Origin of the sequence: Tsukamurella sp. PLM1 (genome assembly GCF_023168325.1) — a bacterium.
Classification (GTDB): domain Bacteria; phylum Actinomycetota; class Actinomycetes; order Mycobacteriales; family Mycobacteriaceae; genus Tsukamurella.
In genome coordinates this window covers 1,761,909-1,818,177 of sequence record NZ_AP025688.1, presented here as the reverse complement: position 1 = coordinate 1,818,177, position 56,269 = coordinate 1,761,909, and the positions used below count along the sequence as shown (strand labels likewise).

Genomic DNA, 56,269 nt, shown 5'->3' with positions numbered 1-56,269 from the left:
CGCATCCATCGCGCCGGGCAGGGCCATCGCGGGGTTCGTCATCCGTGCGGTCATGGTCTACTCCTAAAGTTCCGTCACATCCGGGGCGCTCGCCCCGTCATCCTTCTGACGGATCGACGACGGAGGATGTGACACATGGATATCGAGGACTTCGAAGAGGCCCGGCCGCGGCTGCTCGCGGTGGCCACCCGGATGCTCGGGTCGGCCGCCGACGCCGAGGACGCCGTGCAGGAGGCGTGGCTGCGCGCCGACCGGTCCGGCGGCACCGTCGACACCCCGGCCGCATGGCTGACCACGGTGGTCTCGCGGATCTGTCTGGATCGCCTGCGCGCGCGGCACGAAACGGCTCCGCTGGACGACGTGGACCCCGCGGATCCCGCGCCGGCCCCGGACGACGAGGTACAGCTTGCGGAGTCCGTGGGCGCCGCGATGGGCGCGGTGCTCGATGACCTCGCACCCGCCGAGCGAGTGGCCTTCGTGCTCCACGACGTGTTCGCGGTGCCGTTCGACGATGTCGCGACGATCCTGGGCAAGACCCCCGCCGCGACCCGCCAGCTCGCGAGCCGTGCCCGTCGCCGCGTGGCCGGGGCCCCACGACCGGACGCCGCGCGCACCGACGCCGTGCGCGCGTTCCTCGCCGCGTCGCGCGACGGGGACTTCACCGCGCTGGTCGACCTGCTCGACCCCGACGCCGTGTTCCGCACGCACACCGACGGTGCGCCGTCGACCGTTCTGGCGGGCGCTCCCGCGATCGCGGAGGCGTTCCTGTTCAAGGCCAAGACGGCGCTGGTGGCGGTGGTGGACGGCCTGCTCGGCTACACCGTGCGGCTACCCGGCGCCGACGACTACCTCCTGATCGGCGACGTGACGTTCGCCGCGGACGGCCGGATCGCCGCGCTCGACGTGACGCTCCGGGCCGACGAAGTGGCCGGCAGCGAGATCGTGCCCCTCTGACCGGGAGACGACGGTGCCCGCCCCTTCAGGTCGGGGACGGGCACCGTCGTCGCTGCAGGACCGGCTAGTGGTCGATGGCCTTCTCGACCCCGACTCCCGTGAGGGAGCGCACTTCCATCTCGACCGCCTTGTCGGTGAGTTCGGTGTCCGGCTTGCCGATCAGGGTGCCGAGGATGGCCAGGCCGAAGCCGACGGGGATCGACACCAGGCCCGGGTTCTGGAGCGGGAACCAGTGGAAGTCGACCGACGTGAACATCGACGTCGGCGTTCCCGACACCGCCGGGGAGAAGATGATCAGCACGATCGCCGAGATCAGACCGCCGTACATCGACAGTACCGCGCCGGTGGTGTTGAACTTCCGCCAGAACAGCGAGAACAGGATGGTCGGCAGGTTCGCCGACGCCGCGACCGCGAAGGCGAGCGCCACGAGGAACGCGATGTTCTGCCCCATCGCCCCGATGCCCAGGATGATCGACGCGACACCGATGACGACCACCGTGATCCGCGAGACCCGCACCTGCGATTCCTCGGACGCCTTCCCGCGTTTGATCACACCGTTGTAGATGTCGTGGGCCAGGCTCGCCGAGGCCGTGATGGCGAGGCCCGCCACCACCGCCAGGATGGTCGCGAACGCGACGGCCGAGATCACGGCCATCAACACCGTGCCGCCGAGCGAGAACGCCAGCAGCGGGGCCGCCGAGTTCACCCCGCCGGGCGCCTTCGTGATCACGTCGGCGCCCACGTACGCCGCGGCCCCGAATCCCAGCACCAGGGTGAAGATGTAGAACGCGCCGATCAGGCCGATGGCCCAGGTGACCGAGCGCCGGGCCTCCTTGGCGGTGGGCACCGTGTAGAAGCGCATCAGCACGTGCGGCAGGCCGGCGGTACCGAGCACCAGGGCCAGGGCGAGCGAGATGAAGTCAAGCTTCGTGGTCTCGGTCTTGCCGTACTTGAGGCCGGGCTCGATGATCTTCTCCCCCGACTTACTGCCGTCCATGGCCTTCTGCAGCAGGTCGGAGAAGTTGCCCTTGACGGCGGCCAGCACCATCAGCGTCATCACCAGGGCGCCGCCCACGAGCAGCACGGCCTTGACCATCTGCACGTACGTGGTGCCCTTCATGCCGCCGACGAGCACGTAGACGATCATCAGCACACCGACCACGGCGACGACGATCGCCTGCCCCGTCTCGCCCTTGATGTTCAGGAGCAGGGCGACCAGGCCGCCGGCGCCCGCCATCTGCGCGATCAGGTAGAACAGCGAGACGGTGAGCGTCGCCAGCGCGGCCGCCATCCGGACGGGGCGCTGCTTGAGCCGGAAGCTCAGCACGTCGGCCATCGTGAACTTGCCCACGTTGCGGAGGCGCTCGGCCACCAGTAGCAGCGCGACGAGCCACGCCACGAGGAAGCCGATCGAGTACAGGAAGCCGTCGTAGCCCTGCACGGCGATCGCACCGCAGATGCCGAGGAAGCTTGCGGCGGAGAGGTAGTCACCGGCGATGGCGAAGCCGTTCTGCGGGCCCGTGAACGTGGCGCCGCCGGTGTAGAAGTCGGTGGCCTTCTTCGTGGTACGGCTGGCCTTGATCACCAGGCCCATCGTGAGGCCGATGAACAGCAGGAAGATGATGATGTTCAGCGTGGTGGAACCCACCTGCTGGCCGATCTCGATCGAGCCGGGCTCCCATGCGAGGACGTCGGTCACTTGCCCGCCTCCCCCGCCTTGAGCTCGCCCTCGATGCGCTCACGCAGGTCAGTGGCCATCGGGTCGATCGTGTTGTTCGCGAACCGCACGTACGCCCAGGTGATCACGAACGTGGTCACGAATTGCCCGAGCCCGAGCACCAGGGCGACGTTGATGTTGCCCCACAGCCTCTGGCTCATGAAGTCGTGCGCGTACGTCGCGAGCAGGACGTAGAGCAGGTACCAGGTCAGGAAGGCCACCGAGATGGGGATCACGAACCGCGCCAGTCGCTGTCGCAGGTCGTGGAATTCCTTGCTGTCGTAGGCGCGCTGATAGACCGCAGCCGTATCCTCTTCGTTCACACGCGAAGTGTGTCACGCCTCACAATGCACGGGGTTTAATTCGTCGACAATCTGCGATGCAACGGTGTGCAACCCCCGATCCGGGGGTGTCAGGCGTCGAGCGCCCGTGCGGTCGCGGCGGCGATCTCGGCCACCTGCTCGTCGGTCGTGACGAAAGGCGGAGAGAACTGCAGCGTACCCAGCCCGGCCGCACGACCCGAAACCCCTGCGCGCGAAGCTTCTTCGCCATCGTCATCGCCTCCGCCGGCTCGTGCAGCTGGACGCCGGCCACGGCGCCCGTACCGCCGCGGACCTCCTTCACCTTCGGGTGGTCCGCCAGTGGCGACAGTTCCCGCATCAGCGTGTCCTGCAGCCGCAGCGCCTCGGCGACGAGGTTCTCGCGCTCCATGATGTCGAGCACCGCCATCGCGGCGGCCGCGCCCGCGGCGTGACCGCCGTACGTGTAGCCGTGCCGCCACCACACCCCGCCCGCGAAGAACGGCTCCGCGACGTCCGGCGCCACGAACAGCGCACCCATCGGGATGTAGCCGCTGGTGAGGCCCTTCGCGGTGGTCATCAGGTCCGGCTGCAGGTCGAACCGGCTCGAGGCGAACCACGCCCCGCCGATCCGGCCGAATCCGGTGATCACCTCATCGGCGATGAACAGCACGTCGTGCTCGCGGCAGATGTCCCGGACCTCGCGCAGGTAGCCCTCGGGCGGCGGAAGCAGGCCGCCCGCGCCGATCACCGGCTCGGCGACGAACGCGGCGATCGCATCGGCCCCGACGCGCTCGATCAGCCCGAGCAGTTCCTTCGCATCGTCCCAGGCGATCGTGGCGGTGCCGTCGAACAGTACGCCGCCGTAGCCCTCCGCGTTCGCCGGGATGCCGCCGAGGCTCGTACCGCCCACGTGCATGCCGTGGTACGCGTTGGACCGGCCGACGATGAGCTTCTTCCCGGGCCGGCCCTTCTCCTGCCAGTAGCGGCGGGCCAGCTTAATCGCCGAGTCCACGGAATCGGAGCCGCCCGAGGTGAAGAAGATCTTGCTGTCCGGCACCGGTGCGATGCCCTGCAGCCGCTCCGCGAGGGCCACGGTCGTGTCGGTCGCGGCGTCGCCGAAGCCCGTCACGTGCGCGACCTTGAGCAGCTGGTCGCGCACGGCGTCGGCGACCTCCGCGCGCCCGTGGCCCACGTTCGCGAACCACAGTCCCGCCGTCGCGTCCAGGTACCTGGTGCCGTCGGTGTCGAAGACGTACGCGCCCTCGCCGCGGGCGAACACGAACGCGCCGTCGCGCTCCACGGCGCCCATGTCCGCGAATCCGTGCCAGAGTGCCGATGAGGTCTTCGGTGCCTGTCCGCTCATGGTGGATAAACTAGTCGCAAATGACGAAGCAGGACACGCGCACCGCACGAGACTCCGGCGACGGCGGACCGTCGAAGCGCGACCTGTACGCCGCGCTCGGGACGGACGCCGCACCCGCGGTCACCCTGCGTGACGAGACACGGCTGCGCGGCAAGCTCAAGCGGGCCAAGGTTTCCGACCTCCCCCGCCTCGCCCGCGATGTGACGGCGGCCCGCGAGCGGTACGCCGAACGAGCGGCGGCGGTCCCGGCCATCGTCTACCCCGAGAACCTGCCCGTCAGCGCCCGGCGCGACGAGATCGCGAAGGCCATCGCCGAGAACCAGGTGATAATCCTGGCGGGCGAGACGGGATCCGGCAAGACCACGCAGTTGCCGAAGATCTGCCTCGAACTCGGTCGCGGGGTGCGCGGCATGATCGGGCACACCCAGCCGCGCCGGCTCGCCGCGCGCAGCGTGGCCGACCGGATCGCCGAGGAGACGAGGACCGAGCTCGGCGACGCCGTGGGGTACGCCGTGCGGTTCACCGACAAGATCTCGCCGAGAACGTCGGTCAAGCTGATGACCGACGGCATCCTGTTGCGCGAACTCACCCGCGATCGCCTTCTGCGCGACTACGACACGATCATCATCGACGAGGCGCACGAGCGCAGCCTCAACATCGACTTCCTGCTCGGCTACCTCCGGCAGATCCTGCCCCGCAGGCCGACCTCAAGGTCATCGTCACGTCCGCCACCATCGAGCCGGAACGGTTCGCGGCGCACTTCGCGAAGCCCGACGGTACGCCCGCCCCGTCATCGAGGTCTCGGGCCGCACCTACCCGGTCGAGGTCCGGTACCGCCCACTCGATGAGGACGACGAGCCGATCGACCAGGTGGAGGGGATCTGCCGTGCGGTCGACGAGCTGGCGCGCGAGGCGCCGGGCGACGTGCTGGTGTTCCTCTCCGGCGAACGCGAGATCCGCGACGCCGCCGAGGCACTCGCGGCGCGGGTGAAGCCGGGGACGGAGATCCTGCCGCTCTACGCGCGGCTGTCGGCGGCCGAGCAGCACCGAGTGTTCGCGCCCCATGCCGGTCGCCGGATCGTGTTGTCCACCAACGTCGCCGAGACCTCGCTGACGGTGCCCGGCATCAAGTACGTGGTCGACACCGGGACGGCCCGCATCTCCCGGTACTCGCTGCGCACCAAGGTGCAGCGGCTGCCGATCGAGCCGGTCTCCCAGGCCTCGGCGCAGCAGCGGTCCGGCCGCTGTGGCCGCACCTCCGACGGCATCGCGATCCGGCTGTACTCCGAGGAGGATTTCGACGCGCGTCCGGTGTACACCGATCCCGAGATCCTGCGCACCAACCTGGCCTCGGTGGTGCTGTCGATGACCGCACTGGAACTCGGCGACGTCGCGGCGTTCCCGTTCGTGCAGCCGCCCGACGAGCGGGCCGTCCGCGACGGTGTGGCCCTGCTCGAGGAACTCGGTGCACTCGAGCCGGATTCCCAGCCCGGGCATCGCCGCCTGACCCCGGTCGGCCGGCAGCTCGCCGATCTGCCCGTGGACCCGCGCATGGCCCGCATGCTGGTCGCGGCGCGCGAGCACGGAGTGCTGCCCGAGGTGCTCGTGATCGTCGCCGGCCTGTCGATCCAGGACGTGCGGGAACGGCCCGCCGAGCACCGTCAGGCCGCGGACGCGCAACACGCCCGCTTCACCGACCCGACGTCCGACTTCCTCTCCTACCTCAACCTGTGGCGGCACCTCGGCGAGCGCCGGGAGGAGCTGTCGTCCAGCGCGTTCCGGCGCGAGTGTCAGCGCGAGTTCCTGCACTACGTGCGCATCCGCGAATGGCAGGACCTGCAGGGGCAATTGCGGCAGATCTGTCGCGACCTGGGCTGGAAACTGGACTCACTGGGCCGGGAACCGGCCCTCGCCCGACCTCATCCATCGGGCGATGTTGGCCGGACTGCTGTCGCAGATCGGGCTGCGCGAGCCCGACGGGCGCGAGTTCCTGGGCGCCCGGGGCGCCAGGTTCCTCGTGTTTCCGGGGTCGTCGCTGGCGAAGAAGCCGCCGCGGTTCGTCATGGCGGGCGAGCTGGTGGAGACCTCGAGGCTGTTCGCGCGGACCGTCGCGAGGATCGAGCCGGAGTGGGCCGAGGAACTCGCGGGGCCGCTCGCGAAGCGCCACTACTCGGAACCGCACTGGTCCACGAAGCGGGAGGCCGTCCTGGCCAAGGAGCGCGTCACGCTGTTCGGCGTGCCGCTCGTCGCGGACCGCACGGTGAACTACGGGCGGATCGATCCCGACGTATCCCGGGAGATCTTCCTGCGGCACGCGCTCGTGCAGGGCGAATGGCGTACGCGGCACGGCTTCTTCGCGCGCAATCGCGCACTCCTCGACGACGTGGAGTACCTGGAGGACAAGGCCCGGCGCCGCGACATCGTGGTCGACGAGGACACCCTGTTCGACTTCTACGACCGTCGTGTCCCCGAGGGGATCGTCTCGTCCCGCCACTTCGACTCGTGGTGGAAGAAGACGTCGCGGACGCAGCCCGAGCTGCTCGACTTCACCACCGAGGACGTGCTCGCCGACGGTGCCGCCGACGTCACCGCCGACGCGTACCCCACGTCCTGGCTGCAGGGCCGCATCGAGGTGCCGCTGAAGTACCGGTTCGAGCCGGGTGCGGCCGACGACGGCGTCACGGCCCGGATCCCGGTCAAGGACCTGGCGACGGTGCGCGCGGACGGCTTCGAGTGGCTCGTCCCGGCGATGCGGGACGAGCTGGCGGCGGGCCTGATCAAGTCGCTGCCCAAGCAGCTGCGCCGCGAGGTGGTGCCCGCGCCGGACTTCGCCGCCGCGGCACTGGCGCGCCTGACTCCCCGGTCGGAGCCGCTGACCGAGGGTCTCGCGCGCGAGCTCACGCAACTGTCGGGCACCGTCATCCGGCCGGGCGACTTCTCCCCCGCGTCGCTCCCCGATCACCTCCGGGTGACGTTCGTCGTGATCGGCGACGACGGCCGCGAGCTCGCATCCGGCAAGGACCTGGACGCGCTCAAGCGCCGCCTGGGCGCGGCGGTACAGGCGGACCTGTCGAACCGGGCCGGGGCCTACGAGCGCGCGCCCGCGGCAGAGTGGACTGCGCAGACCCTCGGGGACGTACCCCGCCGCGTCGACACAGAAGTGCGGGGCAGCCGAGTGACCGGGTTCGGGACCCTCCATCCCGACCCCGACGGTGTGCGGGCCGGCGTGCGGGTGGTGGCCGACGAGGCGGAGCAGGCCCGGCTCATGGCTGCCGGACTGGACGTCCTGCTGTCGAACGCGCTTCCGGCTGTGCACAAGTCGCTGCTGCAGTCGCTCGGGCAGCGCGAGCGGCTGGCGCTGTCGCAGAGTCCCTACCCGACACCGATGGACCTGCTCGCAGACTGCCGGCGACGCGCCATCGCCGATCAGCGGGCCCGGGCTGCGCTCGCGTGGACCCCGGACGAGTTCGCCGCACTCACCGCGACGGTGCGCACGGAACTCGGCGAGACCCAGCAGCAGTACTTGGCGTGGGCCGCCTCCGCCATCGCGACGGCGACGGACCTGCGGGGCGCACTCGTGTCCGCCCCGCCGGCGTTGCGCGACGCGGCGGAGGACATCGCCGAGCAACTCGACGCGCTGCTGTTGCCCGGCTTCGTGGGCGCGACGCCGGGCACCCACCTGCAGCACCTGCCGAGGTACGTCGCGGCGGCCGCGGCGCGCTGGGCGGCGCTGCCCGCAGCCACCGATCGGGACGATCGCGGCATGGCGGTCCTCGACCGGGTCTACGCCGCGCTCACCGCGCGGCTCGACGCGCTGCCCGAGCACCGCCGGGACGCTGCGCTCGAAAGGATCAATTGGCAGATCGAGGAGCTCCGCGTGAGCCTGTTCGCGCAGTCCCTCGGTACCGCGGGATCGATCTCCGAGAAGAAAGTACTGGCCGCGATCGCGGCGCTGAGCTGAGCTGAAGTGAGCCGCGGACCGGCCGGGCCGGACCCTCCGGACCCGCCGGGCCGCCGGGTGACGCGCGTCAGGCCGCGTCGGTCGGCGTGCCCGACGCCGCGGCGCGGGCCCGCAGCTCCCGGATGGCCGCCTCGAAGTCCTCGATGGAGCTGAACCCCTGGTAGACGGAGGCGAACCGCAGGTACGCGACCTGGTCCAGGTCACGCAGCGGGCCGAGGATGGCGAGGCCGACCTCGTTCGCGGGCACCTCGGAGACACCCGAGGCGCGGACCGCGTCCTCCACCTGCTGCGCCAGCTTCTGCAGGTCGTCCTCCGCCACATCGCGCCCCTGGCACGCGCGGCGGACGCCCTTCATGACCTTCTCGCGGCTGAACGGCTCCGTGACCCCGTTGCGCTTGAGGACGGCGAGGACGGTGCTCTCGACGGTGGTGAAGCGGCGTCCGCACTCGTTGCACGACCGGCGTCGGCGGATCCCCTGCCCATCGTCGAACACACGCGAATCGACCACTCGGGTGTCCTCGTTCTTGCAGAACGGGCAATGCATCGGTTCACCTCCCGCGCGGGTGCGCTCGGCCGTACGGCGGGGCAGCTGCAACACCGTGGCCCCTGCCACGGTCGCGCTCCGCGATCTCGTTCCCGAGGATACTCGGCGGGGGAACCGCACCACGTTATCGAGGTGCGTCACGCGCCCGCCCTGCCGGGAATCCGCGATCACCATTCGCATCGTCATGGTCTGCGTCCTTCGTCCTCGTGCGCGCCGTCAGTACCGCGGCGTGATCAGCGTCTGTCCGGCGCGGACGCGGCCGTCCCGCAGGCCGTTGATCTCCGAGATCGCCGCGACCACGGACGCGGCCTCGCGCCCGGGCGCGATCTCCGCGGCGATCTGCTCGAGGTCCTGCCCGCGCGGACCGTCACGATCGACGTGAGCGCCGGACGGGCGGACACCGACGGCGCCGGCTCGGACCGCGCGCCGCCGAACAGCAGGACGACGCCCAGGAACGCACCCACTGCGAGCGCGAGGCACAGTAGCGCCGACGGCCCCGGCGTGCGGCGCGCGCACCCGCCCTGCCTGGAGATCCCCCGGGCCGCGGGGCGGGTAGCCGGACGCACGCGCGGACGTTCGACGGTGCGCCGCGCCGCCCCGCGGGCGCCGGTGACTCGGACCGCTCCACCCTCTGTTCGAACAACACCCTCCCAGGAGGTGTTCGACGGGGTGATCGAACCCTCGGCCTCCGCCGCGGCGCGCGCCCCCGCGAGCCGCGGCGACAGCCCGCGCGCCCGCGTCGCCACTCTCCGATCCTGCCCTGCGGCGGTGCGGCGGCGGCCGGCAGCAGCGCCTGCTTCAGCGCGCTGTCCTGCGGCGATGACTTCCCGATCCATGATCGCGGTCATGATCTCTCCTAGCGTCGGTAGCGGTTCGTTCTCGCTCACTCACAGGTCTATCGGAGTGGACTGACAAGTTTTCAATCCTGCCCCACCAGTCACACATGAATGCGTGCAAGCGTTCGAGAGAACTTCTGTTCGATTTCTACCACACCCCGGCGACGCGCGGAAGACACGCGGGCGAAATTCTCGAACAGATGTTTGTCACGGTGTGCGAACTGGACTACAGTGGGCGTAGAACCAGACGGGCGTGAGGAGCGACACATGGCAGAAGAACGACAGGTCCAGCACCGGGACAAGCGCTTCCGCGACGCACAGGGCAACGTCTCCGAAGATCACCTCACGCGTCGCCAGAAGCAGGTCCTCGAGGTCATCCGCCGGTCCGTGCGCGACCGCGGTTATCCGCCCAGCATCCGCGAGATCGGCGACGAGGTGGGGCTCACGTCCACGTCGTCGGTGGCGCACCAGCTGCGCACGCTCGAGCGTCTCGGGTTCCTGCATCGCGACCCGAACCGTCCGCGCGCGGTCAACGTCGAGGGCGCCGAGGAGCGCACCGCACAGGTCATCCAGAAGGTGATGGAGGACGAGGACCGGATGCCCGAGCCGGCGTTCGTCCCGGTTCTCGGCCGGATCGCCGCGGGTGGCCCCATCCTCGCGGAGGAAGCGGTCGAGGAGATCTTCCCGCTCCCCCGCGAACTCGTGGGCGAGGGCTCACTGTTCCTGCTCAAGGTGATCGGCGAGTCGATGACCGACGCCGCCATCTGCGACGGGGACTGGGTGGTGGTCCGTCAGCAGTCGGTCGCCGAGAACGGCGACATCGTGGCGGCCATGCTGGACGGCGAGGCCACCGTGAAGACCTTCCGCCGCACCGGCAAGGACGTCTGGCTCATGCCGCACAACCCCGCGTTCGATCCCATCCACGGCAACGACGCGGTGATCCTCGGCAAGGTGGTCACCGTGATGCGACGGATCTGACCTCCCCGGCACAACGATTCCGACGCAGCGCGCCCGGATCGGCTTAGCATGGTGTGGTGCCAATCGAGTCGAACGGATGGGCCGACGACCGATGGGAGATCGCGCAACCGTCGCGCATGCGGATGCCCACCGGCGTGAGCATCGCCGGGTTTCGCGACCGGCGGGTAGTCGGTCACACCGACATCCCCGTACTTCCCCGCCCCGCGGTCACGATCGTCCTGGGCTTCGGTGAGCGAGACGTCGCCGTACACGACACCGACGGGCGCGAGCACCGGGGCGGCGTCGTCGGTGGCCTTGCGCCGAGCGGTGCGCGAATCCGCGGCGCCGGCATCGGCTGTGTGGAACTCCGCCTGTCCCCGGCGGTCGCACGCGCGGCACTCGGCGTCCCCGTGCGCGAGCTGGCCGGGGTGTCCTCAGCCGGGGATGTGCTCGGCCCGCGCACCGTCGACGACGTCCGAGAGCGGATGTCGGATGCCCGCTCATGGGACGAGCGTTTCAGAATGGCCCTGCACCTGGTCGCGCGGCGGATCGACCAGGACCACCACCGGACTGACGACGAAGTGACATGGGTGTGGAACCGGATCTCGGCGCACCGGGGAAGGGTGCGGATCGAATCGTTGGCGGACGAGATCGGGTGGAGCCGGAAGCGCTTGTGGTCCCGCTTCCACGATCAGATCGGTCTCTCGCCCAAGTACGCCGCGCGCTTGATCCGATTCGATCACGCTGCGGCGCAGCTGATCACGGGCCAGGCCCCGGCGCTGGTCGCAGCCGCATGCGGGTACTCCGACCAGTCGCACCTGCACCGCGACGTGCGGTGGTTCGCCGGAACCACGCCGACCACCCTGGCCACTCGGTCCGACTGGGCCGTCGACCTGCTCGCGCACCCGTAGCCGAGGCGGAACATTCGTCCAAGATCGTGCACGCTCCACTGCTCAGAATCATCGTATGCACGCACACGATCCGACAGCACTCGCACGCCCCCCCCCTTCGACTTCCGCGTCCTCACCTCGTTCAACGACGGTGAGTTCTGCGTGTATCGGGGCGACCGGCTCGACACGTCCGACTGGGAACTCCACCCCGACACCGACGAGCTCCTGATGGTGCTCGCCGGCAGCGTCACCGTCGAGATCCTCACCGCGCACGACAGCACCCTGGTGCCGCTCACCGCGGGCCAGTTCGCCGTGGTTCCGAAGGGCCACTGGCACCGTCATACCCTGGTGCACGATGTGATCGAAATGTTCTACACGCCGGGGAGGACGATCGAATCGGTCGCGGAGGATCCCCGGCTGACGGACGACACCGCCCGGACCGACGCCGAACCCGGCCGGTAGCGCTATGGCACTGTGGAGCGGCGAGCCGATCGAACGGCGCATCCGCGACGCCGAACGCCGGGTGTTCGAGAACCTCGACCTTCCGATGACAGAGCGAGCGATCGCACTGGCCGAGCCGTCGACGGTCGTTCGGGTGCTCGAGACGGGCACCGGCCCGCCGCTGCTCCACCTGAACGGGATCTCGGCCCCGGCGCCGGGTTCGCACCGCTCGTCGCGCGGCTTCCCGGGTATCGGCACATCCTCGTCGACCTGCCGGGCCACGGCCTGTCGCGGCCCTACTCGTGGCGGGGACGCCCCGTCCGAACGCAGGCCGGCGACGTCGTCACGAGCCTCCTGGATGCGTTGTACCTGGATCGCGCGGCGTTCGTGGGAAACTCCCTCGGCGGACTGTTCACCCTCTGGGCCGCGATCGACCGGCCTGAGCGCGTGTCGGCGGCGACGATCGTCGGCGCGCCCGCCACGGCGATCGCGGGCCTGCGTGGCACCGCTGCGATGGCGACGATGACGGCCCCGATCCGCGGGCGCGCCGTGCAGTGCGCCATGCGGTTGCCGTCACCCGCGTCGCTCGCACGCGACGCACTCACCGAAGCGCTCGGCCGTCGAGCGGTCGACGCGATGACCGACGACATGATCGACCTCCACCGGCTTCCGCTGCGCCTGCCCGGACAGGCGCGGTCGTATCGCGCTCTGCTGCGGCGCCTGCTGCGCGGGCGCGTCCCTCGCTCCGAGAACGTCCTGACCGGCGCCGAGCTCGCCCGGATCGCGTGTCCGGTTCTCTTCCTCTGGGGAGAGCAGGACGTGTTCCTCCGTGCGGAGGACGCCCGGCCGAGTGTCGCGGCGATTCCGCGTGCCCGGTTCGAGTCGGTCCGCGGCGGCCACGCCCCGTGGTTCGACGATGCCGCCGGGTGCGCTGCACTGATCGACGACTTCCTCCGCGCGCCGGATATCACCGCTCGCCCCTGAAACGAGCAACCCCCGCTGCGGCACCCTGCGTCAGGTCGCGGTCGCCTCCGCGTACCGGTGCAGGTGATCGGTGGCGGACCCGAACTCGGTCTCGATCGCGGTGAGTCGCTTGAAGCAGTGCCCGATCGCGAGCTCCTCGGTGAGCCCCATCCCGCCGTGCAGCTGCACCGCGTTCTGGCCGATGAATCGGGCCGCGCGGGCGATGGTGATCTTCGCCGCCGAGACGGCCCGGCGCCGCGCGGCGGGCTCGGCGTCCAGGTTCAGCGCCGCCAGGTGCGCGGCCGCGACGGCCTGTTCCAGCTCCAGCGCCATGTCCACCATGCGGTGCTGCAGCACCTGGAACGAGCCGATGGGCACGCCGAACTGCTTGCGCTGCTTCGCGTATTCGACGGTGTCGGTGACGACCCGCCGCATGATGCCGACGGCCTCGCTGCAGACGGCGGCGGCACCGTCGTCGAGGGAACGTTCGAGGAGCTCCCAGGCCCCGCCCTCGGGCCCGACGAGCGCGGCGGCGGGCACCCGCACGCCGACGAGGTCGAGGTCGCCGGCGTGATGGTCGTCGATCGTGCGGAAGTAGCGGGCGGTCGCTCCCGGCGGCGGCACCTGCGGATCGAATTCGAGGAGGAACAGCGACAACCCGTCCCGGTTGAGCCGCTCGCCGGACGTGCGCGCCACGACGATCAGATGGGTCGCGAGCGGCAGGTCGGCGACGACCGTCTTCGCCCCGGACAGCACGTAGTCGGCGCCGTCGCGCACCGCCCGCGCCTGCACGTCCCACGGCTCCCGCCCGGAATCGGGCTCGATGTGCGCCAGCGCGATCCGCGCGCCGCCCTCCGTGACCGCAGCGCACACCGCTTCCGCCGCAGCGCCGCCGGCCCGGGCGAGCAACCCGCCGCCGACCACGGTGGTGCCGATGAACGGCTCCACCACGAGCGCGCCGCCGAGTTCCTCGGCGATCACCATCGTCTCCTCGGCGCCGCCGCCGAGCCCGCCCACGGACTCGGGCAGGACCGCGGCGAGGATCCCCAGTTCGACCGCGAACGCCTCCCAGACGGCGGGCTGCCAGCGCTCCGCCGAGCGTGCTGCAGAACGGGATTCGGTCAGCGGGTACCGCCCGGCGAGGTAGGCGCGAACGGAGTCGCGCAGCATCGTCTGTTCGTCGGTGAGTGAGAAGTCCATTTACAGCCCCAATGCCGCTTTCGCCAGGATGTTCCGTTGAATCTCGTTGGAGCCCGCGTAGATCGATCCCGCGCGGTCGTTGAAGTAGCGCAGCGGTGCCACCGCCTGCCACAACTCGCCGCTGTGTGCGCCGCCGGGCGGCGGCAGGTACTCGACCACCGGGCCTCCGGGCCGGGTCACGTGCGGCTGATACACCCGGCCCCGCGGGCCCGCGGACTTGTGAATGAACTCCGTGATCGCCTGGCTCAGCTCGGTTCCCAGGATCTTGAGCATCGATGCCGCAGGCCCCGGATTGCCGCCCGCCGCCAGCACGGCGAGGGAGCGGTGTTCGAGTACCTCCAGCACGTCCACGCGGGCGCGCAGCTCGGCGAGTCCCCTTCGGAAGTCGTCGTCCTCGGCAAGGGCCCGCCGCCACGGCCGGGGACACCCCGGCCTGCGCCGCGAGCCGGTCGAGCGAGACCTGCAGCCAGGAGCCGCGGCGCCGCCGCCGCGCTCGAACTCGAGCAGGTACTTCGCGACGGTCCAGCCCTCGTCGATCTTCCCGAGCACGTTCGCCTTCGGCACCCGCACCCGGTCGAAGAAGACCACGTTCTGCACCTCCTCCCCGGAGGCCATGACGAGCGGCTGGATCTCGATGCCCGGCACCGTCATATCGAGGAGCAGGAACGTGATGCCCTGCTGCTTGCGCTCCCCTTTCGACGTGCGGACCAGAGCAAACATCCAGTTCGCCTCGCGCGCGTGCGTGGTCCAGATCTTGGATCCGGTGAGGACCAGATCGTGGCCGTCGGACTCGGCGCGCATCGACAGCGAGGCGAGGTCCGATCCCGATTCCGGTTCGGAGTACCCCTGGCAGAAGAACACCGACGCGTCGAGGATCCGCGGCAGGAAGAACGTCTTCTGGTCGTCCGTGCCGAACCTGATGATCGCGTGCGCCACCATCCGAATCCCCATGGGCGAGAGGAACGGTGCCCCGGCGAGCACGGACTCCCGCGCGAAGATGTAGTGCTGCGCCACCGTCCAGTCGCAGCCGCCGTGCTCGACCGGCCAGGCGGGTGCCGCCCAGCCGCGCTCGTGCAGGATCGCCTGCCACTGAAGGCTCGCCTCGTGGTCCGAGTACACGCTGGTCGCGAGGTCGCCTGCGGCCCGCAGGTCGTCGGTCAGGTGCTCGTCCAAGAACGCCCGCACCTCGTCGCGGAAGGCCTCTTCCTCCGCTGTGAACGCCAGATCCATCCGGATCTCCCCTCGTTGACACCCTCGCCCTAGCGAGACACAATAGAAGTATGTCTCAACCGGAGCGATCTGCCAACCCTTCCGCGGTGATCGCCCAGGCGGCGGAATGGTTCCGGGTGGGTCGGCGGGTCGACCTGGGCCGCCTCGCGAACGCCTGCGGGGTCGGCCGCGCGACGCTCTACCGCTGGTTCGACGGCCGCGAGCAGGTGGTCGGCGAGGCGATCTGGCTGGGTATCGCCCAGGCGATCGAGCGCGTCGAGTCGGCCGAGCCCGACATCGACCGCGCCGCGTTCCTCCGCTCGTTCTCGCGCCTCGCGCACGAGGTCCGCGAGTACCCGCCGCTCGCCCGATTCGCCTCCGACGAGCCGGAATTCGCGATGCGCGTACTCCAATCCAGCGGCAGCGTGGTGCAGTCCCGGCTGATCGACTGGGTGCGAGCCCGGCTCACGGACCTCTCGATCCCCGGTCCCGACGGGGCCCGCGGCGTCTCCCGCGAGGATCTCGCCTACGCGATCGTCCGGCTCGCCGAGTCGTTCCTGTGGTCGGACATGATCATCGGCACACCGCCCCGGCCCGACAAGGCGACCGCGCTCGTGGAGTTGTTGCTGGACTCCGCGTCCCGGTGAGCGGCGTTAGTCCGCGACGATGCCGACGACCAGGTTGATGGCGGTCGCGAGGATGACGGTGCCGAACGCGTACGACAGCAGGCAATGCCGCAGCACCACGGCCCGGATCTCCGAGGTGGAGACCGAGTTGTCGGACACCTGATACGTCATGCCCAGGTTGTAACTGAAGTAGAAGAAGTCCCGGTACGCGGGCGGTTCGTCACTCCCCCAGTCGATACCACCGGGCTCGTCACCCTCGTCGCCGTAGTACAGCGCGGCGTACTGGGTGGCGTACGTTAGGTGCAGCGAAGCCCATACCGCGAACGCCGCGAGCAGTGCCCCGCCCGCCGCGACGTTCTTCGCGTCCGTGTGGCCGGCCAGCAGCAGGATGAGGATCGCGACCAGCCCGCTCACCGCGATGACGCCCACCACGAGTTCCGTACCCCGGGGACGGAAGTTCTCCCGGCGCACCGTCGCTCTGGTGGACGCGGCGTCGAGCGGCCACAGGAACAGCCACCCGACCACCACGAAGACCAGTGCCGCGACACCGATCCCCAGAAGTGCGCCGAGGCCGAAGCCGGCGAAGGCGCCCACCGCGAAGGCCGTCACGACACCGACGGCGAGCGCACCCGCGGCGCGCGCGGTGGCGGACGGCGGTGTGCGGGTCATCGCGCCGAGAACGGAGCGAGCGCCCCCGCCAGCGCGCCGGGGACCCGGGCGACGATCCGCGTACCGTCGGCCTCGTGCTCGGCCGTGACGACCGTACCCTCGGCGTGGATCCGGGCGAGCAGGTCGCCCCGCTCGTAGGGCAGCAGCGCCGCGACCTCGACGTCGCCCGCGGTGATCAGCTCGGTCATGCGTCCCAGCAGCTCGCCGACGCCCTCGCCGGTGTGCGCCGACACGAACACCGCGTCGGGAAGCGCGACCCGCAACTGGGCCAGCACGAGCGGATCCGCGGCGTCGGTCTTGTTGACCACCAGCAACTCGCGGGGCAGCGCGGCCTCGCGCTCACCGGCGACGTCGCGCAGCACCTGGCGCACCGCGTCGATCTGGCGCTGCGGCATCGGATCGCTGCCGTCCACGACGTGCACCAGCAGGTCGGCGTCCACGACCTCCTCCAACGTGGAACGGAACGCCTCGACGAGCTGCGTCGGCAGGTGACGCACGAAGCCGACGGTATCGGTGAGGACCACGTCGCGGCCGTCGGTGAGGGTGCCGTGGCGGGTGGTCGGGTCGAGGGTCGCGAAGAGCGCGTTCTGTACCAGCACACCCGCGCCGGTGATCGCGTTGAGCAGGCTCGATTTGCCCGCGTTGGTGTATCCGGCGATCGCCACGGCGGGCACGCCCGAGCGGCGGCGCGCGCCGCGCTTGGTGTCGCGCGCCTGCTTCATCCCCTTGATCTCACGCCGCAGCTTCGCCATCCGCTCGCGGATGCGGCGCCGGTCGGTCTCGATCTTCGTCTCACCGGGACCGCGCAGGCCCACCCCGCCGTTGCTGCCGGCGCGACCGCCCGCCTGTCGGGACAGCGCCTCGCCCCAGCCGCGCAGCCGCGGCAGCATGTACTCCATCTGCGCGAGGCTGACCTGCGCCTTGCCCTCGCGCGAGCTGGCGTGCTGGGCGAAGATGTCGAGGATCAGGGCGGTCCGGTCGATGACCTTCACCTTCACCACCTTCTCCAGGGCGTTCAACTGCGCGGGCGTGAGCTCGCCGTCGCAGATCACCGTGTCGGCGCCGGTGGCGAGCACGACCTCGCGCAGCTCGTGCGCCTTGCCGGAGCCGATGTACGTGGCCGGGTCGGGCCGGTCGCGGCGCTGGATCACGCCCTCGAGGACCACGGAGCCCGCGGTCTCGGCCAGGGCCTTGAGCTCGGCGAGCGAGGAGTCGGCCTCCGCGGCGGACCCACTGGTCCAGACGCCCACGAGCACGACCTGCTCGAGGCGCAGTTGGCGGTACTCGACCTCGGTGACGTCGTCGAGCTCGGTCGAGAGGCCGACGACGCGACGGAGCGACGAACGCTCCTGCAGCTGGAGTTCGCCGACGGTCGGGGCCGGCGCCCAGGTTTCCATGTCTGTCATATGCCTCCAGTGTGTCACGATCCGACACGGGAGGTCACGCGGGTTTTCTCGCGCCGCGGATCAGTCGTGCAGCGCGCTCGGGCGCACCGTGCCCGAGGCGACGATCCGGCTCGGACCGCGGAGCACGGCACCGTCGGGCGAGACCGTGACGGTGACCGACCCGCCCGGGACGTGAACGACCACCTCGCCGGTCTCACTACCGGCTGCGCGCAGGGCCGCGACCGCGGCGGCGACGGTGCCCGTCCCGCACGACCGCGTCTCCCCCGATCCGCGCTCGTGCACGCGCATGTGGACCGCGCCGTCGGCGAGCGGCGTGAGCACCTCGACGTTCGTGCCGTGCGGGAACAGGCCGTGGTCGAAGGTGGGAGCGCTCGCCACGTCCAGGGCGTTGAGATCCGCGGCGGTGAGGCCGGGCACGACGCAGGCGATGTGCGGGTTGCCCACGTCGACGGCGATCCCCGCCAGGTCCCGGCCGCCGACTCCGGCGGACGACTCCCCGAAGACGCGCGCCACCCCCATCGATACCGACACCTCGGCCGACTCGGGATCGGCGCGGTGCACGCGCACGGGCTTGGCGCCGGCGCGCGAGCCGACGGTGAACTCGTCGCCCGCGACCAGCGCGTTCGCCGCGAGGAAATGCGCGAACACGCGCACACCGTTGCCGCACATCTCGGCGATCGAGCCGTCGGAGTTGCGGTAGTCCATGAACCAGTCGTCGCGCCCCACACCCGCAGGCACGGCGCCGAGCACCCCCGCGTCCAGCAGGTCGCCCGCGCGGGCGACGCGGAGCACCCCGTCGGCCCCGATGCCGGCGCGGCGGTCGCAGAGCGCGGCCACGAGGCCCTCGGTGAGGTCGATGTCGACCCCGGGGTCCGGCAGGATCACGAAGTCGTTCTCCGTGCCGTGGCCCTTGAGGAAGTCGATCGCGGGGACTGGGACGGTCATGCCGGTCAGTCTACGGTCCGCGGCGGCCGCCACGCCGGGGCGGCGTGCGCGGCGAGGGCGGCGTCCAGGAGGCCCGGGGCGGCACCGTCGAGCCAGACGACGCGCGGGTCGCGCCGGAACCAGGACCGCTGGCGCCGCACGTACCGGCGCGTGCCGACGAAGGTGAGCTCGCGGGCGTGATCGAGGTCGTACTCGCCGTCGAACGCGGCCAGGACCTGCGCGTACCCGATCGCGCGGGAGGCGGTGACGCCGTCGCGCAGGCCGCCTTCCTCGAGTGCGCGCACCTCGTCGACGAGGCCCTCCTCGAACATCCGCCGGGTGCGCTGCGCGATCCGGGCGTCCAGCGCCTCGGTGTCGCGGTCCACGGCGACGATCGCGGCGTCCCAGCGGGCGGGCCCGATCTCCGGGGCCGACGCCGCGAAGGGCTCGCCCGTGAGCGTCACCACCTCGAGCGCGCGGACGATCCGCCGGCCGTCGGTGGGGAGGATCTTCGCCCCGGCGGCGGGGTCGAGTGCGGCGAGCTCGCCGTGCAGGGCCAGTGGTCCGACCTCGGCGAGCCGGTCCTCGAAACGTCGCCGCACGCCGGGATCGGTCGCCGGGAAGCTCCACTCGTCGAGCAGGGCCTGGTAGTACATCATCGAGCCGCCCACGATCACGGGCGTGCGGCCCGCGGCGAGTAGAGCGTCGACGTCGGCGCGGGCGCGCTCCTGATAGGCGGCGACGGTCGCGGTCTCGGTCACGTCGAGCACGTCCAGCTGATGGTGCGCGATCCCGCGGCGCTCGGCCACGGGCAGCTTCGCCGTGCCGATGTCCATGCCGCGGTACATCTGCATCGCGTCGATGTTGACGACCTCACCGCCGAGGCGCTCCGCGAGGTCCAGGGCCAGATCGGACTTACCGGTCGCGGTCGGCCCGACGACGGCGATCGGGCGAACGGTGCCGGAGGCGCCCGACGTGCTCGTCACGCCGATCCCCCGACGGCCACCAGGTAGCCCACGCCGAACGGCGCGCCCCGGTAGAGGATCTCCGCCGTGCCGCCGGCGAAGGCCGCGGCCGCCGCGCGCCAGGCGTCGTCGAGTCCGTCGGCGGGACCGCCGTCGCACACCGCCGCGACCTGCGCCGCGAAGACGGCCTCGTCCTCGGGACGGTGGCCGCCCGGGGCGCGCGCGGTCAGCGTGGCCGGGCCGTCGAGGACGAACACGAGGCCGTCGGCGTCGTCGTCCTCGGTCAGCAAGGCGGACGGTGCGCTGCTGCCCCGCAGCCAGGACGCGACGAGCAGCGGGAGCGGCCAGTGCGGGTCCGGGCCCTTGTCGCCCGACGGTCCGCCGGGCGCCGCGGTCACGAGCACGTCGGCGCCGAATCCCACGAAGGTCCCGGCCCGGCCGGACGCGAGCGGCGGCGCACCGTCGGAACCGGTCAGCGGGCCGGCGGCGACGACGCGCCACGTGTGCGCCCGCGCGCCGAGCCACCGTCCGGCCTGCAGAACCGCGGCGCGCACCCGGTCCGCGTCGGGGTCGCCGGGGCTGCCCACCAGCTCCGGAACGAGCAGGGGGGCGCCGGGGATCACGACGGCGGGACGTGGTCTGTGCACACGAAGAACGCTAATCGATCGCGCCGAGGCGCCCGCAGAGTGCTTCAATGGTGGTTCAGGGCCCGGACGGACACGGGCCCATGACGAACGGCAGCCGTGACGCGCGGCGCAGACGAAGGGGAACCCCGTGGCCGAGAACGACCCGATCGCCGACAACGCTCCGATCGAGCCCGCCGCTCCGAAGCCCACGCCGGGCGCGCGCCCCGGCCCCAAGCCGCACCCGGGCCCCCGCCCGGGCGGGCCGCGGCCCCACGCTCCCGCCGCGGCCGCGCCGCGCACCCGCCCGGCGTCGGACCCCGCCAAGCACGGCCGGGTCGACGAGGACGGCACCGTCTATGTGATCACCTCCGCGGGAGAGCGGGCGGTCGGATCGTGGCAGGCCGGCGCATCCGCGGAGGGCCTCGCTCACTACGGCCGCAAGTACGACGAGCTCTCGACCGAGGTGGAGGTGCTCGAGGAACGCCTCGCCAGTGGCACCGGCGACCCCAAGAAGGTCCGCGCCGCGGCGCAGCAGGTGGCCGATTCGCTGCCCACCGCCGCCGTCGTGGGCGATCTGGACGCGCTGGCGTCCCGCGTGGGCGCGCTGCTCACGGGCGCCGACACCGCGATCGTCACGTCGCAGGCGGACCGGGAACGCCATCGCGCGGAGGGCATCGCGCGCAAGGAGGCGCTCGCCGCCGAGGCCGAGCAGATCGCTGCCGAGGCCACCCAGTGGAAGACGGCGGGCGACCGCATGCGGGCCCTGCTGGACGAGTGGAAGACCATCAAGGGCGTCGACCGCAAGACCGACGACGCGCTGTGGAAGCGCTACTCCAAGGCGCGCGACGCGTTCAACAAGCGGCGCGGCGCGCACTTCGCCGAGCTCGACCGCGAGCGCGCGGGCGCGAAGGCCCGCAAGGAGGAGCTGATCGCCGAGGCCGAGAAGCTCAAGAACGACACGACGTGGGGCGAGACGTCCGCGAAGTTCCGCGACCTGCTCGCCAAGTGGAAGGCCGCCGGCCGGGCGCCCCGCGACACCGACGACGCGCTGTGGGCGCGGTTCAAGGGCATCCAGGACGAGTTCTTCGCGGCCCGCAACGCCGCCGCGAACGAGCGGGACGCGGAGTTCGCCGAGAACGGCCGCGCCAAGCAGGCCTTGCTCGACGAGTACACGCCGCGGATCGAGTCGGCGTCGAACCTCGGCGCGCAGAAGTCCGCGCTGCGTGAGCTGCAGGACAAGTGGGAGGCCATCGGCAAGGTCCCGCGCGAGCAGATGGGTTCGCTCGAGGCCGGGATCCGCGCGCTCGAGAAGAAGATCAAGGCCGCGGACGACACCCAGTGGCGCCGCACCGATCCCGAGGCCGCCGCCCGCGCCGCGCAGTTCCGTGACCGCGTCGCGCAGTTCGAGGAGCAGGCCGAGAAGGCGGAGAAGGCCGGCAAGGCGAAGGACGCCGTCCGGCTGCGCGAGCAGGCGCAGCAGTGGCGCGAGTGGGCCGACGCGGCCGAAGGGGCCGTCGAGAACCGCTGACGCTCCGGGTCGGGCCCGACCTGATCAGACCCCGTCGGTGGGTCGCTGCGGGCGCGGCGGCTGCTGACCGATGCGGTTGGTGCGGGCGAACTCGTCCCACTGCTGGGCCGCGTCGCGGCGCTGTTGTTCCGCGGCGAGCTGGTACGAGGTACGCGCCCAGATCGTCTTGATCCAGACGACGGCGAGCACCGTCATCGCGAGCCAGCCCAGGTACAGCCCGATCCCCGCGCCGCTGGGCGGTTCGCCGTGCACGCCGGTCGTCTGGCGCGACCACACCGAGAGAAGGCCGAAGACGACCGCGACGCCGCTGCCGGCGCCGGCCACCACCGACAGCGCCCAGCGCCGGGTGAGCAGCGCGGCACCCGAGGCGAACACGCCGAACAGGACCTCGAGCCAGACGAACACCTTCGAGACGATCACCAGCGAACTCGCCTCGACGTGCTCGTCGCCGAGCAGGATCTCGATCCCCGTCACCGAACCGGTGTGCGGCAGCGCCAGCGAGCCGATGAGGACGACGACGGCGACCGCGGCCACCAGGATCCGCGGTCCCACCTGGAACTCGCGGGCGAGCTTGCGCTCGGCCGATTCCACCTCGGTGCGCAGGTCGTCGAGCTCTTCGGCGCTCCGTGGGTTCTCACTGTCGGCGTTCATGGTCTCCATTGTCCACCCGGGGCCGAGCGGCGTCTCCTACAGGTCGTCGTAGAACTCGTCAGCAGGTCGAGCAGCCCCTCGGCGCGGCGCCTGCGGCGGGCGCCGGCCGGCCGACGGACGGCAGGCCGAGGCCGACGCCGACCGGGGCGGTGACCGGGGTGATCGCGGCCTCGACGTTGTCGCCCGCGCGGGTGCGGACGTGGCTGAGCACGCCGCCGTCGGCGACGAGGTGGTGCGGCGCGGCGCCGGTGATCTCGACGGTGACCACGTCGCCGGGCCGGATGCCCTCCCCGCCGGCGAAGTGCACCAGCCGGCCGTCGCGGGCGCGCCCGGACATGCGGTTGGTCTCCGCGTCCTTGCGGCCCTCGCCGAGGGCGACCAGCAGCTCGACGGTGCGCCCCACCTGCTTCCGGTTCTCCTCGAGAGTGATCCGCTCCTGGAGCTCGATGAGCCGCATGTACCGCTCCTGCACGACCTGCTTGGGCAGCTGATCCGGCAGGTCCGCCGCGGGGGTGCCCGGGCGGATCGAATACTGGAAGGTGAACGCGCTGGAGAAACGCGCCTTCTCGACCACGTCGAGGGTCGCTTGGAAGTCCTCCTCGGTCTCCCCGGGAAACCGACGATGATGTCGGTGGTGATCGCGGCGTGCGGGATCCTCTCGCGGACGCGGTCGAGGATCCCGAGGAACCTGGCACTGCGGTAGCTGCGGCGCATCTCTTTGAGCACGCGGTCCGAGCCGGACTGCAGGGGCATGTGCAGTTGCGGGCAGATGTTCGGCGTCTCGGCCATGGCGTCGATGACGTCGTCGGTGAACTCGGCCGGGTGCGGGCTGGTGAACCGGACCCGCTCCAGACCCTCGATGCGGCCGCAGGCGCGCAGCAGGTCGGCGAAGGCGCCGCGGTCCCGCGGGAGGTCCGGGTCGGCGAAGTTCACGCCGTAGGCGTTGACGTTCTGACCGAGCAGCGTGACCTCGGACACGCCCTGATCGACGAGCGCCTGCACCTCGGCGAGGATGTCGCCCGGGCGGCGGTCGACCTCCTTGCCGCGCAGGCTCGGCACGATGCAGAACGTGCAGGTGTTGTTGCACCCGACCGAGATGGACACCCACCCGGCGTAGGCGCTTTCGCGGCGCGCGGGCAGCGTGGAGGAAGGCGTCCAGCGCCTCCTTGATCTCGACCTCGGCCTTCTCGTTGTGCCGGGCCCGCTCGAGCAGGGTCGGGAGTGATCCGATGTTGTGTGTACCGAAGACGACGTCGACCCACGGCGCCTTCTTCACGACGGTGCCGCGGTCCTTCTGGGCGAGGCATCCGCCGACGGCGATCTGCATGCCGGGTCGCTCCCGCTTGATCGGCGCCAGGTGGCTGAGGTTGCCGTAGAGCTTGTTGTCGGCGTTCTCCCGCACCGCGCAGGTGTTGAACACGACGAGGTCGGCCTGCTGATCGCCGTCCGCACGCACGTAGCCCGCGTCCTCGAGCAGGCCGGACAGGCGCTCCGAGTCGTGCACGTTCATCTGGCAGCCGTAGGTGCGCACCTCGTAGGTGCGGGCCGGCGCCTTGTCCGCGCTGCTGGTAGGGGCTGTTTCGATCACCTCACCAGGGTATCGGGCGGATGCAAATCGCCCGGCCGCGCGCGGCGGGCGCGGACGCGCGGTGCGGCGGACCGTCGGAAATCGGCGGCACCAATACTGCGGACTTTACGCGGATGAAACCCGGAAACTCCTAGGCTCCACTCATGACAACTCCCGCTGCGACCGGGCAGACCGGCTCGGCTCCGATGATCGAGATCGCGTCTGTCGACAAACACTTCGGCGCTCTCCACGTGCTGAAAGACATCAACCTCACCGTGCCGAAAGGCCAGGTCGTGGTGATGCTCGGCCCGTCCGGATCGGGCAAGTCCACGCTGTGCCGCACGATCAACCGGCTCGAGCCGATCGACTCGGGCACGATCAAGATCGACGGTGCCGTCCTGCCCTCGGAGGGTAAGGGGCTGGCGAGCCTGCGCGCCGAGGTCGGCATGGTGTTCCAGTCGTTCAACCTGTTCGCGCACAAGACGATCCTCGACAACGTGACGCTCGGGCCGATGAAGGTCCGCAAGAAGTCCAAGGCCGACGCGGAGAAGCGGGCGCTCGAACTGCTCGACCGGGTGGGCATCGTCGCACAGAAGGACAAGTACCCGGCGCAGCTGTCGGGCGGCCAGCAGCAGCGCGTCGCGATCGCCCGCGCACTCGCGATGGGCCCCAAGGTCATGCTGTTCGACGAGCCGACGTCCGCCCTCGATCCCGAGATGGTCAACGAGGTGCTCGACGTGATGGTCGGCCTCGCCAAGGAGGGCATGACGATGGTGTGCGTGACCCACGAGATGGGCTTCGCGCGCAAGGCCGCCGACCGGATCCTGTTCCTCGCGGACGGCCAGATCGTCGAGGACACCGATCCCGAGTCGTTCTTCACCGCGCCGAAGTCGGACCGCGCCAAGGACTTCCTCGGCAAGATCCTGGGGCACTGATGACGACACCGCAGAGCACTCGAACAACGCGCTGGAGGACCGCGATCGCGGCCGCCGCCGCACTCGCCGCGACCCTCCCACTGGTGGCGGCCTGCGGCACCGACACCCCGCGCAGCCTCCTCGCCTCGATCAAGAGCGGCGACGTGGTCCTCGGCACCAAGTACGACCAGCCGGGCCTCGCGAACCGCAACCCCGACAAGTCCCACAGCGGCTCCGACGTCGCGGTCTCCGAGTTCGTGGTCAAGCAGATCGCGAAGAACAACGGCTGGGCCGAACCGAAGATCACCTGGAAGGAGACACCGTCTCCGCTGCGTGAGCGGATGATCGAGAACGGTGAGGTCGACATGATCGCCGCGACCTACTCGATCAGCGCAGCGCGCCAGAAGAAGGTCGACTTCGCCGGCCCGTACCTCACCACCTATCAGGCGCTGCTGGTGAGCAAGAAGACCTCGAACCCGATCCGCAGCCTCGAGGACCTGAACTCGGGCCGCAAACTGTGCTCGGTCTCGGGCTCGACCTCGGCGATCAACGTCAAGGCGGCCCTGCCGAACGTCCAGCTGCAGCAGTACGACGGCTACGCCTCGTGCGTCGAGGGCGTGCGCCGCGGCGTGCTGGACGCGCTCACCACCGACGCGACGATCCTCGCCGGCTTCCAGGCCAAGTACCCGGGCGAGTTCGACATCGTCCCGATGACGTACCCGAAGGACGTGACCCTGACCAGCAGTACGGGCACCAAGACCGAGAAGAAGAAGGGCGATCAGTTCTCCACCGAGCGCTACGGCATCGGCCTGCGCAAGGGCGACGCGGAAGCGCTCAGCGAGGTGAACAAGGCGCTGCGGCAGATGATCCTCGGGGAGGAGGGCACCGCGACCTACGACGCACAGGCGGCCCTCCACGCCGTCCTGCGTCGTCCCGGCCTCCGTGGTGGCCACCTTCACCGGGCTCGCCTACGCGAACCCCGACAACCAGCTGTTCAAGGCGCTGCGCGACAACCTCGGCGAGTACGCGAACACCATGATCGACCAGGGGCGGCCCGTCGACGGCGGGAAGCCGAAGTCGGTCCTCGTCGCCGTCCCCGGTGACCAGACATGGCTCCTGCCCAAGGAGATCCCCTTCCGGCACCCGACGGCGCAGCGCCCGCCCCGGAAGGCAGTCCCGCAACGGCTCCGCAGTCCGATCCGCGGACCTGGTGCACGAAGGTAGGTGCGTAGAACATGTGGGAAGACCTCGGGCCACAGCTGTGGCCGGCGTTCTGGGTGACGATCAAGCTGACGTTCTGGTCGGCGATCGGCGCCACCATCTGGGGCACGATCCTGGCGGGCATGCGGGTCTCCCCGTCCCCGCGATGCGGATCTTCGGCACCTGGTACGTCAACATCGTCCGTAACACCCCGCTGACGCTCATCGTGTTGTTCCTCTCGCTGGGCCTGTACCAGAACATGGCGCTCGCCCTGGTCCCCGAGGACGCGGACTTCACCGAGAACAACAACTTCTGGCTCGCGGTGGTCGGTTTCATCGCGTACACGGCGACGTTCGTCTGCGAGACGCTGCGGTCGGGCTTCAACACCGTGCCGCTCGGTCAGGCGGAGGCGGCGCGCTCGCTGGGCCTGTCGTTCATGCAGGTGTTCCGGATGATCGTGCTGCCGCAGGCCGGCCGCGCCGTGATCGCGCCGATGGGCAGTGTGCTCATCGCGCTCACGAAGAACACCACGATCGCCTCGATCATCGGCGTCGGTGAAGCCGCGCTGCTGATGAAGGAGACCCTGGAGCAGTACAGCGACCAATTGATCGTGATCTTCGTGATCTTCGCCGCGGCGTTCATGGTGATCACACTGTTCGAGGGCGCCGTCTTCGGCTACTTCGCGAAGCGACTGGCGGTGAAGCGATGAGTGCCAAGTCCACGTCCACTGTCCTCTACGACGCGCCCGGCCCCAAGGCCCGCGTCCGCAACAACGTCATCGCAGTGGCGTTCATCGTCGTGGTAGTGGCGCTGTTCGCCTGGGTGATCACGTCGTTCGCGGCCAACGGCCAGTTCGACCAGGAGAAGCTCGAACCGTTCGTCGACAAGAACTACTGGGGGACGTACATCCTCCCGGGCCTGTGGGGCACCTTCAAGGCCGCGGTCGCGTCGATCATCCTGGCGATGATCATGGGCGCGTTCCTCGGCATCGGCCGGCTCTCGGATCACCGCTCCGTGCGGTGGGCCACCGGCGCGATCGTCGAGTTCTTCCGCGCCATCCCGGTGCTGATCCTGATCTACTTCCTCTACATCGTGTTCGGCGTCTACAAGGTGTTCACCTCGGACTACATCGCGTTCTTCGCAGTGGTCTTCGGCCTCACCCTGTACAACGGCTCGGTGATCGCGGAGATCCTGCGGTCGGGTATCAACTCGCTGCCGGGCGGCCAGTTCGAGGCCGCCAAGGCGCTCGGCCTGCGCAAGTCGCAGACGATGCGCCTGATCCTGCTCCCACAGGCCGTGGCGGCGATGCTCCCGGCGCTCATCTCGCAGATGGTGATCGCGCTCAAGGACAGCGCCCTCGGCTACCAGATCGGTTACGTCGAGGTGGTCAAGTCCGGTATCCAGGCCGGCAACGAGTGGGGCAACGTGATCCCCTCGCTGATCGTGGTCGCGATCATCATGATCCTGATCAACTTCGGGCTGTCCGCGTTGGCGTCGAACATCGAGAAGAACCTGCGCGAGGGGCGCAAGAAGAAGCTGATCATCGACGCACCCCAACCGCTTCCCGAACCCGGCATCATGTCCAAGGAGGTCCTCGAGACCACGCATCCCGATCCGGGACATGAGGACCTGCGACGGGACTACGGCGACTGACCGGTATGAGGGCGCTGAGCGCACGCACGGTCGCGGCCCTGGCACTGATCACGGTGCTGGTGGCCGCGCTCTGCGCGTGTTCGGGGCCGTCGCCGCGGAACCTGTTGCGGTCCATCGACGACGGTGCCGTCATCGTCGGCGTGAAGGTCGATCAGCCCGGGCTCGGGCTGCGCGGACCCGACGGTGCCGTGTCCGGCTTCGACGCCGACGTGGCGCGGTACGTCGTCCGGTCCCTGGCGGCCGCGCGTGGGCGCGCCGAGCCGAGGATCACGTGGCGCGAGACGCCGACGTCGCAGCGCGAGAAGCTGATCGACAACGGCGAGGTGGACGCCGTGGTCGCCAGCTACTCGATCGACGCCGCCCGCGCGGAACAGGTGGCATTCGCCGGGCCGTACCTGACGACCCGGCAGGGCCTGCTCGTGCGGCGGGACGAAACCGCGATCGGCACCGTCTCCGATCTGGGGCGCGACCGGACGCTGTGCTCGGTCACCGGTTCCACCTCGGCGAGCACGGTGAAGTCGCTCCTGCCCGGGGTACGGCTCACCGAGTTCGACACCTACTCGGCGTGCGTCGACGCGCTCGGCCGGGGCAACGTCGACGCCGTCACCACAGACGAGGTGATCCTGGCCGGATTCGCGCAGCAGCGGCCGGGAGTGTTCCGCCTGGTCGACATGCCACTGCCGAAGGACACCTGCATCGACGGGCGACTCCGGGGCGCCGGCACCCCGTTCGCGGTCGAGCGGTACGGCATCGGCCTCGCCCGGGGCGACGACGCTGTCCGCGACGCAGTGAACGCCGCCCTGCGGACGATGATCGAGTCCGGCGAGTGGGAGCGCTCGCTGCGGCGGGCGGTGGGCGACGCGGAGGCCGAGCGCACGCTCGAGCGGGACGGTCGCGGCGACGAGCTCATCGCCCGGATCGGGAACCTGGACTTCGTCGATGCGACGAGCGCGCCCTGCGCGGCACGCTGACGACGGCCCGACCGACCGTCACAGGTACGGGCGCGTCAGCAGCTCGATGCCGTGCCCCGCTGGGTCGCGGACGTAGACGCCGCGGCCGCCGTGTCCGTGGTTGATCCGGCCGGGCTCCTTCCAGAACGGGTCGGCGGCATGGTCGACACCGCGCTCGGTCAGCAGCGCGTACGCGCGGTCGAAGTGGGCGTCGTCGACGAGGAACGCGTAGTGCTGCGGCTGGATCTCGGGCAGCGGCGGCGCCGCGATCTGCAGGAGCACACCGTGCTCCAACTGGAGGTTGGTGAACGGCCCCCAGGATTGGACGGGCGCCGCTTCGAGGTAGTCGCGGTAGAACGCCGCTGACTGCTCGCTATCGGTGGCGAAGACGATGGTGTGGTTGAAGCTCGCGGGCATGGAAATCTCCTTCGGGGTTCGGAATCGGGTTGTAGATGCGCCAGATTCCGAACGGCGGAGATCGCGCCGTCAACCGTTCGCCGGATCACCCGTCCGTGCGTGGCCCGAGGCCGTTCCGGCATTCATGGCACCGATGCTACTCGCCCGCCGCGTGTTCCCTCTCGCGGATCGCGTCGAGAACCACCGACAGCGCCAGCGACGGGTGGTAGCCGCGGCGGGCGAGCATGCCGACCAGCCGCTGGGTGAGCTTGTCGCGTTCGGCGCGGTCTCCGGGCACCGCGGCCCGCACGAGCTTGCGGTCGACCAGTTCGACGGCGCGCGCCCGCTCGTCGTCCTGGCTGACCGTCTCTAGGGCGGCCGCAGCCTCGGCCTCCCCCACTCCCTTCGTGCGCAGTTCCTGCGCCAAGGCGCGGCGACCTCGTCCCGAGAACTGGTGCCGCGACTGCACCCAGCGCTCCGCGAACGCCGCATCGTCGATGAGGCCGGCGGTGACGAACTTGTCGAGCATCCGCTCGGTGAGCTCCTCGTCGAAGCCGCGACGGGCCAGTTTGGCCCGCAGCTCCGCACGCGAGTGGTCACGCATACCGAGGGCGCGGTAGATCAAGTCCCGGGCAAGCGCCTCACGCTTGGCCGGGTCCTGCTCCACTTCGCGTTCGGAGACGGCACCGTCGGGCCGATCACGTGACCTGCGCCCGCGACGCCGACCTCGCGAGACGACCTCGTCGTCCGCATAGTCCGCCGACACGGCGGCCTAGAAGTCGACCGGGGCCGGCGCGATCTCGTCGGCGTCGACGGTGATATCGGCGCCGATGCCCAGCTTCTCCTTGATCCGCTTCTCGATCTCGTCCCGGACGTCCGGGTTCTCGATCAGGAACTTGCGGGCGTTCTCCTTGCCCTCGCCCAGCTGGTCACCGTCGTACGTGTACCAGGAACCGGACTTGCGAATGAAGCCCTCGGTGACGCCCATGTCGATGATGGAGCCCTCGCGACTGATGCCCTGGCCGTAGACGATGTCGAACTCGGCCTGCTTGAACGGCGGGGAGACCTTGTTCTTGACCACCTTGACGCGGGTTCGATTGCCCACCGCGTCCGACCCGTCCTTGAGGGTCTCGATGCGGCGCACGTCCAGGCGCACGGAGGCGTAGAACTTCAGCGCCTTACCGCCCGTGGTGGTTTCGGGCGAGCCGAACATGACGCCGATCTTCTCGCGCAGCTGGTTGATGAAGATGGCGGTGGTGCCCGAGTTGTTCAGGGCACCCGTCATCTTGCGGAGCGCCTGGCTCATGAGGCGGGCCTGCAGGCCGACGTGACTGTCGCCCATCTCGCCCTCGATCTCGGCCTTCGGCACCAGGGCGGCCACCGAGTCGATCACGATGATGTCGAGCGCGCCGGAGCGGATCAGCATGTCGGCGATCTCCAGCGCCTGCTCACCCGTATCCGGCTGGGAGACCAGCAGCGCATCGGTATCGACGCCCAGCTTGGCAGCGTAATCGGGATCGAGCGCGTGCTCCGCGTCGATGAACGCGGCGATGCCGCCGTTGCGCTGCGCCTCGGCCACCGCGTGCAGCGCCACCGTGGTCTTACCCGAGGACTCCGGACCGTAGACCTCGATGACGCGGCCGCGTGGGAGACCACCGATGCCGAGCGCCACGTCCAGCGCGATCGAGCCCGTGGGAATCACGGCGATGGGCTGGCGCACCTCGTCACCGAGGCGCATGACCGAGCCCTTGCCGTAGTTCTTGTCGATCTGTGCGAGCGCCAGCTCGAGCGCCTTATCGCGATCCGCGGGTGCAGGTGCCATGGGACTCTCCGTCCTTCGGGCCGGGGTGGGAAGTACCGCCGGCGCTGGGTTCTACTGTTGCTACGGACGCTAGAGGGACCCACTGACAAGTTTCCGCATCCGCATCGGGCGCGCTCTCGCCGGCTCACTTTCACGTCGAACATCGTCGACTATAGGCGAACGGTCGTTCGATTCAAGCCGCCACGCCGATACCGGCACCGTCGACGGCCACGGCGGCCGACCGGCGCCGTCCCCACCGTTGCAGGAGCACCGCCAGCACCACGTACACCACCATTGCCAGCAGAGTCACGTAGACCGCGCCGATCGACGCGCCCATGAGCAGTCCCCGCCGATCTGCTCCCTGCAGGAGCCGGCAGCCCCGACCACAGCTGGTGTCCCCCCAGCTGCAGTCGGGGGGACACCAGATCACTACAGGGGCGCCAGCTCCCTATCGGGGCGCGGATCTCAGAGGACCGGACCTACCAGCCCAGCTTCTCCAGCTGCGCCTGGACGGCGGCGCGGTACTTCTCCACGTTGCCGGTCTTGACCGACTCGTAGCCGCGGACCATGTCCGGCAGTTCGGCGAGGGCGACGACCTGCTCGCGCTGGCCCTCCGCCACACGGCCGCCCTCGGCAGCGGCGATCATGAGGCCCACCAGCGCCCGGTACTCCGCGATCAGCGTGCGCTCCATCTTCCGCATCTCGGTCATCCCGAAGAGGTCGAGCTTGGTGCCGCGCAGGCGCTTCATCTTCGCCAGCGTCTTCATGCCCGGATTCACCCACTCGCCCAGGGCGAGCTTGTTCTTCAGGCCCATCTCGCGCAGCGTCGGCGGGTGCAGGCGGATCGCCTTCTTGGCGTCGGCACCGAACTCGTCGGCGACCTGGGCCGCGAAGCCGGCGTCCTGCGACAGACGCGCCACCTCGTACTCGTCCTTGTAGGCCATCAGCTTATGCAGGTTGTGCGCGACGGCAGCGGTGAGATCCTCCGAGCCCCACGCCTTCTCGGCGCGGAACACGCGGGCCACGTCGTCGACGTAGCGCTCGGCGTAGGCCTTGTCCTGGTACGCCACCAGCTCGTCGACCCGCAGCCCCACCTGCCGGACCAGTTCGTCGGAGGCACCGTCGAACCTCGCGACGAGAGTCGATGCGAAGGCGCTGACCGGGACGGGTGCGGGCAGCGGGTGCAGCGCGTCGATCGCGGCCTTGACGCCCGCCGGATCCGAAACCGACTGGCGGCCGCGGCGGAACGCCTGCAGGTTCTTCTCCACGGCCACGCCGTTGAGCTCGATGGCCCGCTCGAGCGACTCGGAGCTGATCGGCAGCGCACCGGTCTGGAAGGCGGCGCCCACCATGAACAGGTTGGCGTACTGCTCGTCGCCGAACAGCTGCAGGGTCAGGTCGCCCGGGTCGAGGTAGACGGTGCGCAGCGACGCCCGGTCGATGGCCTCGTGGATGCTCCGCGAGTCCGGGTAGCCGACCGACGTGTCGATCACCATCTGGCCGGTCGGCACCTCGGTGGTCGAGACGATCGACGTGGTGCGCTCGGGCGAGGCGACCTTGAGGTTCGCCGGGTCCACGCCGACGAGGCTGTCGCAGGACAGGTACACGTCGCAGTCGCCCGCGGCGACCTTCGCCGCCTGGTCGACGTACGTCGCGGACACCTTGATGTCCGAGACCACGGCGCCGCCCTTCTGCGCCATGCCCGTCATGTCGACGGTGCGCGCCGAGTGGCCGTCGAGCACCGTGGCCGTCGCCATGATCTGCGAGACCGTGACCACGCCGGTGCCGCCGATGCCGGTCACGCGGATGGCCATGCCGTCCGCCTCTCGCCGCGCCTTCTTGGGCTGCGGGATCGACTCGGCCGAGATATCCGGCACCGACTTGCGGACCTTGCCGACCTCGCCGGGGGTGACCGTCACGAACGACGGGCAGTCGCCCTTCAGGCACGAGAAGTCGAGGTTGCACGAGCTCTGGTCGATGCGGGTCTTGCGGCCGAACTCGGTCTCCACCGGGTGCACCGACAGGCAGTTGCTCTTCTGGCCGCAGTCGCCGCAGCCCTCGCAGATGCGCTCGTTGATCACCACGCGCTGGTTCGGCGTGGGGTACTTGCCGCGCTTGCGCTTGCGCCGCTTCTCCGCCGCGCAGTGCTGGTCGTGCACGAGGACGGTGACGCCCGCGACCTCGGCCAGCTCGCGCTGCACGTCGAGGGTGTCCGCGCGGTCGCGGACCTCGACGCCCTTCGGCAGGCCGAGGGCCTTGGTGCGCTTCGGATCGTCGGAGGTCACGACGACCTTGCTGACGCGCTCCGCGAGCAGCAGCGTGCAGATCTGCGGGAGCGTCATCTCGCCGACCGGGTCCTGGCCGCCCGTCATGGCGACGGTGCCGTTGAACAACAGCTTGTAGGTGATCCGCTCCCCCGACGCCACGGACTGGCGCAGCGCCAGCGAACCCGAGTGCATGAACGTGCCGTCGCCGATGTTCTGCACGAAGTGCTTCTCGGTGACGAACGGGGCCATGCCGACCCACTGCGCGCCCTCGCCGCCCATCTGGCTGACGCCGGTGATGTCGCCCACCTGCTGCGGGTCCATGAGCAGCACCATGGCGTGGCAGCCGATACCGGCGCCGACCAGCGTGTCATCGGCGACCTTGGTCGAGGTGTTGTGCGGGCAGCCGGAACAGAAGTACGGGCTGCGCGCGGCGAGCGGCAACTCGATACGGGTGCGGACCTGCGCCTTGCGGTCCAGCCAATCCTTCGCGGCGGGCACCTTGTGCACCCGGGCGAGACGCTGGGCCAGGCCGCGGGAGACGGAGTCGACGTCCAGCTCGCCGAAGCGGGAGAACAGCGTCGAGCCGTCCTCGTTCGCCTTGCCCACGATGTTCGGTGCGCCGGGGTGCCGGAACAGGATGTCGCGCATCATGGTCTCGAGGAAGTCGCGCTTCTCCTCGACGACGATGACCTCGTCGAGCCCCTCGATGAACTCGTGCAGGATCTGCTGCTCGAACGGGTAGACCATGCCCATCTTGAGGATGCGGATGCCCAGGCGGTTGAGCTCGCCGTCCTCGATACCGATGAGCCGCAGCGACTCGCGCACGTCGAGGTACGTCTTGCCGGCGCAGACGATGCCGATCCGGTCGTCGCTCGAGCGCACCGTGATCCGGTTGAGCCGGTTGATCCGGGCGTACTCGGTGGCGCGCGGCATCCGGACGGTGAGCTGGTTCTGCTCGAGTTCCATCAGCTTCGCGCCCAGCAACTGACCCGACGGGACGTGCGGGCTGGTGCCCAGGTCGCCGTAGACGGGCAGGATCCGGTCCGGGTGCACGTCCGCGGTCGACGAGCCGTCGGCGACGTGGGCGGAGATCTTCAGCGAGGTCCACAGGCCGGAGACGCGCGACATGATCGCCGCGTGCACGCCGAGGTCGAGGATGTCCTGCGAGTCCGCCGGGTAGAGGATCGGCATGTAGAGATCGGCCAGGGCCATCTCGGAGGCGCACGGCACCGTCGAGCTCTTGGCGCCCGGGTCGTCGCCGACGAGGGCGACGGCGCCGCCCGTGGGGTGGGTGCCGATCATGTTGGCGTGCCGCAGCGCGTCCGTCGCGCGGTCGAGGCCGGGCGCCTTGCCGTACCAGTAGCCGGTGATGCCGTCGAGGCCGCGGTCGAGGTGCCCGACCTGCGCGGCGATCTGCGAGCCCATGACCGACGTGGCGGCCAGTTCCTCGTTGAGGCCGGGGCGGTGGACCGTGTCGAAGTCCTGAAGGTATTTCGTGCGCTTGGCGATCTCCAAGTCGTACCCGGCGAGCGGCGAGCCCTCGTAGCCGGAGATGAACGAACCGGTCTTGAGGTTCTGACGGCGGTCGAGCCGGGCGCGGTCACGCACCATGCGCACCAGGGCCTGGATGCCCGTCAGGTAGATCGTGCCCTCTTCGCGGGTGTACCGATCATCCAGCGAGAAGGACTGCACGGCTGCGGACTGCCCACCGCGCGGATCCGCATCGTGCTGGCCGGCGCGATTCTCATCGGCCGCGCTGGTGCCGCCGGGGGCGTCGATCGGCGAATTGGCGTCAAGGGTCACTGAAACCACCGTGCTCTCTCTCGGTACGCCCGGGTCCAGGGGTGGCGGAGCCGGGCGTGGGCTGTGTCGGTGGTCACAGCATAGCCGCACATCCGACGTATTTCACACCCGTCCGCGGCGACTCGCCGCGGGTGCACCGGACTCGTCGGTGCGGGCCGATACCCTGACTGATCGTGAACCTCCGAACCGCCAGGATCGCCGCCGTCGTGACCGGCCTGATCGGCCTCGTGCTCGCCATCGCGACGCCGTTTCTGCCGATCAAGCAGACCGCCGTGACGGTCGCCTGGCCGCAGTCGGGCTCGCTGGCGCCGGTCACCGCGCCGCTCACGATGTACAAGCCGCTGTCGATCGACGTCGGCGTGCCGTGCGCGGTCGCAGCGGCGACCCCGGCGAACCGTCAGACCGTGCTGATGGCGACCACGCCGCCCCCGCCGGGGACCGGGCGCGCACGGCCGGGCTGTTCGTCACCGTCGACTCCGAGGCACTGACGGTGCGCTCGCGGGGTGCGCTCGTGCACTCGGTCCCCCGATCGGAGTTGCCCCGGTGCGGGGAGCTCCGCGTACGCATCGACGCCGACGGTGCCACCGCCGCCGTCGGGCGGGACGAGGCGCACCGCGTACCGGGCGACGTGCGCCCCCAGGTGGTCGGCGTGTTCACCGACCTGCCGGAGGACCTGCGCGGCCCCGCGCCGTCGATGACGATCGACGTTGACTCGCGCTACACCTCGAGCCCGTCCGCGCTCAAGGGTTTCGCGATCGTCCTGGGCGTGCTCTGCGTGCTCGTGTCCCTCGCCGCCCTGGCGCTGCTCGACCGTGCCGACGGCTGGCGCCGCCGGCACGTGATCCCCCGGCACTGGCTGCACGTGCGGCTCGCCGATGTCGCAGTGCTCGGCAGCCTGCTCGTGTGGCACGTCATCGGAGCGCCCACCTCGGACGACGGCTACATCCTGGGCATGATCAAGGCGGCGCCGCACTCCGGATACATGCCCGAGGTGTTCCGTTACTACGACGCGCCGTACGCGCCGTTCGGCATGCCGTTCTACGTGGTCTCGTGGATGGCGGAACTCAGCGTGTCGAGCCCGTGGCTGCGGCTGCCGGCGCTGCTGTCGGGTGTACTCGCGTGGCTGCTGATCTCCCGCGAGGTGCTGCCGCGGCTCGGCCTGAGCAAGCGCCGCGCGCCCGCGACCACGCGCGCGCCCTGTGGGCGGCGGCCGCGGTGTTCACCCTGTTCTGGCTCACCTACAACCTCGGCCTGCGGCCCGAGCCGATCGTCGCCGTGGGCACGGTTCTCACCTGGTGCTGCGTCGAGCGCACGATCGCGACGCGCCGGCTCGCCCCGCCGGCGTCGGCCTGATCGTCGCCGGGTTGACCCTCTCGGCCGCCCCGACGGGCAGCTTCGCGTTCGTGGTGTTCCTCGTCGCGGCCGCTCCCCTGTGGCGGGCCGTCCGGTCGCACGTGCGCACCAACGGGTACGCCGCGTCGCTGTTGCCGCTCGCGGCCGCGGGCGGCTCGGTGCTCTATCTGGTGTTCGCCGACCACGGACTGGTCGAGATGCTGCAGTCGACGACGCTGCTCGGCGACGTCGGCCCGAGCGAGCCGTGGCACCGCGAGATCATCCGGTACGAGGCCCTCTTCCAGCTCAACCCGAACGGTTCCGTGGCCCGACGGTTCGCGATGCTCGCGATGTTCCTGTCCGCCGCGGTCGCCGCGGTGCTGCTGCTGTGGCGCCGGCGGATCCCCGGGATCGCCGCCGGCCCGCGCGGCGCGTGGTTGCCGCGATCGGCGTCTCGCTGCTGGTCATGGCGTTCAACCCCACCAAGTGGACCCACCACTTCGGGGCGTTCGCCACACTCGGGGCGATGGTCGCCGCGATCGCGGTGGTGGGCCTGACGGGCATCCGGCGGCCGCAGTTCCGGCTGCTGGCGCTCGCCGCGGTGGCGGGGTGCGCGACGCTGGCGTTCGAGTCCACGAACGGCTGGTTCTACCCGGGCAACTTCGGGATCCCGTGGGGCGGTGCGGCGCCCACCGTCGCCGGCATCGCCGTCGCGACCGTGTTCGGTGCGGCCACCGTCGTGCTCCTGGTCGCGGCGCTCGTGGTGCACGTGACCGGGTGGACGCCGAAGCTCCCCGACCTCTCCGGCCGACTGCCCGGGTTCGCCACCCCGATCACCCTGGTCGCGACGCTGATCATCGCGATGATCGGCGCGACCAACGCCGCGTCGATCATGGTCCAGCGGCCCGCCTACTCCTACGGCCAGCAGAACCTGCGCTCGCTGACGGGCAACCCGTGCGGCATGGCCGACGAGGTGCTCGCCGAGCGCGACGCCAACGCGGGAGTCCTCACGCCGATCGGGAACGCCCCGGACCCGTTGGTCGGCGCCGAGAACGCGAACTTCACCCCGAACGGCATCGCGGGCAGCCTCACCTCGAGCTCGCGCGGCGCGGCCGACCTGGTACGCACCGGCGACGCCGACAACACCCCGTCGAACACGGGCGGCACCGGCGGCGGCACTCTCAACGCTCCCGGCGTCAACGGCTCGACCGCGGCGCTTCCGTTCGGCCTCGACCCGGCCCGGGTCCCGATGGTCGGCAGCCGGCAGACCGGCACCCAGCGCTCGGCCAAGGCGGTCTCGAGCTGGTACGCCCTGCCCGTCGACGGGGTGCGGCAACTGCTCACGATCAGCGTCGCGGGCCGGTTCGGCGCCGGCGACCTGCGCCTCGAGTTCGGCGCCGGGAGCGGCACGATCACCCCGAACGGCGCCGTGACGCCGATCGACATCGGCCCGGCTCCGGCCTGGCGCAACCTGCGCGTCCCCGCCGAGCAGGTGCCGCGCGGCGCCACGGCCGTGCGGGTGGTCGCGACGATCACGGCACCGTCGGAGAACACCTGGGTGGCGTACACGCCCCGCGCGCCCCGAAGCTCGAGACGCTGCAGGAGCTGCTGGGCAGCGACCCGACCCTGGTCGACTGGGGTGCCGGGATCGGCTTCCCGTGCCAGCGGCAATGGCGGGAGAACGGCGGCGTCGCCGAGCAGCCACTGTGGCGGATCCTCCCCGAGCGCGACCTCGCCGCCGCCGCGACCACCACCTGGCAGGGCGGTGACGCGGGCGGGCCGCTGGGTTGGGCGCTGATGCTCGCCACGGCGCAGACGGTGCCGACCTACCTGAACCACGATTGGGCGCGTGAGTGGGGCGCGCTGGAGCGCTACGTGCCGTACGTCGACGCGCGGGCCGCCCAGCTGGCCCGCTCGACGGTGACCCGCCCCGGGTGGTGGACGCCCGGCCCGACGCCGCAGCAGTAGAGCGCGCGACCGGTTACCAGCGGGACCAGGGACGTCGGAGTCGGAACAAAGGGCACGCGCCCGACGTGCGACCGGTTACCAGCGGGACCGGGGGACGTCGAACTCGGAACACAGAGCCCGCCACACGTCCTTCGGATCGACGCCGGACTCGACGGCCTGTTCGCCCGTCATCCCGAAGGCATTCAGCCGATGGTCGCTCATCAGCGTGTCCCCGCGGAGGGTACCGAACTCGGCGTAGAGCAGTTCCTGGAACTCGGTGAGGCGCACGAAGGCAAGGTTACCGATACCCCTCGCAGACGAGCACGGGGTCGGCCACGCGGTGCGCGGTCGCGGCGGCGTCGCGCGCGGCGCGAGCGAACGACGGGTCGTCGAGAACCCGGCGCACCCCGTCGCGGATCGCCTCCGGAGTCGCGGGCCGCACCAGCACCCCGCTGCCCTGCCGCGCGACGCGATTCGCGAGTTCCCACTGATCGCCTGCGCCGGGGACCACCACCACGGGACGGCCCGCGGTGAGCGCCTTGGTGAGCATCCCGTGCCCGCCGCCGCAGACGACGGCGTCCGCCTTCGCGACCAGCAGGTCCTGGCGACCGAATCCGCTCGCGACCCACGGCTCTTCGAACGCGGGCGGGTGGAGGCCGCTCACCGCGACCCGCACGTTCGCGCCGCGCAGGCCCTCGACGGTGGTCTCGGCCAGGCCCTGCTCCCCCGTCGCGGCGGTCGACGGTGCCACCATCACCAGCGGCGCGGCCCCGTCGGGCACGGGGCACGCGGCGTCCGTCGGCTCCAGGGTGAGGGCCCGACGAGGTGCGCGCGTGCCGGCCAGTCGGGGCGGGGCAGCTCGAGGGCGGGGATGGTGGCGACGATGCGGCCGCGCGGTCCCGGATCCGCGGGGCGAGGCCGATGCCGGCACGGGCCGCCTCGCGTTGGCGGCGGCCATCGCGGATGTCCCGGGCGGTGAACGCGCGGAGCACGGCGTCGCGGAGCAGTTCGCGCGGCGTCTGCGCCGGCGCGAGGCCGGAGCCGATGGGCGGCAGCCCCTTGGACGGCAGGTACAGCGGGTGAGGACTCAGCTCGAGCCACGGAATTCCGAGCAGCTCGGCGGCCATGCCGCCGCCCGGGGTGAGAATGTCGGCGACCACCAGGTCGGCGCCGAACTCCTGGATGCCGGGGAGCACTCGGGTCCCGATGTACGCCGCTCGGGCGTGGATCTTGGCGCCGGCGTCCTCGTCGTCGTCGCCGGGACGGGCGGCCAGGCCCGGGAGTTCGCGGGTGTCGATGCCGTATCGGGCGCCGGTCTCGATCCACCGGCGCCCGGTGAACACGGCGGGCTCGTGGCCGGCGGCGATCAGGCGGAGAGCGAGCGCGAGACCGGGCAACGCGTGCCCGGCCTCGGATCCGGCTACCAGCGCGACGCGCACCCGCACTCCCCTCGTGCGGGCGACCCCGCGATCAGACGGTGGTGGTCGACTTCTTGCTCGAGCCGAGCCACTTGACCACCGTGACGATACCGATGACCACGAGCGCGATCATGAGGAGCGGGAACAGCCACTTGATGACCGCCGAGACCACCATGAGGGCGAGCCAGATGACGACGATGGCGCCGAGGATCTTCCAGAACATTGCAGTGCACCTTTCGAGGGATTCACGAGGTCTTTCGCTCTCCATAGTGCCCCGCACGACACTCGGAAGTCACCCTCTGAGCTGCGGTTTCAGGGAGATTTGGGGGTTAACCCCGAGGCCGCGGCGACGCCGTCACCAGGTGTGCGGATCGGGCACCGGCGGAAGGGCGGAGATGCCGTACGCCCAGGCCCGCAGCCGCTCCGCGGCGTCCTGCAGCCGCGGCGTGGCGTAGCTCAGTTCGTCGAGCCGGGCCGGCGACCCGAGCGACTGGCGGGCCGCGGCCACCGTCGTCGCGGCGGACCGGACCATCTCGCGGTACGCCTGGACGCCCTCGTCGAGGCTGCGCAGCCCGTCGTCGAAGGTGTCGCGCAGGTAGGCGGCCGAGCCGCCGCTACCGGCGACCACGCGTTCCAGGTCGGCGAGTTGCTCTGCGTAGGCGACGATCGCGTCGGCTGAGGACTCCGCGTCGTCGTCGAGCTCGCTGAGCGATTCGGGCGGCAGTGCGCCCGACCGGTACAGCACGGAGACCAGCGCCAGGAACTCCTGTTCGGCCTCGGCGAGGTTCCTGACGGGACCGTGCAGGGCCGACGTGGCCGCGGGGATCGTGCGGCGGGCGTAATTGCGGGGAGGCGCAGGCGTGCGCTTGAGGCGGCGGAACGTGCGGACCGCGTACGCGGCGGGGACCGCCATCACCGCGGTGACCGCGGTGGCGGTGCCGCCGACCACGGGCGCGGCGGCGGCGAATCCGCCGACCGCGACGACGGCGGAGGTCGACGTGGTGGCGGCCCAGCCGTTGACGACGCTCTTGGCGCGCTTGACCGAACGCAGATGCACGGCCTTCGGGTCCTTGCGCCGGGCCGGCGGTCGCGCGCCTCATCGGCGGCGCGGGCCGCGTTCTCCATGGCCTGCGACGCCGCGTTGATGGCCGAGGACGCCATCCGACCAGCGGAGGCCGCCACCGCCGAGAAGTCGGCGCGGTAGCGGCCTCGCTGGTCAGTCATTCGTCCTCGTTGATTCTCAGGGCTTCTGCAGGTTCGGGTTCGGCGCCTGCTGCGGGGTCTGCGGGGCGGGGGCACCCTGCGGCGCCGCCGGGGCGCCCTGGATCTGCCCGCTCGCCTGCATCGACGCGCGGATCTGCTCGAGCCGCGAGTGGCCGGCCATCTGCACGGTGGCCTGCTGCACCTCCGCCATCCGGCCCTGCACGGAGTTCTGCGCGAGCTCGGTGGAGCCGAGCGCGTTGGCGTAACGGCGCTCGATCTTCTCGCGGACCTCGTCGAGGTTCGGGGTGTTACCGGGCGCGGCGAGCTGGCCCATCTGGTTCAGCGACGCGGAGACCTGCTCCTGCATCTTCGCCTGCTCCAGCTGGCTGAGCAGCTTGGTCCGCTCGGCGAGCTTCTGCTGCAGCTGCATCGCGTTCTGCTCGACGGCGCGCTTGGCCTGGCCGGCCGCCTGCAGCGACTGATCGTGCAGACCCTTGAGGTCCTCGACACTCTGCTCGGCGGTCACCAGTTGCGCGGCGAAGGCCTCGGCGGCGTTGGTGTACTCGGTAGCCTTGGCCGCGTCGCCCGCGGCGGTGGCCTGGTCCGCCAGTTGCACGGCCTGGCGGGTGTTGGCCGACAGCTTCTCGACCTCGGCCAGCTGGCGGTTCAGCTTCATCTCGAGCTGGCGCTGGTTGCCGATGACGGCCGCCGCCTGCTGCGAGAGCGCCTGGTGCTGCCGCTGCGCGTCCTCGATCGCCTGCTGGATCTGCACCTTGGGATCGGCGTTCTCGTCGATCTTCGCGTTGAACAGCGCCATCAGGTAGCGCCACCCCTTGACGAACGGGTTAGCCATCGTCTCTCCTACGCCTTGTCGAGTCCATCCGGAGTATCGGTCCGGCCGTCCGGCGATCGCCGGACTCGTGGTTACCAATCTATCGGCAAAGGTGCCGCCGCGCCGCCTGGTCCGCGGGTTCGGGGATTTCCCCGAACCCGCGGACACCTCCCTCAGGGTCAGGCGGCTGCGAACGCCGGCGCCGGGATCACCATCGTGGGGATCGGGCGCATCGAGACGCTGGCCTGGGCGACAACCTCTGCCACGTCGACCGCGAGAGCGCCGCAGATCGCCGCCAGCAGCTCGCTGGACGCCTCCTTCTGGCCGCGCTCGACCTCGGACAGGTACCCCAGGCTGACCTGGGCCGCCGAGGAAACGTCCCGCAGCGTGCGACTCTGGCGCACCCGGGTCTTGCGCAGGTTCTCCCCGATCGCCTCGCGAAGCAGTAGAGCCATGCTCACCTCCGTGTTGATCTCTGACCAGTCAACGCGGAACGGACCCGGATGGTTCCCGATTCGCACAAACCCGCGCGGTCAGCTCGCGCAGCGCGTGGTCGACGGTGCCCCGCCGGATCGCGGCGCGGTCACCGTCGAGCTCGAGGAGCGTGACCGACGTGCCGGACGGGCCCGATATCCCCAGGTAGACGGTGCCGACGGGCACGCCGTCCTGCTCCGTGGGGCCGGCCACGCCGGTCAGGCCGACGCCCCAGTCCGCGCCGCAGCGCTCCCGCGCACCGTCGGCCAGGGCCCGGGCGGTGTTCGGATGCACGGGCCCGTCGCGTTCCAGGGCGCCCGACGGTACGCCCGCCAGGCTCGCCTTGAGGTCGGTCGCGTACACGATGAGCCCGCCGCGCAGGACCGCGCTGGCGCCGGGCACGTCCGCGATCGCGGCGGCGAACAGGCCCGCGGTCAGCGACTCGGCGGACGCGACGGTCTCGCCGCGCTCCGCGAGCGCGGCCACGAGGGCGGCCGCATCACCTGCGGGCACGCCACCAGCTCTGCAGGTAGTCGACGCCGGTCCACACCGTGACCACCACGGCCGCGCCCATCACGACCGCGCTCGGGATGTCCATCCAGGGCTGCAGCGGCATGAGGTACAGGCCGATCGCGATGGTCTGCAGCAGCGTCTTGAGTTTGCCGCCACGGCTCGCGGGGATGACGCCGTCGCGGATCACGACGAAGCGGAACACGGTGATTCCCAGCTCGCGGGCGAGGATCACGGCCGTCACCCACCACGGCAGGTCCCCCAGCACCGAGAGTCCGATGAACGCGGCGCCGGTGAGCGCCTTGTCCGCGATCGGATCCATGAGCTTGCCGAATTCGGTGATGAGCCCGTAACGGCGGGCGATCTGGCCGTCGATCCGATCGGTGATCATCGCGATCGCGAACACGGCGAAGGCGATCCAGCGCCACCGCGCGTCATGCCCGCCGTCCACGAACAGCGCTGCCAGGAACACCGGGACGAGTACGATCCGGAGCACCGTCAGCGCGTTCGCCACGTTGACGTTCGAGACACGTGTGCCCGTCGGGACCGCGCCTTCCGATGCACTCACGCCGCTCAGCCTATCGGTAGCTCGATTCCGCGGCCCTGCGCGCTACTGTTTGTCGGTGAACACCGACCACGACGATGTGCTCCGCCGCGCCCGGACCTCCGACGTCCCCGCGATCAAGCGCCTCATCGACGTGTACGCCGGGAAGATCCTGCTGGAGAAGAACCTGGTCACCCTGTACGAATCGGTACAGGAGTTCTGGGTGTACGAGGTGGACGGCGAGGTCCAGGGCTGCGGCGCGCTGCACGTCCTGTGGTCCGATCTCGGTGAGATCCGCACCCTCGCCGTCAATCCGGCCGTGAAGGGCCACGGGATCGGGCACAAGATCGTCGCGCGACTGCTCGACGAGGCGCGTTTCCTGGAACTGCGGCGCGTGTTCGTGCTGACCTTCGAGACCACCTTCTTCGGCCGGCACGGCTTCGAGGAGATCGACGGAACACCCGTGAGCGCCGAGGTCTACAACGAGCTCTGCCGCAGCTACGACGAGGGCGTCGCCGAGTTCCTCGACCTGAGCTACGTCAAGCCGAACACCCTCGGCAACACCCGCATGCTCGTCACGCTGTAGTGATTCAATTCTCGGACGGAGGGTTCCCGCCCGGCATCCGGGCGCCGGGCCCCGTCGGTTGTTGCGCGGGATGCCACTGCCAGTGCCCCTGAGGCGGCGCCGGATTCGGATGCGGCCTGCCCCGATTCGGCAGGGGCGCACCGGGCCGAGGATGACGCATCGACCGCTCGACAGCCTCCGCGGCCCAGCCGACGAGGATCGGAATCACGCGAATCAGCAGGATCGACAGGACGGCGCCGACGTAGAGATACGGGGTGCGCCCCACCGCTCCCGGACCGCGGGACCCAACCCCCAGTTGAGCAAGGCCCACATGACGAGCGCAGCGGGCACACTCACCAGCCACAGCCAGCCGTCGCGTCGCGCGACTCCCCAGCCGACCGTGGCGAGCACCACGCCGAACGCTGACAACACGATCATCAGGATGGCCCCCGCATCGGTTCGGATGAACGCCCACGGAGCGATCACCGGAATCACCGAGAGAGCGCCTGCGACGAGCCAGCAACCCGCCCCGGCGATCCTGCCCAGCGCACCCCGGCCGACCAGGGCGAGGTAGACCACCACGATGAGGTAGGGCACCACGGAGACCGCACCGGCCGGCACGGCACCAGTCGAGTGGAGCGCGCGTAGGCCGAACGCCACCAGCAGGCAGAAGAACGCGATGCCCCCGGAGGCGAGTGCCATCCTCGTCCCGGTCGGCCCCGGCTTGCCCGACCGGGCGGGCGGCACCGTCGGGCCACCGGCAGGTCCTGATTGCTGTCCGTACACGCGCTCCCCAGTCCCGCCCGGCGATCGGGCCGAGGAGAGCGTAGTGCGGACTCCGCCCCTGCGCCCGCGCCGGACCCGGGATTCATCCGTTCGGATGACGCGTCAGTACTGCGGCGGTCCTGGGCGGAAGTTCTGCTGCGATCCCTGCGGGCGCTGTCCGTACTGCCGGCCGGGCCCGAACTGTCCGCCCTGCTGCCAGGGCCCCGCGGGCGGCTGCTGCGCGAGCGGTGTGGTCGTGGAGCCCCGGGTCAGCACCTCGAGCAGCCAACCGATCACGATCGGGGTCACGTACTGCACGACCACGAACAGGACGGGCCGCGCGAAGTAGTTCCCGAAGGTCTTGCCGTCATAGTGGTCGAAGGCGAAGAACGACATGTCGCTGAGACCGAAGGTCCAGATCGCCCAGGTGACGATCCCGACCGGAATCGAGACGGTCCACAGCCACCCGGCGCGGCGGGCGATTCCCCACGCGGTGATCACCACGATCGTGATGAGCAGCCCGAGTGCGAAGTTGAGGACTTCCGCCCAGGTCGGCCACCCGTCGACGAGCCGGACGAAGACGACGTTCACCAGGTCGAGCACGAGCGCGAAGGCCATCAGGCCGCCGCCGACGAGCTTGCCGACCATGCCGCGGCCCACGACGAGCAGATACACCAACGGAATCACGTCCAGCGCGACGAACGCCAGCGAGGCGAACCAGCCGCCCAGGTCGAACTGCTCGACCACGAACCGGACGACGAAGATCCCTACGATGAAGGCGATCGGGACGCACGCCGAACCGATGGCGACGCCCGGCCCCGTCGGGCCCGGTTTCGCGGGTTTCGCGCCGACCGGGACGAACGGCCCCCTCGGCGGCACCGGTTGCTGTCCGTACATGCGCACTCCCCGTTCCGGCCGGACCGGTCCGGCGTCGATCGCAGACTAGTCCTCGGCCGGACGACCCGCGCGATCACCGCTCGATCCGGCCCGCCCGCACGGCCGCGCAGCACGGTGGGCGCCGGCGGTCGGGGCTGTCGAGAGCGTCGTCGATGACGGCTGACCGTGATTGACTCCACCCGTGACCGTGATCAGCGACCTCCGGGCTGCGGGCTGCGTCTTCGCCGAACGGGAGGCCGCACTCCTCGAGGCCGCCGCGTCGGGCGCCACTCTCGACGCGCTGGTCCGGCGCCGCTGCGCGGGTGAGCCGCTCGAGTACCTGCTCGGCTGGGTGGAGTTCCGCGGACGCCGCCTCGCGGTGGGGCCGGGGGTGTTCGTCCCCCGCCGGCGCACCGAGTTCCTGTCGCAACTCGCCGACTGCCATGGGGTCCTCGTCGAGCTGTGCTGCGGTGCGGGCCCGATCGCCGCGACCGCTGCCTCGGCGAAGACGTACGCCGCGGACATCGACCGCGCCTCGACCGAGTTCGCCACCCGCAACGCACCCGAGGCAACGGTGCTGCTGGGCGATCTGTACGGGCCCCTACCGGCCGAGCTTCGCGGCACCGTCGACGTGATCGCGGCGAACGCACCGTATGTCCCCACCGCGGCGATCGCGACCATGCCCGCGGAGGCCCGCGACAACGAGCCCCGGCTGGCGCTCGACGGCGGCCCGGACGGACTGTCTTTGCACCGGCGCATCGCGCTGGACGCTCCGCGGTGGCTGCGTCCCGGCGGCCGTGTCCTGATCGAAACGGGCCGACAGCAGGTCACCTACACGATCGCGGCCCTGCGGTCGGCGGGCCTGCTCACGCACATCGAGATCGACGACGAACGACAGGCCACAGTGGCCGTCGGCGTGATGCCCTCATGACGCGGCGCTGCGGCGCTCGCTGAGGACCTCGACCACGGCTTCCACCACGCTGATCGGAGTGTTCACCACGTCGTGCCAGGTGACGGCCAGCACCGTGAACCCCAGGCGGGCGAAGGCGTTGCGCTTGTCGTGATCGCCCCGGAAGCGCACGGAGTCCTTGTGGAACGCATCGACTACTCCGAGGCCGGACCGGAACCGCCGTCATCGAGTGCCTTCTGCCCGTCTCGCTTGGACTTGATCAACGACGCCACGGTCGTGATCACGAGCACACCGAGGATCACCGAGAGCGACAGCCCGGTGGAGATCTCCGGGACCGCGAGGTGCTCACCGCCGTTGATGAAGGGCAGCGTGTTCTCGTGCAGCGCGTGCAGTACCAGCTTGACGCCGATGAAGCCCAGCACGATCGACAGTCCGTAGGACAGGTACACGAGCCGATCGAGCAGCCCACCGATGAGGAAGTACAGCTGCCGCAGACCCATGAGCGCGAACGCGTTCGCCATGAACACCAGGTACGGCTCCTGCGTGAGGCCGTAGATCGCGGGGATGGAGTCGAGGGCGAACAGGACGTCGGTGAAGCCGATGACGACCAGCGCCAGCAGCAGCGGCGTCGCGACCTTCCGCCCGTTCACCTTGGTGATCAGCTTGTCGCCGTCGTACTGGTCCGTGGTCGGGACGATCCGCTTGAACAGCGCTGCGACGCGGCCCTCGCGCTCCTTCTCGTCCTCGATGGGCCCCTCCTCGGACGAGGCCTCGCGCACCAGCTTGATCGCGGTGTACAGCAGGAACGCGCCGAAGATGTAGAACACCCAGGAGTACGCGGAGATCGCCGCGGCGCCGACCGCGATGAACGCGCCGCGCATCACCAGCGCCATCACGATGCCGATCAGCAGCACCTTCTGCTGATAGATCCGGGGCACCGCGAACTTCGCCATGATGATGACGAACACGAAGAGGTTGTCGACGGACAGCGCCTTCTCCGTCACGAAACCGGCGAAGTACTCACCACCGTACTTCGGCCCCGAGACCGCCCAGACCCCGATGCCGAAGACGATCGCGATGCCGATGTAGACCGCGGACCAGAACCCGGATTCCTTCAGCGTGGGCTCGTGCGGCGTCCGCACGTGACTGAAGAAATCGAAGACGAAGAGGCCGAGAACCACCAGGATCGAGACGATCCAGACGACAGCCGAAACTTGCATTGCATACACCTCCGGTACAGATCCGGAGGTCTCTCCCGACCCGACCTGCGGGTCCGGCGCGCCCGGGTGGATGTCGATCCACCGTGCTGACGTTCACGCCGCGAGCGGGATACTCCCCTCACACATGCAGGCCCGACACTATCAGAAGTCCGGCTCCTCGTCCTCCGAAGCAGGCGCGTCGCCGCCGCGCAGAACCACCATCAGGCCGGGCAGCTCGTCGGGCGTGACGAGCACCTCGCGCGCCTTCGACCCCTCCGACGGCCCCACGATGTCGCGGGTCTCCATGAGGTCCATGAGGCGGCCGGCCTTGGCGAACCCCACGCGCAGCTTGCGCTGCAGCATCGACGTCGAGCCGAACTGCGACGACACGACCAACTCCACCGCCTGCAGGAACACGTCGAGGTCGTCGCCGATGTCGGGGTCAACGTCCTTCTTCTCGACCTTCTGTACCGTCACGTTCTCGGCGTACTCCGGCTCCGCCTGGTTCTTCACGAAGTCGACGACGGACCCGATCTCCTCGTCGGTGATGAACGCGCCCTGCATTCGGGTGGTCTTGCCGCCCATCGGCAGGAAGAGCGCGTCGCCCATCCCGATGAGCTTCTCGGCGCCGGGCTGGTCGAGGATGACCCGCGAATCGGTCAGCGACGACGTGGCGAACGCCAGCCGCGACGGCACGTTCGTCTTGATCAGGCCGGTGACCACGTCCACCGACGGCCGCTGCGTCGCCAGCACCAGGTGGATGCCGGCGGCCCGGGCCTTCTGCGTGATCCGAACGATCGCCTCCTCGACGTCGCGTGGGGCGGTCATCATGAGGTCCGCGAGCTCGTCGACGATGGCGACGATGTACGGGTACGGCCGGTACACGCGCTCGCTGCCGAGCGGCGTGGAGATCTCGCCCGAGCGCACCTTCCGGTTGAAGTCGTCGATGTGCCGCACGCGCGAGGCCTGCATGTCCTTGTACCGCTGCTCCATCTCCTCCACGAGCCAGGCCAGCGCGGCAGCGGCCTTCTTCGGGTCGGTGATGATGGGCGTGATGAGGTGCGGGATGCCCTCGTACGGGGTCAGCTCGACCATCTTCGGGTCGATGAGGATCATCCGCACCTCGTCGGGCGTCGCGCGCGCCAGCAGCGAGACCAGCATCGAGTTCACGAAGCTCGACTTGCCCGAGCCCGTCGAGCCGGCGACCAGGAGGTGGGGCATCTTCGCGAGGTTGGCGTTGACCATCTCGCCCTCGATGTCCTTGCCGAGGCCGATCACCAGCGGGTGCGTGTCCCTGCGGGTGTTGTCCGCCGCCAGCACGTCGGCCAGGCGCACCATCTCGCGGTCGGTGTTCGGCACCTCGATGCCCACTGCGGACTTGCCGGGAATCGGGGCCAGCAGCCGCACGTTGTCGGTCGCGACCGCGTAGGAGATGTTGCGGTGCAGCGCGGTGACCTTCTCGACCTTCACGCCCGGGCCGAGCTCGAGCTCGTACCGCGTCACCGTCGGTCCGCGGGTGTACCCGGTCACGGCGGCGTCGATCTTGAACTGCTCCATGACGCCGCTGATCGCGTCGATCATGGCGTCGTTGGCGCTGGTTCCGGCCTTCGCCGGTTCGCCCTCGATGAGCAGATCCGCCGGCGGGAGCACGTAGTCGTCGCTCTCGATGGTCCGCGCCACCGTGAACTCCTCCGACTTCGGCGCGGGGGGCGGCGTGTGGTCCTTCACCACGGCCGCCCGACGGGGCCGCGCGCGCGTCGCCTTCGGTTCGACCTCGACGGTCGGCTCGTCCGACGGTTCCGGCTCCGGCGCGATCGGCTCGGTCACCCGGTCAGACGGTGACTCGTCGGCCTCGGTCGCATCGGCGGCCGCGGCGGCCTTGCGCCGGCGTCCGCGCGCGGGCGGCTCCGGGTCGGCCGGATAGTTGTCGTACGGGTCGCCGTAGGGCGAGGGCCCGCACGGCCGCACCGGACCTGCCGGACTCGAAGGCCGCGAACGGCGAGTCGAGATCACCGTCGTCGGCCGGGTCGCCGTCGGCCTCGCCGTACTGCTCCCGCAGGTCGACGCCGAAGTAGAACTTGAGCCGGTCGACGATCTCGCGCACCGTCATCCCGCTCACCAGGAGCAGGCCGAACAGCGCGACCAGGACGAGGAGCGGCACCGAGATCCACGGCGTGAAGCCATCCGTGAGCGGGCCTCCGACGACGTAGCCGAGGTACCCGCCGGACGCCGACCTGCCGTCGAAATCGGCGGGTCGGCCGGCGGCGATGTGCAGCAACCCCAGGAAGGGCAGGACGATCAGCGCGCCGCCGACGCGATGCCGGACGTGCGCGGCGGGGTTGTCGGGGCGGCGCATCATGACCACGCCGAGCGCGATCGCGAGCGGCGGGACGAGGACCGCGAACCAGCCGACGACCGCGCGGACCCCGGTCGAGAAGAACGAGCCGACGGGACCGCCCGCGTCGAAGTAGAGCGCGGCGCCGAGCACGATCGCGACGGCGAACAGGGCGAGCGCGAGACCGTCGCGCGAGTGCGTCGGGCGTGGCGGCGTCGTTTCGGCGCCCGGCTCGAGCACCGTCGTCTCGGTCGGCGCACTCCCCGTGCGGACCGCGCCGCCGACACCCTTGGCCAGCAGTTTCCAGCCGGCGCCGAGCCCGCGCCCCACTCCCCTACCGGCCGCAGAGGCGGTCCCCGCGCCGGCGCTGCCTGCTTGCCGCGGGCGCGCGGCGCGGGCTGGCGACTGCGCGTCGGGCTCGCCGCGCGGCTGCCGCCGCCCGCGCGCGAGCTCGCGGTACGGGAGCTCGCGCCGCGGCTGCCCGCCTGCGTGCGGCTGGTGGTCTTCGATGCCATGGGGTCAGTCTATCGACAGTAACCCCATCCGTATCAAGTGCCACACATGTAACAGCAGCGCCTACGGCGGGTCGCTACAGCGCGCGGACCACCGACCCCAGAAGTTCGATGTCCGTGTCGCCGCCCTCGAACGTCACGAGCGCCTCGTCGCGGCCGAACGCCCACATCGCCACCTCGCCGATCGAGCCGATCACCGCGACCGACGGTCCGCGCCCCACCGTCACCACGGTGCCGGTCTCGGTCGTGAGGCTGATCCGCAGCGGGGCGCCGCGCATCGTCATCCGCGCGATCCGGGCCACGACCGCCTCCAGACCGCGCTGCACGCCGGGATCCAGGACGCGAGGCGACCAACCCGGGCGTGCGCGCCGAATGTCCTCGGCGTGGACGAAGTACTCGCCGAGGTTGGCCTGTTCGTCGACGAGCCGGAACGGCGACAGTCGCGGTGGCCGTCGGCGACGGCGTCGAGGAGTTCGTCGAACGGCCGTGCCGCGTACTTCGCCTGCACATGCTCCGTGTAACCGGCGAGGGGGCGCAGCAGGATGCCCGGCGCCGCGTCGAGACGGCCCTCGCGGACAACGAGATGGGCGAGCAGTTCGCGGACGTTCCACTCGCCGCACAGGGTGGGCGCGTCGGGTCCGGCGGCGCGGGCCGCATCGACGAGGGCGGCGCGTTCGATCCGAGCAGGCTTCACGCCGCCACCCTAGTCCTCGCGTCGCCCTTCCCCGGTTCCCCGACCCACCGTTCCCCCTGACCAACCATCAGTGCACTGAAATCAACCGGAACTGTCGTATGCTTCACGCCATGACTGCGAACTCCACGTCGACCTCGCGCCGTACGCGCTTCGCCTCGGCCGCCGCCCTCGTCGCCACCCTCGCGACCGGCTCCGCGCTCGTCGCACCGGCGGCCTCGGCCGCGCCGGTCAGCACGGCGCTCCTGCTCACCAAGGCCCAGTTCCCGGCCGGTTCCAACGACTATCGGGTCACCCCGAACGCGCGGGCGTCGAAGGTCGGCGCGGAGGGCGATGTCACGCCGGAATGCCGCGCCACCACCGATCGCCTCAACCGCACGCTCGCCGGGCTCGACGGTGCCACCGCCACCGCCCGCAACGGCTACTCGCTGATGGCGTCCGCCGTGCTGTCGCCGCCGGTCACCGGCCAGTGGCGCACCGCGGTCGCGCAGTGCGGCGAGTCCAAGGGCCGCCCCGCGGTGCCGGGCGACCTGGCGCGGTACAACCCCGTGATCCTCACCAACCACAAGGACGGGCGCCTGCAGTCCGTCGAGGGATTCGCCGATGTGAACGGCTACACCGTCGACGTCTTCGTCGCCGGACTGAGCCAGACCCCGGCCAACACCGCCCGGTTCTGGCAGGTGTTCCGCGCCCAGATCCAGAAGGTCCAGGCGGGTCGCTGAGGTCCGCCTCCCCGACCCGCCCGATGGGCTAGGCTCCGGCGACGACGAGATCCGTCGCCGGAGGAGTGAACATGAGCATTCGACGTCTGGTCGCAGGCACGACGGCCGCCGCGGCCACCATCATCTGCCTACCCGCGATCGCGCAGGCCGCGCCCGTGTCGCCGCAGCATGCAGTCCTGGCCGCGCATGAGTTCCCCCTCGGCAGCACCGGCTACAAGGTCGAGCGGGAGAAGCTGTCCGCACTCGAGGGCGTACCGTCCGACCCGGGCGCGGCTTCACCCTGCGCGACCGCGCTCACCGCCCTCACCGAGAGGCTCGCGGACAGCGAGATCGTCGAGGCCGAAGCGGTCCGCGGCACCACGGAGCTCGAGGCGTCGGTCCTCGATACCACGGTGACCACGGCACGCCGGGACGCCGCCACCGCCTGCCGCTCGAGCGTCGACGCGGACGACCGCCCGTCGACGCTGCAGGCGCCCGCCGACCTGGCCCGGCTCAAGCCGTTCATCTTCGCCATCGGCACCGACACCCTGCAGGCCTGGGTCGACGTCCGCGGCGTCACGGTGATCGTCGAGGCCGAGGGCAAGAACGACGCGGCAGCGGACTCGGAATCGTTCTGGCAGACGCTCCGCGCACAGGTCGCGAAGGTCGAGCGCCAGCCCTGATCCCTACTCGCCCACCACGATCACGGTGGGCACGATCATCGGGCGACGGCGATACGCCTTGTCGACCCAGCGGCCCACCGCGCGTCGCACGCCCTGCGCGATGCGGTGGGCCTCCTTGACCCCCTCGGCGGCGAGGTCGGCGATCACGTCCTCGACGATCTGCTCCGCCTCCTTGAGCGCGGTCGGGTCGTCCGAGAAGCCGCGGCCGGAGACCTCGGGCTTGCTGACGGCGTTGCCCTCCTCGTCGATCGCGACGGTGATGGCGATGAAGCCGCCCTCGCCCAGGACGAGGCGGTCCGACAGCGTCGACTCGCCCACGTCACCGACGGACGTGCCGTCCACGTAGACGTGGCCGACGGGTACCTGCCCGACGATCTTCGCAACGCCGTCGACCACGTCGACCACTACGCCGTCCTCGGCGAGCATGATCCGGTCCTTCGGCACGCCGGTCGCCTCAGCCAGCGCGGCGTTGGCGCGCAGGTGCCGCCACTCGCCGTGCACCGGCATCGCGTTGCGGGGCCGCACCGCGTTGTACAGGTACAGCAGCTCGCCCGCGCTGGCATGGCCCGAGACGTGGACCTTCGCGCTCTGCTGCGTGATCACCTTGGCGCCCAGCTTGGACAGCCCGTTGACCACCGCGAACACTGAGTTCTCGTTGCCCGGGATCAACGAGCTGGCGAGGACGACGAGGTCGTTCGGCGAGATGGTGATGTTGCGGTGCTCGCCCCGCGCCATCCGCGAGAGTGCGGCCAGGGGCTCGCCCTGCGATCCGGTGGAGATGAGCACGACGCGGTCGTCGGGCAGGGAGGCCGCGGTGTCGAGGTCGACTTCGACGCCCTCGGGCAGGTGCATGTAGCCGAGCTCCTGCGCGAGCGCCATGTTCCGCACCATCGACCGGCCGACGAAGGTGATCCGCCGGTTGTGGGCCATCGCCACCTCGGCGATCTGCTGGATGCGGTGCACGTGGGAGGCGAAGGACGCCACGATGACGCGGCCCTTGGCCCGCCCGATCACGTTGTCGAGCACCGGGCCGATCTCCCGCTCGGGGGTCACGAAGCCGGGGACCTCGGCGTTGGTCGAGTCGACGAGGAACAGGTCGACGCCCGCGTCGCCGAGGCGCGAGAAGCCGGCGAGGTCGGTCAGCCGGCCGTCGAGCGGCAGCTGATCGAGCTTGATGTCGCCGGTGTGCAGCGCCACCTGGCCGCCCGCGTGGATCGCGACGGCGATCGCGTCGGGGATGGAGTGGTTCACGGCGAAGTACTCGCACTCGAACGGGCCGTGGCTGGTCGACTCGCCCTCGCGGACCTCGATCAGCTTGGGCCGCAGCCGGTGTTCGTCGCACTTGGCCTTGACCAGCGCGAGCGTGAACTTGGCGCCCACGACGGGGATGTCGGGCCGCAGCCGCAGCAGGAAGGGCACCGCGCCGATGTGGTCCTCGTGGCCGTGGGTGAGGATGATCGCCTCGACGTCCTTGATGCGGTCCTCGATGTACCGGAAGTCCGGGAGGATCAGGTCGACGCCGGGCTGCTGGTCCTCGGGGAAGAGCACGCCGCAGTCCACGATCAGCAGCTTGCCGTCGTACTCGAAGACGGTCATGTTGCGACCGATCTCCTTGATGCCGCCGAGCGCGACGACGCGCATGCCGCCCTTGGGCAGCTTGGGCGGGGCTCCCAACCGTTCCACGGCGGCCGACGGTGCCTTCTGGCCACCGCCGCGCCGTCCGCCACCGCCGCGGCGGTTCGAGCCGCCCTTCGACGTGGACTTCTGCGGCTGCTTGGCCTCCGCTTTCGCCGTCGGCTGTTGCGTAGCCGGAGCCGCAGCCGCCGGGGCTTGCGCCGCCGGGGCCGTGTCCTCGACGACGACCCGCGCCGCTGAGGTCGAGATCACCGGCTTCGGCTCGGCGGGCGGACCCGCCTGCCGGGTGGCCTTGCGGCCCCGTCGGGCTCCGCCTGCTGCACCGTCGGTCATTGTTTAGAGCACCCCCGCTTGGGTCAGTAGCGCTGCGAGCCGGTCGCGCTGGTCACCGGTGGGCGGCACCTGCGGGAGGCGCGGAACACCCATATCGAGGCCCTGCAGGGCCAGCGCCGCCTTCGAGAACGTGACGCCGCCGAGGCCGGCCATGGCCTCGTAGACGGGCCCGAGGGAGGCGTTGATGTCCTTGGCGCGTGCGATGTCGCCCGCGAAGTAGGCGTCGCGCATCGCGCGCAGCTGCGGCGCGACGACGTGCCCGATGACGGAGACGAAACCCACCGCCCCGACGGAGAGCCAGGGCAGGTTCAGCGGGTCGTCGCCGGAGAGGAACTGCAGCCCGGTCTCCGCGATCAGCCGCGCGCCGGCTCCCAGGTCGCCCTTCGCGTCCTTCACGCCGATGATGTTCTTGTGCTCGGCCAGCTTCCGCAGCGTGTCGGTCTCGATCGGGACCACGGAACGCGGCGGGATGTCGTAGAGCAGCACGGGCAGGTCGGTCGCGTCGGCGACGGTGCGGAAGTGCGCGAGCAGGCCCGACTGCGGCGGGCGCGAGTAGTACGGCGTCACCACGAGCAGGCCGTGCGCGCCGGCCTCGGCCGCGTCGCGGGCGAACACGGCCGACTCGTCCGTGTCGTAGGTGCCCACGCCGGCGGTGATCTTCACCCGGTCGCCCACGGCCTCGAGGATCGCTTTGAGGAACTGGATCTTCTCCCACGGCTGCGTGGTGGGCGACTCGCCCGTCGTGCCCGCGACGATCAGACCGTCGCAGCCCTGGTCGGCGAGGTGCGACGCCAGCTTCTGCCCCGCCTCGAGGTCGAGCGTGCCGTCCTCCTTGAACGGGGTCACCATCGCCACGGAGATCGCGCCGAACGGTGTCGTGGGCGATGTGGTCGCCGAGGTCGCACTCATAAGCGCTAAGGCTACCCACCCGGCGGCGGAAAGCTGCTATTGGCTAGCGGTTGCGCCGGTAGGTCAGGTGTCGGTAGCGCAGGCCCGACGAGGACTCGCGCCACTCGGGTTCGCCCGTCCGGCGAAACGTTTCCGGGATCGACGGTGCGCGGGTGTCGCCCTCGATGTCGGCGTCCACCTCGGTCACGGCGAGCAGGTCCGCGGAATCGATGACGGCGGCGTAGATCTCGCCGCCGCCCATCACCCAGACGTCACCCTCGGGGAGGGCGAGGTCGTGCTGGACGACGGCACCGTCGGCCTGCCACGACCGGTCCCGCGTGACGACGATGTTCGTGCGGCCCGGCAGGGGCCGGAACCGCGGCGGCAGCGAATCCCAGGTGCGGCGGCCCATGAGCACGGTGCTGCCGGCGGTGGTCTCGCGGAAGAACGTCATGTCCTCGGGGATGTGCCAGGGGATGCCACCCCCGTCGCCGATCACTCCCCCGCGGGCCTGCGCCCAGATGAGTCCGATCATCTACACGGCCACCGGGGCTTTGATGGCGGGGTGGTGCCGGTAGTCGTGCACCGTGATGTCGCCGTACTCGTAGTCGAAGATGCTGGGCCGCTCGGTGA

Annotated in this window: 53 protein-coding genes and 8 pseudogenes (2 of these 61 only partly in view); 22 read left to right on the top strand and 39 right to left on the bottom strand. The window is 70.6% G+C overall.

What is annotated here, in order from left to right; translation table 11 throughout:
- Positions 1-54, bottom strand: partial view of a carboxymuconolactone decarboxylase family protein gene (locus MTP03_RS09440; RefSeq protein ID WP_248491717.1) — the start only. The gene continues 405 nt to the left of window position 1, outside the view; 54 of the gene's 459 nt are visible here — the first part of the coding sequence; the start codon lies at positions 52-54; the stop codon falls past the left edge of the window.
- A gap of 81 nt (positions 55-135) precedes the next feature.
- On the opposite strand from MTP03_RS09440, the gene MTP03_RS09435 reads away from it, so the two are divergent.
- Positions 136-954: a sigma-70 family RNA polymerase sigma factor gene (locus MTP03_RS09435; RefSeq protein ID WP_248491716.1), complete on the top strand. Its 819-nt coding sequence runs from the start codon at positions 136-138 to the stop codon at positions 952-954.
- Positions 955-1,018: 64 nt separating this feature from the next.
- Here the strand turns inward: MTP03_RS09435 and MTP03_RS09430 are convergent, their stop codons facing one another.
- The 3 genes and pseudogenes from MTP03_RS09430 to MTP03_RS09420 form a co-directional block, all read right to left on the bottom strand.
- Positions 1,019-2,620: a cation acetate symporter gene (locus MTP03_RS09430; protein ID WP_371820964.1), complete on the bottom strand. Its 1,602-nt coding sequence runs from the start codon at positions 2,618-2,620 to the stop codon at positions 1,019-1,021.
- A gap of 29 nt (positions 2,621-2,649) precedes the next feature.
- The gene (locus MTP03_RS09425; protein WP_248491714.1) at positions 2,650-2,994 is read right to left on the bottom strand and encodes a DUF485 domain-containing protein; all 345 of its coding nucleotides are present in this window, start codon (positions 2,992-2,994) and stop codon (positions 2,650-2,652) included.
- 89 nt (positions 2,995-3,083) lie between these two features.
- Positions 3,084-4,336: pseudogene (locus MTP03_RS09420) on the bottom strand (aspartate aminotransferase family protein).
- Positions 4,337-4,356: 20 nt separating this feature from the next.
- Between MTP03_RS09420 and hrpA the strand changes: the two are divergent.
- Positions 4,357-8,297 (top strand): annotated as a pseudogene (hrpA, locus tag MTP03_RS09415) (ATP-dependent RNA helicase HrpA).
- A 67-nt stretch (positions 8,298-8,364) separates the two neighbouring features.
- On the opposite strand, the gene nrdR reads toward hrpA, so the two are convergent.
- Both nrdR and MTP03_RS09405 read right to left on the bottom strand, forming a co-directional pair.
- Positions 8,365-8,841, bottom strand: a complete 477-nt coding sequence (gene nrdR / locus MTP03_RS09410) for a transcriptional regulator NrdR (protein WP_248491713.1) — start codon at positions 8,839-8,841, stop codon at positions 8,365-8,367.
- 216 nt (positions 8,842-9,057) lie between these two features.
- Positions 9,058-9,321, bottom strand: a complete 264-nt coding sequence (locus MTP03_RS09405) for a hypothetical protein (RefSeq protein WP_248491712.1) — start codon at positions 9,319-9,321, stop codon at positions 9,058-9,060.
- Positions 9,322-9,944: 623 nt separating this feature from the next.
- Here MTP03_RS09405 and lexA point away from each other — a divergent pair.
- The 4 genes from lexA (at position 9,945) to MTP03_RS09385 (ending at position 12,949) form a co-directional block, all read left to right on the top strand.
- Entirely contained in the window at positions 9,945-10,655 is a 711-nt protein-coding gene (gene lexA, locus MTP03_RS09400; RefSeq protein WP_248491711.1) for a transcriptional repressor LexA, read from the top strand.
- Positions 10,656-10,711: 56 nt separating this feature from the next.
- The gene (locus MTP03_RS09395) at positions 10,712-11,545 is read left to right on the top strand and encodes a helix-turn-helix domain-containing protein (RefSeq protein WP_248491710.1); all 834 of its coding nucleotides are present in this window, start codon (positions 10,712-10,714) and stop codon (positions 11,543-11,545) included.
- A gap of 141 nt (positions 11,546-11,686) precedes the next feature.
- Positions 11,687-11,986: a cupin domain-containing protein gene (locus MTP03_RS09390; protein ID WP_248491709.1), complete on the top strand. Its 300-nt coding sequence runs from the start codon at positions 11,687-11,689 to the stop codon at positions 11,984-11,986.
- A gap of 12 nt (positions 11,987-11,998) precedes the next feature.
- Entirely contained in the window at positions 11,999-12,949 is a 951-nt protein-coding gene (locus tag MTP03_RS09385) for an alpha/beta fold hydrolase (protein WP_248491708.1), read from the top strand.
- 30 nt (positions 12,950-12,979) lie between these two features.
- On the opposite strand, the gene MTP03_RS09380 is transcribed toward MTP03_RS09385, so the two are convergent.
- Both MTP03_RS09380 and MTP03_RS09375 read right to left on the bottom strand, forming a co-directional pair.
- On the bottom strand, positions 12,980-14,128 hold the full coding sequence (locus tag MTP03_RS09380; protein WP_248491707.1) for an acyl-CoA dehydrogenase family protein: 1,149 nt from the start codon (positions 14,126-14,128) through the stop codon (positions 12,980-12,982).
- Positions 14,129-15,358 carry an acyl-CoA dehydrogenase family protein gene (locus MTP03_RS09375; RefSeq protein WP_248491706.1) on the bottom strand — a complete coding sequence of 410 codons (1,230 nt, stop codon included), beginning with the start codon at positions 15,356-15,358 and terminating at the stop codon, positions 14,129-14,131. It abuts the gene before it with no gap.
- 86 nt (positions 15,359-15,444) lie between these two features.
- Between MTP03_RS09375 and MTP03_RS09370 the strand changes: the two genes are divergently transcribed.
- A complete protein-coding gene (locus MTP03_RS09370) occupies positions 15,445-15,984 on the top strand; it encodes a QsdR family transcriptional regulator (protein WP_248491705.1) in 540 nt (179 codons plus the stop codon).
- 6 nt (positions 15,985-15,990) lie between these two features.
- Here MTP03_RS09370 and MTP03_RS09365 read toward each other — a convergent pair whose 3' ends face one another.
- From MTP03_RS09365 to MTP03_RS09345, 5 genes are read right to left on the bottom strand one after another with little or no spacing between them, the layout of a single operon-like run.
- Positions 15,991-16,632 (bottom strand): DUF1345 domain-containing protein, encoded by a 642-nt coding sequence (locus MTP03_RS09365; RefSeq protein WP_248491700.1) that lies wholly within the window; start codon positions 16,630-16,632, stop codon positions 15,991-15,993.
- On the bottom strand, positions 16,629-18,038 hold the full coding sequence (gene hflX, locus MTP03_RS09360; RefSeq protein ID WP_248491698.1) for a GTPase HflX: 1,410 nt from the start codon (positions 18,036-18,038) through the stop codon (positions 16,629-16,631). Before hflX ends, MTP03_RS09365 begins: the two co-directional genes overlap by 4 nt.
- 60 nt (positions 18,039-18,098) lie before the next feature.
- Positions 18,099-18,962 (bottom strand): diaminopimelate epimerase, encoded by an 864-nt coding sequence (gene dapF, locus MTP03_RS09355; protein ID WP_248492110.1) that lies wholly within the window; start codon positions 18,960-18,962, stop codon positions 18,099-18,101.
- 26 nt (positions 18,963-18,988) lie between these two features.
- Complete coding sequence (gene miaA / locus MTP03_RS09350; RefSeq protein WP_371820933.1) at positions 18,989-19,948, bottom strand: tRNA (adenosine(37)-N6)-dimethylallyltransferase MiaA; 960 nt, start codon at positions 19,946-19,948, stop codon at positions 18,989-18,991.
- On the bottom strand, positions 19,945-20,574 hold the full coding sequence (locus MTP03_RS09345; protein ID WP_248491696.1) for a hypothetical protein: 630 nt from the start codon (positions 20,572-20,574) through the stop codon (positions 19,945-19,947). Before MTP03_RS09345 ends, miaA begins: the two co-directional genes overlap by 4 nt.
- A 145-nt stretch (positions 20,575-20,719) precedes the next feature.
- Between MTP03_RS09345 and MTP03_RS09340 the strand changes: the two genes are divergently transcribed.
- The gene (locus MTP03_RS09340; RefSeq protein WP_371820963.1) at positions 20,720-22,081 is read left to right on the top strand and encodes a DUF349 domain-containing protein; all 1,362 of its coding nucleotides are present in this window, start codon (positions 20,720-20,722) and stop codon (positions 22,079-22,081) included.
- 24 nt (positions 22,082-22,105) lie between these two features.
- Here the strand turns inward: MTP03_RS09340 and MTP03_RS09335 are convergent, their stop codons facing one another.
- Together MTP03_RS09335 and miaB are read right to left on the bottom strand one after the other, a co-directional pair.
- On the bottom strand, positions 22,106-22,732 hold the full coding sequence (locus MTP03_RS09335; RefSeq protein WP_248491693.1) for a hypothetical protein: 627 nt from the start codon (positions 22,730-22,732) through the stop codon (positions 22,106-22,108).
- Positions 22,733-22,790: 58 nt separating this feature from the next.
- Positions 22,791-24,242: pseudogene (gene miaB / locus MTP03_RS09330) on the bottom strand (tRNA (N6-isopentenyl adenosine(37)-C2)-methylthiotransferase MiaB).
- A gap of 263 nt (positions 24,243-24,505) precedes the next feature.
- On the opposite strand from miaB, the gene MTP03_RS09325 reads away from it, so the two are divergent.
- The 5 genes and pseudogenes from MTP03_RS09325 (at position 24,506) to MTP03_RS09305 (ending at position 29,037) form a co-directional block, all read left to right on the top strand.
- On the top strand, positions 24,506-25,234 hold the full coding sequence (locus tag MTP03_RS09325) for an amino acid ABC transporter ATP-binding protein (RefSeq protein ID WP_248492108.1): 729 nt from the start codon (positions 24,506-24,508) through the stop codon (positions 25,232-25,234).
- The gene (locus tag MTP03_RS09320) at positions 25,234-26,316 is read left to right on the top strand and encodes a transporter substrate-binding domain-containing protein (RefSeq protein ID WP_248491692.1); all 1,083 of its coding nucleotides are present in this window, start codon (positions 25,234-25,236) and stop codon (positions 26,314-26,316) included. Before MTP03_RS09325 ends, MTP03_RS09320 begins: the two co-directional genes overlap by 1 nt.
- A gap of 132 nt (positions 26,317-26,448) precedes the next feature.
- A pseudogene (locus MTP03_RS09315) lies at positions 26,449-27,122 on the top strand (amino acid ABC transporter permease).
- On the top strand, positions 27,119-28,066 hold the full coding sequence (locus MTP03_RS09310) for an amino acid ABC transporter permease (RefSeq protein WP_248491691.1): 948 nt from the start codon (positions 27,119-27,121) through the stop codon (positions 28,064-28,066). Before MTP03_RS09315 ends, MTP03_RS09310 begins: the two are co-directional and overlap by 4 nt.
- 5 nt (positions 28,067-28,071) lie before the next feature.
- A complete protein-coding gene (locus MTP03_RS09305) occupies positions 28,072-29,037 on the top strand; it encodes a glutamate ABC transporter substrate-binding protein (RefSeq protein ID WP_248491690.1) in 966 nt (321 codons plus the stop codon).
- 18 nt (positions 29,038-29,055) lie between these two features.
- Here MTP03_RS09305 and MTP03_RS09300 read toward each other — a convergent pair whose 3' ends face one another.
- The 5 genes from MTP03_RS09300 to MTP03_RS09280 form a co-directional block, all read right to left on the bottom strand.
- Complete coding sequence (locus MTP03_RS09300; protein WP_248491689.1) at positions 29,056-29,433, bottom strand: VOC family protein; 378 nt, start codon at positions 29,431-29,433, stop codon at positions 29,056-29,058.
- Between the two features lie 136 nt (positions 29,434-29,569).
- The gene (locus MTP03_RS09295) at positions 29,570-30,178 is read right to left on the bottom strand and encodes a regulatory protein RecX (protein ID WP_248491687.1); all 609 of its coding nucleotides are present in this window, start codon (positions 30,176-30,178) and stop codon (positions 29,570-29,572) included.
- A 6-nt stretch (positions 30,179-30,184) separates the two neighbouring features.
- The gene (gene recA, locus MTP03_RS09290) at positions 30,185-31,234 is read right to left on the bottom strand and encodes a recombinase RecA (RefSeq protein WP_248491685.1); all 1,050 of its coding nucleotides are present in this window, start codon (positions 31,232-31,234) and stop codon (positions 30,185-30,187) included.
- A gap of 172 nt (positions 31,235-31,406) precedes the next feature.
- Positions 31,407-31,550: a hypothetical protein gene (locus MTP03_RS09285; RefSeq protein ID WP_248491683.1), complete on the bottom strand. Its 144-nt coding sequence runs from the start codon at positions 31,548-31,550 to the stop codon at positions 31,407-31,409.
- Between the two features lie 142 nt (positions 31,551-31,692).
- The gene (locus tag MTP03_RS09280) at positions 31,693-35,283 is read right to left on the bottom strand and encodes an indolepyruvate ferredoxin oxidoreductase family protein (RefSeq protein ID WP_248491682.1); all 3,591 of its coding nucleotides are present in this window, start codon (positions 35,281-35,283) and stop codon (positions 31,693-31,695) included.
- 173 nt (positions 35,284-35,456) lie between these two features.
- On the opposite strand from MTP03_RS09280, the gene MTP03_RS09275 reads away from it, so the two are divergent.
- The 4 genes and pseudogenes from MTP03_RS09275 to MTP03_RS09260 all read left to right on the top strand — a co-directional run bounded on the left by MTP03_RS09275 (position 35,457) and on the right by MTP03_RS09260 (position 38,583).
- Positions 35,457-35,771, top strand: coding sequence for a hypothetical protein (locus tag MTP03_RS09275; RefSeq protein WP_248491681.1), 315 nt, complete (start codon positions 35,457-35,459; stop codon positions 35,769-35,771).
- Positions 35,772-35,773: 2 nt separating this feature from the next.
- A pseudogene (locus MTP03_RS22740) lies at positions 35,774-36,409 on the top strand (arabinosyltransferase domain-containing protein); the annotation flags it as partial.
- Positions 36,334-38,140, top strand: a pseudogene (locus MTP03_RS23585) (arabinosyltransferase domain-containing protein); the annotation flags it as partial. The pseudogenes MTP03_RS22740 and MTP03_RS23585, both read left to right, overlap by 76 nt.
- Positions 38,077-38,583, top strand: a complete 507-nt coding sequence (locus tag MTP03_RS09260; RefSeq protein ID WP_248492107.1) for an arabinosyltransferase C-terminal domain-containing protein — start codon at positions 38,077-38,079, stop codon at positions 38,581-38,583. The pseudogene MTP03_RS23585 and the gene MTP03_RS09260, both read left to right, overlap by 64 nt.
- Positions 38,584-38,658: 75 nt before the next feature.
- Here MTP03_RS09260 and MTP03_RS09255 read toward each other — a convergent pair whose 3' ends face one another.
- From MTP03_RS09255 to MTP03_RS09240, 4 genes and pseudogenes are all read right to left on the bottom strand, one after another.
- Positions 38,659-38,850 carry a DUF3046 domain-containing protein gene (locus MTP03_RS09255; RefSeq protein WP_248491680.1) on the bottom strand — a complete coding sequence of 64 codons (192 nt, stop codon included), beginning with the start codon at positions 38,848-38,850 and terminating at the stop codon, positions 38,659-38,661.
- Between the two features lie 10 nt (positions 38,851-38,860).
- Positions 38,861-40,001, bottom strand: a pseudogene (locus MTP03_RS09250) (glycosyltransferase).
- A 31-nt stretch (positions 40,002-40,032) separates the two neighbouring features.
- Positions 40,033-40,203, bottom strand: coding sequence for a hypothetical protein (locus MTP03_RS09245; protein WP_248491675.1), 171 nt, complete (start codon positions 40,201-40,203; stop codon positions 40,033-40,035).
- Between the two features lie 132 nt (positions 40,204-40,335).
- Positions 40,336-41,037 carry a hypothetical protein gene (locus tag MTP03_RS09240; RefSeq protein ID WP_248491674.1) on the bottom strand — a complete coding sequence of 234 codons (702 nt, stop codon included), beginning with the start codon at positions 41,035-41,037 and terminating at the stop codon, positions 40,336-40,338.
- Here MTP03_RS09240 and MTP03_RS09235 point away from each other — a divergent pair.
- The gene (locus MTP03_RS09235; RefSeq protein ID WP_248491673.1) at positions 41,032-41,184 is read left to right on the top strand and encodes a hypothetical protein; all 153 of its coding nucleotides are present in this window, start codon (positions 41,032-41,034) and stop codon (positions 41,182-41,184) included. The genes MTP03_RS09240 and MTP03_RS09235 overlap by 6 nt on opposite strands.
- A 36-nt stretch (positions 41,185-41,220) precedes the next feature.
- Here MTP03_RS09235 and MTP03_RS09230 read toward each other — a convergent pair whose 3' ends face one another.
- The 4 genes from MTP03_RS09230 to pgsA all read right to left on the bottom strand — a co-directional run bounded on the left by MTP03_RS09230 (position 41,221) and on the right by pgsA (position 43,567).
- The gene (locus MTP03_RS09230; RefSeq protein WP_248491672.1) at positions 41,221-42,036 is read right to left on the bottom strand and encodes a PspA/IM30 family protein; all 816 of its coding nucleotides are present in this window, start codon (positions 42,034-42,036) and stop codon (positions 41,221-41,223) included.
- 158 nt (positions 42,037-42,194) lie between these two features.
- On the bottom strand, positions 42,195-42,470 hold the full coding sequence (locus tag MTP03_RS09225) for a helix-turn-helix domain-containing protein (RefSeq protein WP_248491671.1): 276 nt from the start codon (positions 42,468-42,470) through the stop codon (positions 42,195-42,197).
- A gap of 28 nt (positions 42,471-42,498) precedes the next feature.
- Complete coding sequence (locus MTP03_RS09220) at positions 42,499-43,002, bottom strand: CinA family protein (protein ID WP_248491670.1); 504 nt, start codon at positions 43,000-43,002, stop codon at positions 42,499-42,501.
- The gene (gene pgsA / locus MTP03_RS09215) at positions 42,989-43,567 is read right to left on the bottom strand and encodes a CDP-diacylglycerol--glycerol-3-phosphate 3-phosphatidyltransferase (RefSeq protein WP_248491669.1); all 579 of its coding nucleotides are present in this window, start codon (positions 43,565-43,567) and stop codon (positions 42,989-42,991) included. The genes MTP03_RS09220 and pgsA overlap by 14 nt, the downstream gene beginning before the upstream one ends.
- Before the next feature lie 55 nt (positions 43,568-43,622).
- Here pgsA and MTP03_RS09210 point away from each other — a divergent pair, with 55 nt between their 5' ends.
- Positions 43,623-44,129, top strand: a complete 507-nt coding sequence (locus MTP03_RS09210) for an amino-acid N-acetyltransferase (RefSeq protein ID WP_248491668.1) — start codon at positions 43,623-43,625, stop codon at positions 44,127-44,129.
- A gap of 213 nt (positions 44,130-44,342) precedes the next feature.
- On the opposite strand, the gene MTP03_RS09205 is transcribed toward MTP03_RS09210, so the two are convergent.
- The gene (locus tag MTP03_RS09205) at positions 44,343-44,810 is read right to left on the bottom strand and encodes a hypothetical protein (protein WP_248491667.1); all 468 of its coding nucleotides are present in this window, start codon (positions 44,808-44,810) and stop codon (positions 44,343-44,345) included.
- Between the two features lie 186 nt (positions 44,811-44,996).
- Positions 44,997-45,770 (bottom strand): hypothetical protein, encoded by a 774-nt coding sequence (locus tag MTP03_RS09200; protein WP_248491665.1) that lies wholly within the window; start codon positions 45,768-45,770, stop codon positions 44,997-44,999.
- Positions 45,771-45,951: 181 nt separating this feature from the next.
- Here MTP03_RS09200 and MTP03_RS09195 point away from each other — a divergent pair, with 181 nt between their 5' ends.
- Complete coding sequence (locus MTP03_RS09195) at positions 45,952-46,680, top strand: putative protein N(5)-glutamine methyltransferase (protein ID WP_248491664.1); 729 nt, start codon at positions 45,952-45,954, stop codon at positions 46,678-46,680.
- On the opposite strand, the gene MTP03_RS09190 is transcribed toward MTP03_RS09195, so the two are convergent.
- The 5 genes and pseudogenes from MTP03_RS09190 to MTP03_RS09175 all read right to left on the bottom strand — a co-directional run bounded on the left by MTP03_RS09190 (position 46,675) and on the right by MTP03_RS09175 (position 51,399).
- A complete protein-coding gene (locus tag MTP03_RS09190) occupies positions 46,675-46,830 on the bottom strand; it encodes a hypothetical protein (protein ID WP_248491663.1) in 156 nt (51 codons plus the stop codon). The two genes, MTP03_RS09195 and MTP03_RS09190, sit on opposite strands and share 6 nt — an antisense overlap.
- 23 nt (positions 46,831-46,853) lie before the next feature.
- Positions 46,854-47,879: a TerC family protein gene (locus MTP03_RS09185; protein WP_248491662.1), complete on the bottom strand. Its 1,026-nt coding sequence runs from the start codon at positions 47,877-47,879 to the stop codon at positions 46,854-46,856.
- 141 nt (positions 47,880-48,020) lie between these two features.
- Positions 48,021-50,523, bottom strand: a pseudogene (locus MTP03_RS09180) (DNA translocase FtsK 4TM domain-containing protein).
- Between the two features lie 259 nt (positions 50,524-50,782).
- The gene (locus MTP03_RS23580; protein ID WP_371821018.1) at positions 50,783-51,031 is read right to left on the bottom strand and encodes a hypothetical protein; all 249 of its coding nucleotides are present in this window, start codon (positions 51,029-51,031) and stop codon (positions 50,783-50,785) included.
- Positions 50,986-51,399: a maleylpyruvate isomerase family mycothiol-dependent enzyme gene (locus MTP03_RS09175; protein WP_371820931.1), complete on the bottom strand. Its 414-nt coding sequence runs from the start codon at positions 51,397-51,399 to the stop codon at positions 50,986-50,988. Before MTP03_RS09175 ends, MTP03_RS23580 begins: the two co-directional genes overlap by 46 nt.
- 110 nt (positions 51,400-51,509) lie before the next feature.
- On the opposite strand from MTP03_RS09175, the gene MTP03_RS09170 reads away from it, so the two are divergent.
- Together MTP03_RS09170 and MTP03_RS09165 are read left to right on the top strand one after the other, a co-directional pair.
- The gene (locus MTP03_RS09170; protein ID WP_248491661.1) at positions 51,510-52,118 is read left to right on the top strand and encodes a hypothetical protein; all 609 of its coding nucleotides are present in this window, start codon (positions 51,510-51,512) and stop codon (positions 52,116-52,118) included.
- 71 nt (positions 52,119-52,189) lie between these two features.
- The gene (locus tag MTP03_RS09165; RefSeq protein WP_248491660.1) at positions 52,190-52,780 is read left to right on the top strand and encodes a hypothetical protein; all 591 of its coding nucleotides are present in this window, start codon (positions 52,190-52,192) and stop codon (positions 52,778-52,780) included.
- A 3-nt stretch (positions 52,781-52,783) separates the two neighbouring features.
- Here MTP03_RS09165 and MTP03_RS09160 read toward each other — a convergent pair whose 3' ends face one another.
- The 4 genes in view from MTP03_RS09160 to MTP03_RS09145 are tightly spaced (at most 43 nt apart) and all read right to left on the bottom strand, a layout consistent with a single transcriptional unit that may run on beyond the window.
- A complete protein-coding gene (locus MTP03_RS09160; protein WP_305852790.1) occupies positions 52,784-54,748 on the bottom strand; it encodes a ribonuclease J in 1,965 nt (654 codons plus the stop codon).
- Positions 54,749-54,751: 3 nt separating this feature from the next.
- On the bottom strand, positions 54,752-55,657 hold the full coding sequence (gene dapA, locus MTP03_RS09155; RefSeq protein WP_248491659.1) for a 4-hydroxy-tetrahydrodipicolinate synthase: 906 nt from the start codon (positions 55,655-55,657) through the stop codon (positions 54,752-54,754).
- 43 nt (positions 55,658-55,700) lie between these two features.
- Positions 55,701-56,171 carry a dihydrofolate reductase gene (locus tag MTP03_RS09150; RefSeq protein ID WP_248491658.1) on the bottom strand — a complete coding sequence of 157 codons (471 nt, stop codon included), beginning with the start codon at positions 56,169-56,171 and terminating at the stop codon, positions 55,701-55,703.
- On the bottom strand, positions 56,172-56,269 hold the 3' portion of the coding sequence (locus MTP03_RS09145) for a thymidylate synthase (RefSeq protein ID WP_248492105.1). Its footprint extends 661 nt past the window's final position; only the last 98 of its 759 coding nucleotides appear in the window; the start codon falls outside the window, past its right edge; its stop codon occupies positions 56,172-56,174.

Coding starts and splice junctions, on each gene's coding strand:
- MTP03_RS09435 (WP_248491716.1), top strand. CDS start 136: ATGGATATCGAGGACTTCGAAGAGGCCCGGCCGCGGCTGCTCGCGGTG.
- nrdR (WP_248491713.1), bottom strand. CDS start 8,841: ATGCATTGCCCGTTCTGCAAGAACGAGGACACCCGAGTGGTCGATTCG.
- lexA (WP_248491711.1), top strand. CDS start 9,945: ATGGCAGAAGAACGACAGGTCCAGCACCGGGACAAGCGCTTCCGCGAC.
- MTP03_RS09380 (WP_248491707.1), bottom strand. CDS start 14,128: ATGGACTTCTCACTCACCGACGAACAGACGATGCTGCGCGACTCCGTT.
- MTP03_RS09375 (WP_248491706.1), bottom strand. CDS start 15,358: ATGGATCTGGCGTTCACAGCGGAGGAAGAGGCCTTCCGCGACGAGGTG.
- MTP03_RS09365 (WP_248491700.1), bottom strand. CDS start 16,632: ATGACCCGCACACCGCCGTCCGCCACCGCGCGCGCCGCGGGTGCGCTC.
- hflX (WP_248491698.1), bottom strand. CDS start 18,038: ATGACAGACATGGAAACCTGGGCGCCGGCCCCGACCGTCGGCGAACTC.
- MTP03_RS09335 (WP_248491693.1), bottom strand. CDS start 22,732: ATGAACGCCGACAGTGAGAACCCACGGAGCGCCGAAGAGCTCGACGAC.
- MTP03_RS09325 (WP_248492108.1), top strand. CDS start 24,506: ATGATCGAGATCGCGTCTGTCGACAAACACTTCGGCGCTCTCCACGTG.
- MTP03_RS09320 (WP_248491692.1), top strand. CDS start 25,234: ATGACGACACCGCAGAGCACTCGAACAACGCGCTGGAGGACCGCGATC.
- MTP03_RS09310 (WP_248491691.1), top strand. CDS start 27,119: ATGAGTGCCAAGTCCACGTCCACTGTCCTCTACGACGCGCCCGGCCCC.
- MTP03_RS09305 (WP_248491690.1), top strand. CDS start 28,072: ATGAGGGCGCTGAGCGCACGCACGGTCGCGGCCCTGGCACTGATCACG.
- MTP03_RS09300 (WP_248491689.1), bottom strand. CDS start 29,433: ATGCCCGCGAGCTTCAACCACACCATCGTCTTCGCCACCGATAGCGAG.
- recA (WP_248491685.1), bottom strand. CDS start 31,234: ATGGCACCTGCACCCGCGGATCGCGATAAGGCGCTCGAGCTGGCGCTC.
- MTP03_RS09285 (WP_248491683.1), bottom strand. CDS start 31,550: ATGGGCGCGTCGATCGGCGCGGTCTACGTGACTCTGCTGGCAATGGTG.
- MTP03_RS09245 (WP_248491675.1), bottom strand. CDS start 40,203: ATGTTCTGGAAGATCCTCGGCGCCATCGTCGTCATCTGGCTCGCCCTC.
- MTP03_RS09235 (WP_248491673.1), top strand. CDS start 41,032: ATGCACGGCCTTCGGGTCCTTGCGCCGGGCCGGCGGTCGCGCGCCTCA.
- MTP03_RS09230 (WP_248491672.1), bottom strand. CDS start 42,036: ATGGCTAACCCGTTCGTCAAGGGGTGGCGCTACCTGATGGCGCTGTTC.
- MTP03_RS09225 (WP_248491671.1), bottom strand. CDS start 42,470: ATGGCTCTACTGCTTCGCGAGGCGATCGGGGAGAACCTGCGCAAGACC.
- MTP03_RS09205 (WP_248491667.1), bottom strand. CDS start 44,810: ATGGCACTCGCCTCCGGGGGCATCGCGTTCTTCTGCCTGCTGGTGGCG.
- MTP03_RS09200 (WP_248491665.1), bottom strand. CDS start 45,770: ATGTACGGACAGCAACCGGTGCCGCCGAGGGGGCCGTTCGTCCCGGTC.
- MTP03_RS09185 (WP_248491662.1), bottom strand. CDS start 47,879: ATGCAAGTTTCGGCTGTCGTCTGGATCGTCTCGATCCTGGTGGTTCTC.
- MTP03_RS09170 (WP_248491661.1), top strand. CDS start 51,510: ATGACTGCGAACTCCACGTCGACCTCGCGCCGTACGCGCTTCGCCTCG.
- MTP03_RS09165 (WP_248491660.1), top strand. CDS start 52,190: ATGAGCATTCGACGTCTGGTCGCAGGCACGACGGCCGCCGCGGCCACC.
- MTP03_RS09160 (WP_305852790.1), bottom strand. CDS start 54,748: ATGACCGACGGTGCAGCAGGCGGAGCCCGACGGGGCCGCAAGGCCACC.
- dapA (WP_248491659.1), bottom strand. CDS start 55,657: ATGAGTGCGACCTCGGCGACCACATCGCCCACGACACCGTTCGGCGCG.
- MTP03_RS09150 (WP_248491658.1), bottom strand. CDS start 56,171: ATGATCGGACTCATCTGGGCGCAGGCCCGCGGGGGAGTGATCGGCGAC.